Source organism: Paenibacillus sp. FSL K6-2859, assembly GCF_038008265.1.
GTDB classification, from domain to species: domain Bacteria; phylum Bacillota; class Bacilli; order Paenibacillales; family Paenibacillaceae; genus Paenibacillus_AQ; species Paenibacillus_AQ nitricinens.
In genome coordinates this window covers 2,191,240-2,244,573 of the sequence record NZ_JBBOYU010000001.1, presented here as the reverse complement: position 1 = coordinate 2,244,573, position 53,334 = coordinate 2,191,240, and the positions used below count along the sequence as shown (strand labels likewise).

The 53,334-nt window shown below is 50.0% G+C and carries 80 protein-coding genes and 1 pseudogene (2 of these 81 cut by a window edge); 4 read left to right on the top strand and 77 right to left on the bottom strand.

What is annotated here, in order from left to right:
• The 13 genes from MHB64_RS09830 to MHB64_RS09770 form a co-directional block, all read right to left on the bottom strand.
• Positions 1-134, bottom strand: the 5' portion of a protein-coding gene (locus MHB64_RS09830; RefSeq protein WP_341134291.1) for a phage scaffolding protein. It extends 544 nt beyond the left edge of the window; 134 of the gene's 678 nt are visible here — the first part of the coding sequence; it begins with the start codon at positions 132-134; its stop codon lies off the left edge, out of view.
• Positions 135-222: 88 nt separating this feature from the next.
• Positions 223-1,062 carry a phage minor capsid protein gene (locus MHB64_RS09825; RefSeq protein ID WP_341134290.1) on the bottom strand — a complete coding sequence of 280 codons (840 nt, stop codon included), beginning with the start codon at positions 1,060-1,062 and terminating at the stop codon, positions 223-225.
• Positions 1,059-2,621 (bottom strand): portal protein, encoded by a 1,563-nt coding sequence (locus MHB64_RS09820; protein ID WP_341134289.1) that lies wholly within the window; start codon positions 2,619-2,621, stop codon positions 1,059-1,061. The genes MHB64_RS09825 and MHB64_RS09820 overlap by 4 nt, the downstream gene beginning before the upstream one ends.
• An 18-nt stretch (positions 2,622-2,639) precedes the next feature.
• Positions 2,640-4,433 (bottom strand): phage terminase large subunit, encoded by a 1,794-nt coding sequence (gene terL / locus MHB64_RS09815; RefSeq protein WP_341134288.1) that lies wholly within the window; start codon positions 4,431-4,433, stop codon positions 2,640-2,642.
• A 669-nt stretch (positions 4,434-5,102) separates the two neighbouring features.
• On the bottom strand, positions 5,103-5,504 hold the full coding sequence (locus tag MHB64_RS09810; RefSeq protein ID WP_341136065.1) for a phBC6A51 family helix-turn-helix protein: 402 nt from the start codon (positions 5,502-5,504) through the stop codon (positions 5,103-5,105).
• 153 nt (positions 5,505-5,657) lie between these two features.
• A complete protein-coding gene (locus MHB64_RS09805) occupies positions 5,658-6,011 on the bottom strand; it encodes a hypothetical protein (RefSeq protein ID WP_341134287.1) in 354 nt (117 codons plus the stop codon).
• A 436-nt stretch (positions 6,012-6,447) separates the two neighbouring features.
• Positions 6,448-7,341, bottom strand: coding sequence for a hypothetical protein (locus MHB64_RS09800; protein WP_341134286.1), 894 nt, complete (start codon positions 7,339-7,341; stop codon positions 6,448-6,450).
• Complete coding sequence (locus tag MHB64_RS09795; protein ID WP_341134285.1) at positions 7,332-7,610, bottom strand: hypothetical protein; 279 nt, start codon at positions 7,608-7,610, stop codon at positions 7,332-7,334. The genes MHB64_RS09800 and MHB64_RS09795 overlap by 10 nt, the downstream gene beginning before the upstream one ends.
• Positions 7,607-7,771, bottom strand: coding sequence for a hypothetical protein (locus tag MHB64_RS09790; RefSeq protein ID WP_341134284.1), 165 nt, complete (start codon positions 7,769-7,771; stop codon positions 7,607-7,609). Before MHB64_RS09790 ends, MHB64_RS09795 begins: the two co-directional genes overlap by 4 nt.
• A gap of 448 nt (positions 7,772-8,219) precedes the next feature.
• A complete protein-coding gene (locus MHB64_RS09785; RefSeq protein ID WP_341134283.1) occupies positions 8,220-8,423 on the bottom strand; it encodes a hypothetical protein in 204 nt (67 codons plus the stop codon).
• 104 nt (positions 8,424-8,527) lie between these two features.
• Complete coding sequence (locus MHB64_RS09780; protein WP_341134282.1) at positions 8,528-8,770, bottom strand: hypothetical protein; 243 nt, start codon at positions 8,768-8,770, stop codon at positions 8,528-8,530.
• Entirely contained in the window at positions 8,767-8,991 is a 225-nt protein-coding gene (locus MHB64_RS09775; protein ID WP_341134281.1) for a hypothetical protein, read from the bottom strand. The genes MHB64_RS09780 and MHB64_RS09775 overlap by 4 nt, the downstream gene beginning before the upstream one ends.
• Before the next feature lie 86 nt (positions 8,992-9,077).
• Entirely contained in the window at positions 9,078-9,221 is a 144-nt protein-coding gene (locus tag MHB64_RS09770; protein ID WP_341134280.1) for a hypothetical protein, read from the bottom strand.
• Between the two features lie 68 nt (positions 9,222-9,289).
• On the opposite strand from MHB64_RS09770, the gene MHB64_RS09765 reads away from it, so the two are divergent.
• Positions 9,290-9,499 carry a helix-turn-helix domain-containing protein gene (locus tag MHB64_RS09765; protein WP_341134279.1) on the top strand — a complete coding sequence of 70 codons (210 nt, stop codon included), beginning with the start codon at positions 9,290-9,292 and terminating at the stop codon, positions 9,497-9,499.
• On the opposite strand, the gene MHB64_RS09760 is transcribed toward MHB64_RS09765, so the two are convergent.
• The 33 genes and pseudogenes from MHB64_RS09760 to MHB64_RS09600 form a co-directional block, all read right to left on the bottom strand.
• Positions 9,500-9,862 (bottom strand): hypothetical protein, encoded by a 363-nt coding sequence (locus MHB64_RS09760; protein WP_341134278.1) that lies wholly within the window; start codon positions 9,860-9,862, stop codon positions 9,500-9,502.
• Positions 9,863-9,891: 29 nt separating this feature from the next.
• Positions 9,892-11,121 (bottom strand): HsdM family class I SAM-dependent methyltransferase, encoded by a 1,230-nt coding sequence (locus tag MHB64_RS09755; RefSeq protein ID WP_341136064.1) that lies wholly within the window; start codon positions 11,119-11,121, stop codon positions 9,892-9,894.
• 44 nt (positions 11,122-11,165) lie between these two features.
• Positions 11,166-11,606 (bottom strand): hypothetical protein, encoded by a 441-nt coding sequence (locus MHB64_RS09750; RefSeq protein ID WP_341134277.1) that lies wholly within the window; start codon positions 11,604-11,606, stop codon positions 11,166-11,168.
• A gap of 302 nt (positions 11,607-11,908) precedes the next feature.
• Positions 11,909-12,145 (bottom strand): sigma factor-like helix-turn-helix DNA-binding protein, encoded by a 237-nt coding sequence (locus MHB64_RS09745; protein ID WP_341136063.1) that lies wholly within the window; start codon positions 12,143-12,145, stop codon positions 11,909-11,911.
• Positions 12,146-12,421: 276 nt separating this feature from the next.
• Positions 12,422-12,613: a hypothetical protein gene (locus MHB64_RS09740; RefSeq protein ID WP_341134276.1), complete on the bottom strand. Its 192-nt coding sequence runs from the start codon at positions 12,611-12,613 to the stop codon at positions 12,422-12,424.
• Positions 12,600-13,850, bottom strand: coding sequence for a DNA cytosine methyltransferase (locus tag MHB64_RS09735; protein ID WP_341134275.1), 1,251 nt, complete (start codon positions 13,848-13,850; stop codon positions 12,600-12,602). The genes MHB64_RS09740 and MHB64_RS09735 overlap by 14 nt, the downstream gene beginning before the upstream one ends.
• A gap of 57 nt (positions 13,851-13,907) precedes the next feature.
• On the bottom strand, positions 13,908-14,063 hold the full coding sequence (locus MHB64_RS09730; RefSeq protein WP_341134274.1) for a hypothetical protein: 156 nt from the start codon (positions 14,061-14,063) through the stop codon (positions 13,908-13,910).
• A complete protein-coding gene (locus MHB64_RS09725; protein WP_341134273.1) occupies positions 14,063-14,656 on the bottom strand; it encodes an adenylate kinase in 594 nt (197 codons plus the stop codon). Before MHB64_RS09725 ends, MHB64_RS09730 begins: the two co-directional genes overlap by 1 nt.
• On the bottom strand, positions 14,656-14,850 hold the full coding sequence (locus MHB64_RS09720) for a hypothetical protein (RefSeq protein WP_341134272.1): 195 nt from the start codon (positions 14,848-14,850) through the stop codon (positions 14,656-14,658). The genes MHB64_RS09725 and MHB64_RS09720 overlap by 1 nt, the downstream gene beginning before the upstream one ends.
• Complete coding sequence (locus MHB64_RS09715; RefSeq protein ID WP_341134271.1) at positions 14,850-15,188, bottom strand: hypothetical protein; 339 nt, start codon at positions 15,186-15,188, stop codon at positions 14,850-14,852. Before MHB64_RS09715 ends, MHB64_RS09720 begins: the two co-directional genes overlap by 1 nt.
• 1 nt (position 15,189) lies before the next feature.
• Positions 15,190-16,107 carry a hypothetical protein gene (locus MHB64_RS09710; RefSeq protein WP_341134270.1) on the bottom strand — a complete coding sequence of 306 codons (918 nt, stop codon included), beginning with the start codon at positions 16,105-16,107 and terminating at the stop codon, positions 15,190-15,192.
• A 634-nt stretch (positions 16,108-16,741) separates the two neighbouring features.
• On the bottom strand, positions 16,742-16,978 hold the full coding sequence (locus MHB64_RS09705) for a hypothetical protein (protein ID WP_341134269.1): 237 nt from the start codon (positions 16,976-16,978) through the stop codon (positions 16,742-16,744).
• The gene (locus tag MHB64_RS09700; protein WP_341134268.1) at positions 16,975-17,181 is read right to left on the bottom strand and encodes a hypothetical protein; all 207 of its coding nucleotides are present in this window, start codon (positions 17,179-17,181) and stop codon (positions 16,975-16,977) included. Before MHB64_RS09700 ends, MHB64_RS09705 begins: the two co-directional genes overlap by 4 nt.
• A gap of 261 nt (positions 17,182-17,442) precedes the next feature.
• Positions 17,443-18,153, bottom strand: a complete 711-nt coding sequence (locus MHB64_RS09695; RefSeq protein WP_341134267.1) for a dUTP diphosphatase — start codon at positions 18,151-18,153, stop codon at positions 17,443-17,445.
• Positions 18,150-18,521, bottom strand: a complete 372-nt coding sequence (locus tag MHB64_RS09690; protein WP_341134266.1) for a hypothetical protein — start codon at positions 18,519-18,521, stop codon at positions 18,150-18,152. The genes MHB64_RS09695 and MHB64_RS09690 overlap by 4 nt, the downstream gene beginning before the upstream one ends.
• On the bottom strand, positions 18,518-18,832 hold the full coding sequence (locus MHB64_RS09685) for a hypothetical protein (RefSeq protein ID WP_341134265.1): 315 nt from the start codon (positions 18,830-18,832) through the stop codon (positions 18,518-18,520). Before MHB64_RS09685 ends, MHB64_RS09690 begins: the two co-directional genes overlap by 4 nt.
• The gene (locus tag MHB64_RS09680) at positions 18,832-19,740 is read right to left on the bottom strand and encodes a hypothetical protein (protein WP_341134264.1); all 909 of its coding nucleotides are present in this window, start codon (positions 19,738-19,740) and stop codon (positions 18,832-18,834) included. Before MHB64_RS09680 ends, MHB64_RS09685 begins: the two co-directional genes overlap by 1 nt.
• A gap of 256 nt (positions 19,741-19,996) precedes the next feature.
• Positions 19,997-22,207, bottom strand: coding sequence for a ribonucleoside-triphosphate reductase, adenosylcobalamin-dependent (gene nrdJ / locus MHB64_RS09675; RefSeq protein ID WP_341134263.1), 2,211 nt, complete (start codon positions 22,205-22,207; stop codon positions 19,997-19,999).
• Positions 22,208-22,432: 225 nt separating this feature from the next.
• A complete protein-coding gene (locus MHB64_RS09670; protein WP_341134262.1) occupies positions 22,433-22,627 on the bottom strand; it encodes a hypothetical protein in 195 nt (64 codons plus the stop codon).
• On the bottom strand, positions 22,624-23,220 hold the full coding sequence (locus tag MHB64_RS09665) for a crossover junction endodeoxyribonuclease RuvC (protein ID WP_341134261.1): 597 nt from the start codon (positions 23,218-23,220) through the stop codon (positions 22,624-22,626). The genes MHB64_RS09670 and MHB64_RS09665 overlap by 4 nt, the downstream gene beginning before the upstream one ends.
• Positions 23,150-23,350: a hypothetical protein gene (locus MHB64_RS09660; protein ID WP_341134260.1), complete on the bottom strand. Its 201-nt coding sequence runs from the start codon at positions 23,348-23,350 to the stop codon at positions 23,150-23,152. The genes MHB64_RS09665 and MHB64_RS09660 overlap by 71 nt, the downstream gene beginning before the upstream one ends.
• Complete coding sequence (locus tag MHB64_RS09655; protein ID WP_341134259.1) at positions 23,350-23,514, bottom strand: hypothetical protein; 165 nt, start codon at positions 23,512-23,514, stop codon at positions 23,350-23,352. The genes MHB64_RS09660 and MHB64_RS09655 overlap by 1 nt, the downstream gene beginning before the upstream one ends.
• 100 nt (positions 23,515-23,614) lie before the next feature.
• Entirely contained in the window at positions 23,615-24,619 is a 1,005-nt protein-coding gene (locus MHB64_RS09650; RefSeq protein ID WP_341134258.1) for a hypothetical protein, read from the bottom strand.
• Between the two features lie 42 nt (positions 24,620-24,661).
• Positions 24,662-24,991 carry a hypothetical protein gene (locus MHB64_RS09645; RefSeq protein ID WP_341134257.1) on the bottom strand — a complete coding sequence of 110 codons (330 nt, stop codon included), beginning with the start codon at positions 24,989-24,991 and terminating at the stop codon, positions 24,662-24,664.
• Positions 24,992-25,069: 78 nt separating this feature from the next.
• Positions 25,070-25,384, bottom strand: a complete 315-nt coding sequence (locus MHB64_RS09640) for a hypothetical protein (protein WP_341134256.1) — start codon at positions 25,382-25,384, stop codon at positions 25,070-25,072.
• 145 nt (positions 25,385-25,529) lie between these two features.
• Positions 25,530-26,852, bottom strand: coding sequence for a DNA polymerase A family protein (locus MHB64_RS09635; RefSeq protein ID WP_341136062.1), 1,323 nt, complete (start codon positions 26,850-26,852; stop codon positions 25,530-25,532).
• Between the two features lie 69 nt (positions 26,853-26,921).
• Positions 26,922-27,485 (bottom strand): annotated as a pseudogene (locus MHB64_RS09630) (DNA polymerase); the annotation flags it as partial.
• 343 nt (positions 27,486-27,828) lie between these two features.
• Entirely contained in the window at positions 27,829-29,091 is a 1,263-nt protein-coding gene (locus tag MHB64_RS09625; protein WP_341134255.1) for a hypothetical protein, read from the bottom strand.
• A gap of 66 nt (positions 29,092-29,157) precedes the next feature.
• Complete coding sequence (locus MHB64_RS09620) at positions 29,158-29,628, bottom strand: hypothetical protein (protein WP_341134254.1); 471 nt, start codon at positions 29,626-29,628, stop codon at positions 29,158-29,160.
• Positions 29,629-29,715: 87 nt separating this feature from the next.
• Positions 29,716-30,399, bottom strand: coding sequence for a hypothetical protein (locus tag MHB64_RS09615; protein WP_341134253.1), 684 nt, complete (start codon positions 30,397-30,399; stop codon positions 29,716-29,718).
• Between the two features lie 265 nt (positions 30,400-30,664).
• Positions 30,665-31,186, bottom strand: coding sequence for a hypothetical protein (locus tag MHB64_RS09610; protein ID WP_341134252.1), 522 nt, complete (start codon positions 31,184-31,186; stop codon positions 30,665-30,667).
• A complete protein-coding gene (locus MHB64_RS09605; protein WP_341134251.1) occupies positions 31,183-31,347 on the bottom strand; it encodes a hypothetical protein in 165 nt (54 codons plus the stop codon). The genes MHB64_RS09610 and MHB64_RS09605 overlap by 4 nt, the downstream gene beginning before the upstream one ends.
• A gap of 219 nt (positions 31,348-31,566) precedes the next feature.
• Positions 31,567-32,160: a hypothetical protein gene (locus MHB64_RS09600; RefSeq protein WP_341134250.1), complete on the bottom strand. Its 594-nt coding sequence runs from the start codon at positions 32,158-32,160 to the stop codon at positions 31,567-31,569.
• A 97-nt stretch (positions 32,161-32,257) separates the two neighbouring features.
• On the opposite strand from MHB64_RS09600, the gene MHB64_RS09595 reads away from it, so the two are divergent.
• Entirely contained in the window at positions 32,258-32,512 is a 255-nt protein-coding gene (locus MHB64_RS09595) for a helix-turn-helix domain-containing protein (RefSeq protein ID WP_341134249.1), read from the top strand.
• 41 nt (positions 32,513-32,553) lie between these two features.
• Here the strand turns inward: MHB64_RS09595 and MHB64_RS09590 are convergent, their stop codons facing one another.
• From MHB64_RS09590 to MHB64_RS09480, 23 genes are all read right to left on the bottom strand, one after another.
• Positions 32,554-33,507, bottom strand: a complete 954-nt coding sequence (locus tag MHB64_RS09590) for a toprim domain-containing protein (RefSeq protein ID WP_341134248.1) — start codon at positions 33,505-33,507, stop codon at positions 32,554-32,556.
• Positions 33,508-33,515: 8 nt separating this feature from the next.
• Positions 33,516-34,016, bottom strand: a complete 501-nt coding sequence (locus MHB64_RS09585; RefSeq protein ID WP_341134247.1) for a helix-turn-helix domain-containing protein — start codon at positions 34,014-34,016, stop codon at positions 33,516-33,518.
• Positions 34,017-34,156: 140 nt separating this feature from the next.
• Entirely contained in the window at positions 34,157-35,506 is a 1,350-nt protein-coding gene (locus MHB64_RS09580; protein WP_341134246.1) for a DnaB-like helicase C-terminal domain-containing protein, read from the bottom strand.
• A 238-nt stretch (positions 35,507-35,744) separates the two neighbouring features.
• Positions 35,745-36,524 (bottom strand): DNA replication protein, encoded by a 780-nt coding sequence (locus MHB64_RS09575; protein ID WP_341134245.1) that lies wholly within the window; start codon positions 36,522-36,524, stop codon positions 35,745-35,747.
• Positions 36,525-36,689: 165 nt separating this feature from the next.
• Complete coding sequence (locus tag MHB64_RS09570; protein WP_341134244.1) at positions 36,690-36,926, bottom strand: DUF3850 domain-containing protein; 237 nt, start codon at positions 36,924-36,926, stop codon at positions 36,690-36,692.
• Complete coding sequence (locus tag MHB64_RS09565) at positions 36,926-37,270, bottom strand: hypothetical protein (protein ID WP_341134243.1); 345 nt, start codon at positions 37,268-37,270, stop codon at positions 36,926-36,928. Before MHB64_RS09565 ends, MHB64_RS09570 begins: the two co-directional genes overlap by 1 nt.
• A 146-nt stretch (positions 37,271-37,416) precedes the next feature.
• Positions 37,417-37,818 (bottom strand): hypothetical protein, encoded by a 402-nt coding sequence (locus tag MHB64_RS09560; protein WP_341134242.1) that lies wholly within the window; start codon positions 37,816-37,818, stop codon positions 37,417-37,419.
• Between the two features lie 5 nt (positions 37,819-37,823).
• A complete protein-coding gene (locus MHB64_RS09555) occupies positions 37,824-37,976 on the bottom strand; it encodes a hypothetical protein (RefSeq protein WP_341134241.1) in 153 nt (50 codons plus the stop codon).
• A complete protein-coding gene (locus MHB64_RS09550) occupies positions 37,963-38,289 on the bottom strand; it encodes a hypothetical protein (protein ID WP_341134240.1) in 327 nt (108 codons plus the stop codon). The genes MHB64_RS09555 and MHB64_RS09550 overlap by 14 nt, the downstream gene beginning before the upstream one ends.
• 251 nt (positions 38,290-38,540) lie before the next feature.
• Positions 38,541-38,672 (bottom strand): hypothetical protein, encoded by a 132-nt coding sequence (locus tag MHB64_RS09545; RefSeq protein WP_341134239.1) that lies wholly within the window; start codon positions 38,670-38,672, stop codon positions 38,541-38,543.
• Between the two features lie 2 nt (positions 38,673-38,674).
• Positions 38,675-38,842: a hypothetical protein gene (locus tag MHB64_RS09540; RefSeq protein ID WP_341134238.1), complete on the bottom strand. Its 168-nt coding sequence runs from the start codon at positions 38,840-38,842 to the stop codon at positions 38,675-38,677.
• Between the two features lie 85 nt (positions 38,843-38,927).
• On the bottom strand, positions 38,928-39,209 hold the full coding sequence (locus tag MHB64_RS09535) for a hypothetical protein (protein ID WP_341134237.1): 282 nt from the start codon (positions 39,207-39,209) through the stop codon (positions 38,928-38,930).
• Positions 39,210-39,212: 3 nt separating this feature from the next.
• On the bottom strand, positions 39,213-39,416 hold the full coding sequence (locus MHB64_RS09530; protein ID WP_341134236.1) for a hypothetical protein: 204 nt from the start codon (positions 39,414-39,416) through the stop codon (positions 39,213-39,215).
• 136 nt (positions 39,417-39,552) lie between these two features.
• Positions 39,553-39,801 carry a hypothetical protein gene (locus MHB64_RS09525; RefSeq protein WP_341134235.1) on the bottom strand — a complete coding sequence of 83 codons (249 nt, stop codon included), beginning with the start codon at positions 39,799-39,801 and terminating at the stop codon, positions 39,553-39,555.
• Positions 39,788-40,153, bottom strand: a complete 366-nt coding sequence (locus MHB64_RS09520; RefSeq protein ID WP_341134234.1) for a hypothetical protein — start codon at positions 40,151-40,153, stop codon at positions 39,788-39,790. The genes MHB64_RS09525 and MHB64_RS09520 overlap by 14 nt, the downstream gene beginning before the upstream one ends.
• Positions 40,150-40,395 carry a hypothetical protein gene (locus tag MHB64_RS09515; protein ID WP_341134233.1) on the bottom strand — a complete coding sequence of 82 codons (246 nt, stop codon included), beginning with the start codon at positions 40,393-40,395 and terminating at the stop codon, positions 40,150-40,152. Before MHB64_RS09515 ends, MHB64_RS09520 begins: the two co-directional genes overlap by 4 nt.
• Positions 40,395-40,619 (bottom strand): hypothetical protein, encoded by a 225-nt coding sequence (locus MHB64_RS09510; RefSeq protein WP_341134232.1) that lies wholly within the window; start codon positions 40,617-40,619, stop codon positions 40,395-40,397. Before MHB64_RS09510 ends, MHB64_RS09515 begins: the two co-directional genes overlap by 1 nt.
• A gap of 94 nt (positions 40,620-40,713) precedes the next feature.
• A complete protein-coding gene (locus tag MHB64_RS09505) occupies positions 40,714-41,145 on the bottom strand; it encodes a hypothetical protein (protein WP_341134231.1) in 432 nt (143 codons plus the stop codon).
• Complete coding sequence (locus MHB64_RS09500; protein WP_341134230.1) at positions 41,145-41,561, bottom strand: hypothetical protein; 417 nt, start codon at positions 41,559-41,561, stop codon at positions 41,145-41,147. Before MHB64_RS09500 ends, MHB64_RS09505 begins: the two co-directional genes overlap by 1 nt.
• Positions 41,561-42,001, bottom strand: a complete 441-nt coding sequence (locus MHB64_RS09495) for a hypothetical protein (protein ID WP_341134229.1) — start codon at positions 41,999-42,001, stop codon at positions 41,561-41,563. Before MHB64_RS09495 ends, MHB64_RS09500 begins: the two co-directional genes overlap by 1 nt.
• A 31-nt stretch (positions 42,002-42,032) precedes the next feature.
• The gene (locus tag MHB64_RS09490) at positions 42,033-42,473 is read right to left on the bottom strand and encodes a group I intron-associated PD-(D/E)XK endonuclease (protein ID WP_341134228.1); all 441 of its coding nucleotides are present in this window, start codon (positions 42,471-42,473) and stop codon (positions 42,033-42,035) included.
• Positions 42,474-43,055: 582 nt separating this feature from the next.
• A complete protein-coding gene (locus MHB64_RS09485; RefSeq protein ID WP_341134227.1) occupies positions 43,056-44,177 on the bottom strand; it encodes a hypothetical protein in 1,122 nt (373 codons plus the stop codon).
• 206 nt (positions 44,178-44,383) lie between these two features.
• A complete protein-coding gene (locus tag MHB64_RS09480; RefSeq protein WP_341134226.1) occupies positions 44,384-45,427 on the bottom strand; it encodes a tyrosine-type recombinase/integrase in 1,044 nt (347 codons plus the stop codon).
• A 65-nt stretch (positions 45,428-45,492) separates the two neighbouring features.
• Between MHB64_RS09480 and MHB64_RS09475 the strand changes: the two genes are divergently transcribed.
• Positions 45,493-45,690 (top strand): hypothetical protein, encoded by a 198-nt coding sequence (locus MHB64_RS09475; RefSeq protein WP_341134225.1) that lies wholly within the window; start codon positions 45,493-45,495, stop codon positions 45,688-45,690.
• A 91-nt stretch (positions 45,691-45,781) separates the two neighbouring features.
• Here the strand turns inward: MHB64_RS09475 and nrdR are convergent, their stop codons facing one another.
• A complete protein-coding gene (gene nrdR, locus MHB64_RS09470; protein WP_341134224.1) occupies positions 45,782-46,258 on the bottom strand; it encodes a transcriptional regulator NrdR in 477 nt (158 codons plus the stop codon).
• Positions 46,259-46,423: 165 nt separating this feature from the next.
• Between nrdR and MHB64_RS09465 the strand changes: the two genes are divergently transcribed.
• Complete coding sequence (locus tag MHB64_RS09465; protein ID WP_042126012.1) at positions 46,424-46,642, top strand: alpha/beta-type small acid-soluble spore protein; 219 nt, start codon at positions 46,424-46,426, stop codon at positions 46,640-46,642.
• Positions 46,643-46,721: 79 nt separating this feature from the next.
• Here the strand turns inward: MHB64_RS09465 and MHB64_RS09460 are convergent, their stop codons facing one another.
• The 7 genes from MHB64_RS09460 to pstB all read right to left on the bottom strand — a co-directional run.
• Complete coding sequence (locus MHB64_RS09460; RefSeq protein WP_094874029.1) at positions 46,722-47,285, bottom strand: lytic transglycosylase domain-containing protein; 564 nt, start codon at positions 47,283-47,285, stop codon at positions 46,722-46,724.
• On the bottom strand, positions 47,282-47,878 hold the full coding sequence (coaE, locus tag MHB64_RS09455; protein ID WP_341134223.1) for a dephospho-CoA kinase: 597 nt from the start codon (positions 47,876-47,878) through the stop codon (positions 47,282-47,284). Before coaE ends, MHB64_RS09460 begins: the two co-directional genes overlap by 4 nt.
• A gap of 9 nt (positions 47,879-47,887) precedes the next feature.
• The gene (locus MHB64_RS09450; protein ID WP_094874027.1) at positions 47,888-48,634 is read right to left on the bottom strand and encodes an MntP/YtaF family protein; all 747 of its coding nucleotides are present in this window, start codon (positions 48,632-48,634) and stop codon (positions 47,888-47,890) included.
• Between the two features lie 127 nt (positions 48,635-48,761).
• Positions 48,762-49,598, bottom strand: a complete 837-nt coding sequence (mutM, locus tag MHB64_RS09445) for a DNA-formamidopyrimidine glycosylase (protein WP_341134222.1) — start codon at positions 49,596-49,598, stop codon at positions 48,762-48,764.
• A 52-nt stretch (positions 49,599-49,650) separates the two neighbouring features.
• On the bottom strand, positions 49,651-52,320 hold the full coding sequence (polA, locus tag MHB64_RS09440; RefSeq protein WP_094874025.1) for a DNA polymerase I: 2,670 nt from the start codon (positions 52,318-52,320) through the stop codon (positions 49,651-49,653).
• Positions 52,321-52,557: 237 nt separating this feature from the next.
• On the bottom strand, positions 52,558-53,217 hold the full coding sequence (phoU, locus tag MHB64_RS09435; RefSeq protein ID WP_094874024.1) for a phosphate signaling complex protein PhoU: 660 nt from the start codon (positions 53,215-53,217) through the stop codon (positions 52,558-52,560).
• Positions 53,218-53,290: 73 nt separating this feature from the next.
• A protein-coding gene (pstB, locus tag MHB64_RS09430) for a phosphate ABC transporter ATP-binding protein PstB (protein WP_042186541.1) crosses the window boundary here: on the bottom strand, positions 53,291-53,334 show its 3' portion. Its footprint extends 712 nt past the window's final position; the window shows 44 of its 756 coding nt (coding positions 713-756); its start codon lies off the right edge, out of view — the gene reads right to left on this strand; its stop codon occupies positions 53,291-53,293.

Sequence of the window (53,334 nt, the reverse complement as noted above, 5' to 3'; positions counted from 1 at the left end):
GCTACGATTAAGTCGAGTTCCGCTTGCGTAAACGTCTTATCCGGTGCCGGCGGCGTTGGGTCCGGATCGGGATCGGCTTCCGCAAAGTGCTGCAGATTCATCGTATATCGTGAGCGTTTTAATTCGTTTTCCATCGTAATACCTCCGTCCGTTTTGAGCCCGTCGGCTATCGTATGTCTGACCGTAAAGTTTATCGCGTCAATTCACGTCTGGACGCGGAGCCTAGCGCTCCAATAGTTTCGGATCGCGTATCGCTGTTACAACGTGGGCGCAGCACGGATGAAAGATTTCATTGCGCGGTAGGTCCCCAATATAACGGTAATTCCCAGGCGCATCCGGCGTAAGTTTAACGATCATTCCTTCGTACTCGCGGCATTTATCGACCGCGTTATGCTTCGAAATCACGCCGTAATAAGCGCCGCGTCCTACCGCTTCGTTAATCGTTGACTCGCGCTGTGTCGTCGCCATCTTCGTACGAGTCAGCATCTTAACGTAATTTTCCGGAGCCCAGCGCCTTGAGGCCGCATCAATTATTCCGGTATCAACCGCGCTGCCTAACGTCTTCTTCATCCGCTGTAAAATGTCGGCGTTCAGCGTTCGATTACCGTTAATTCCGCGCGACAGATTAGCGCGCATTGAATCGGCGGTCGCTTGGCGGATAGCGAGCTTAACGCGGCGGTCTACGTTTTGTGTAACCGCAAGTAAATCCGCTTGTGTATCCGCAACGGCTGACGCGACAAACTCGCGATTGATTCGGTTAAACTTAACGATCTTCTTCGCCTCTTCTAACGTTTCAGCAGCGCCGAGGTTAACGATAGCGAGCGCGATGCCGTCCGTTGCTGCTAACGGTATGTGCTTCGCGACCCATTCGGCGGACTCCGTATTCAGCCCACGCAAAATAGCCGCAACCTCGGCGAGTGCGGCGCGTGAATTAGCGCGTGACATTGCGGTTAAATCTAAGCGTGATAGTTCCGCACTTATCGCGAGTATTGCGTTTTTATATGCGCGGACGAGGACGGCGACTTCGTAATTGTACGTTGGCTCCGGGATTAGCGGCGTCATTCGTTAAACACCGCTGAATCGACCGTGCCGAGCGTGCGTGACTCGTCCGCATCAATCCGCACTATAATTTCCTCCGCCATTGCGTCATCAACGCCGTCTAGCGTCTTGATTGCGTCGTGTACGGAAATCGTCGGCTTACCGCCCGTACGTATCTGCGCTACCTCTGCGGCTTCTTTTTCGTCAATAGGAACGCCATCGCGCCACTTGATACGCGGGTAGATCGGATCATACTTTTCGAAGCCGCTCACGCCTTCATTAGCGTAGTTTTCGAGCTGCATCGCGGTCCAAATAGCGTCACGTAAAGCGCGGTCAACGTGCGCGCGGATGCGGTTAACCTTCGCCAGGATCGGCATAAACCGCGCTTTAATTGCGCCGCTGTCCGTATGTGACGTGCCGGTTCCGCCTTTGTCCGAGGCGAGCGTTGTACCGAATAACCACTGCGGCGTTTCTGACATTTGATATACGAGTCCGAGTAATATGTCGAGCTCCGTAAACGCGGACGTTAGCTGGCCTTCCCACGTCATATAGCCGGGAGTTGCGTCTTCTTTGCCGACCGGGATATAGCGTCCAACCGAGCGTATCGTATTATCGGTACCATCGTCGTCTCCGATATCTTCCGGACCGTACATCCATGGGTCGCTGTGTTTCCAAAGGATATAATCTATCTGCGCTAAGCGTTCGTTAATCGCGCTAAGCACACTCTCTAATTTCTCGACGCCATTAATACCTTCCCATCGATCATCAACGCTTTTATACGGAATGTGGTGGATGAGTAATTGGTCCGTTCCCGTTGCCTCAATGTCTTCCTCGCGTCCAGTAGCTACCTTATCGCCGATTAAATACGTTGAGATCGGCACGCCCCAGTCGTTGTTTACGCCAGCCTCCGAAAGTTCATAGCGTTCATGCAAGATATATCCTGGAATATAGCGCTCGACTACGAGATAGGGCACGTAGGAAGCCGCCTTACCGTAGAGCCACCGTACGACCTTTCCGCCGGGTTCTTCGACCCAATCGACCCACGCGGCGTTAATCGCTTTGAATTTCTTACGCGAGCCCGTCGACAACTCCGGAAATACGATGTCCGCGCGTACAGATTCGATAATAGGTTCGAGCGTTGTTTCCGGCGCAGCTAAACCGAGTGCTTCCGTTTCGCTGACGTCGGCACGCGTATCATAGCGGACTTTAATAAACGAGTCGCCCCGGTAGCCGCCGCCTATAACGAGCTCGTGCGTCATTAACGTAATATCGTTCTCTTCGACGATCGAGTCGAGCCGCTCCTGTTCGCGTGAACCTGCGCCAGTTCCGGCTTCAAACGTTGGCGGCTCACCCGTTAGCAAATCCGCCGGCTTCGTCAGCAATATGTCCATGAGGTTAACCGCGATGAACAGCGTTTTAAGCTGCGCGGCGTGCGGCGTATCTTTCAGTAGCGATGACGCGCGATCGTATATTTCCGGATGTCGTCCGTCAAATATCGTGCGTCCGCGTTTATAGCGTGCAAGTCGCGGTATGTGAGACGGCGGCGGATAAATAGCGCCAGTCTCGAATAATTTCGTAGCCAAGTGCGTCCTCTCCTCCGTTTACATTCCGTTTGGTTTATTCCGTATCTTCTTACGTCCAGTTTTCGCGATACTTATGGCCATCTCCAAAGCGTCTGGTAAATCGTCATGCGTGCCGGATGGGTACATTTCGAATTGTTCAAGCATTAGCGCATGTTTCCGCGAAAACTGTATCTCTCCGCTTTCAATCGCCGGCATCATCGCCTCAATCCGTAGCCCTTTGCGCGAACGCTGATATATTTCCTTAACGCGAGTTTGCGCCGGATATCCCGCAGCCTTAAGCGCATCTTTAAGCTGCATAACGAAAAACTCTTGCGCTGCTTGCGATTCGGCTGCGATCGCATTCGGCTGATACTTGAGCGCCTTCTCTACGATTACACGCAAAAAAGCGTCCGGTTTAATTCGCTCACCGAACGCATCAATTACGTATTTAGTTCCCGTTTTCTTATCGCGTGCAATAACGACAATGGCGCTATAGTCTCCGCGCGTTTTCCCCATCGCAAAGTCAACGCCCATATAAACGTCTAAAAACGGAACATGTGTCGGGCGCGCAAAGGTCGTCAAGGTATCTTTTAGAGGTCCGTTTTCCCAATACGTGAACGCCTCCGGATTAAATATCATCGACTCTTCATCGACCGGATTGTTCATATACTCCGTGTTAAACGCTTTGCTTCCGTTATCCCATTTCCACGTCATTAGTTTCCATATCGGCTGTGCTTCCGGCCACAATACGACGCAGCCACGATCCATTTCCTCGCGGTTCAATTCGTATAGTTCCATAGCGTCGATAACACGCTGCTCTTTGGGCCTATCCGGATCTTTATAAACGAGTCGGCACGCTTCCCACAAATCCATACGCTCGGGCCATTCAATTACTGCGCGATAGACTTTCGCTTTAAAGTCAGCGCGATTATATAGGACATCAACGAGTAGCGCTTCGTGATGGACGGTCGTTCCCATATATACGAAGGCTGTGCGCTTACCTTTCGGATCACCTAGCGGCATCACCGTTTGAGAAAACCAGTCCTTCAACTTCCGCCGGAGTTCCGGAGTGGCTGCGTTAGACTTGATATCTTCGAGGTCATCGCAAATAATGAGGTCCGGACGCTTTTGGTTCCAGTTACGTCCGCGCAGTGCTTGACCGGTTGACGCCGCCTCTACTTTCGCGAGTAAGCGTTTCGTACCGTCTTCGCGCGGTTCCCATGCGATAAACTCCGAGCTATTGTCCTTCGGATTCTCTTGCTGTTTTGCGCTTAACAGGGGTCCAAAGTCCGCTCGGAGCTTTTCGTTACTCTTGAGCTGCAACGATATCCAATCGAGGTTAGCGCTTGATACCGCTGGCGTTTCTGATATCGTTATTACATACCGACGCTTACGGTAACAAATCTCGCGTAAGGGAAACGCCTTCGATAAATACGTTGATTTCGCGTGAGAACGGGGCGCTGCCTCCGCTACCTTATCGTTTGTATGTACGTTACTTACATCGTCCATTAGCGCGGCGATTTCACGGTGAAACTCAGGCGCTTCCGATATGTCTAAGATATCGAATCCGTCCCAATTTCCGTCGTTTCCGGGATTGCGCGCCTCCGAAAAGTATTCTAACGCGAAATCGAGTAGCGACGTTTCACAACGCTGTATACGCTCTAGCCGCTCAAGTTCCGTTATCTGTTCGTCGATCGCGCGCTGATCCTCTTCCGGAAGAGACGCGATATCTACGCCAACCAACGAATCAATGAGTCCGTTAATTCCGCTGATTACTTCGCTGCGTTCGTTTCTTGCGCTCCATTTACCGTTAATCCATGCGATAGATACCACCTCCCTTCCGAACGTTGATTTTCACCGTGAAATTAGCGTGTTTAATGCGCTACCCTTCCGCTAATACTCCGGAAAGGATTCGCGGGCTAATTCAACGGTGATTATACGGTTAAATTACGTGTGGCTGCGCTTGGCTACCGAAACCCAAACGTTAATTTTGATACGCGGAAATTTCGTACGCCAGAAAGCGCCCTCCTGACGAGGGGCCTTGGGGGTATTGCGTGCTTTACTCCGCTAAATCATCGTAATCATTACGTTATACATCGATATACGCAGACTACCGCATAAAACACGGATTTTGCACTAAAGCACTTCACCTTGACACCCGCATAAAACCGCGCCACATCAACGTTTATGACCGCACATATTCCGCAGCCTAAAACGCCATTATACGTTGCATATACATTTACCAGTACACGCGCAGCAAGAACGTTGTAACTGCGCGGCTTAACGGTTATTAACGCTATATTCCGTTTCCAGTTTATGCAACGTAAGCCGAGCGCCTATTCATACGTTTATGCAGCGCTTATGCAACGGTAAATACGCTTTATTCCGGTGAAGTCCGAAAGTTTACGGAGTGGCGCGCGTCAGGCGAGCCGTGCAGGTAAAACGGAGCCGAGTCGCTGTTAGTCGCATCTACCTGCGCGAGTTCCTTCATATAATAGCGCGTTATTCCTCCGTATCCGACTCGCTATCCTTACGTACCCTTAACGCCTCTATGCGCTGTCTCAACGCGTCTACATCCGTACTTGCGTCAAGCTTCGTATCTATCTCGACCTTATCCGTAAGCAATCCGTTAATCTGTAGTGCAAGCTTCGCCATAGCCGCGTTACCGTCCCGCATAGCTATCACCGCTAGTGACTCGATCAGCTCCGGTAACTTCTCCTGACTATTACGTACCATCTGACGCTTCAACTCCGCTTCGAATGCGGTATTCTTCTTCCACTCAAATAACGTTGATCTATGTACGCCGATGATCTCCGCTATCTCTTCGTACGTCTTACCTCCGCGTTTAGGTTGCGCCATCCACGCTATAGCATCGTACTGTTCTTGCGTTAGCTGTCTCGCTATTTCGTCCGCCTCCTCTCCGTCTATTAGCGCTTATATACGCTGTCCTTACGTTTATACTCATGCGCTATTAAAGCGCCTAATTTAACGTTAAATCAACGTAATAAAACAGCGCTACTCATACGCTCGGGCAAAGCGTAAGAACAGCGCTATGTATTACGTTATCTCGTACTTATGCGTTATGGCTCCGCCTCTACTACGTGCACAAGCGTAATAACTACCGTTGTTATACTCAACGTTATCTACGTCGGTACCGATAACCAGCGCCAGTAGTTTACGCGCGTAATCGTGAGATACGTAGTCATCGCGGTGCGCTTTAACATCCGGTGGTATAATCCCGCCTTTATGTTCACACCATCCCTCCGTAACTATAACGCTGCGATAACCACCGTTTGTATCCGTAATATAAGCGCAAGGTTGTCCGTATTCGTACGTCAGTAATAGCGTGCGCTCTCCGCTTACGATACGCATTCCTTCCGCTGTTATTTCAACGTGATTAACGTCAGACATTACGCTATCCCTCCGCTCACTGTACGTTCGCTACCGCTTTAAGATCCGCGTTGTTATAGGTGTTGCCTACATGAGATACTTCGATGAATAAGCTTCATGTATCTATCAGACAAAGGTTTAGTTCAAGTGCTGATTCAGCCAAAGTTCAGCTAAATCCCTCGTCGCTGTCGCGCCTTCGGAACATGTTATTTAACTGCGCCCAATCTTTTATTTAAGATCCGCGGATTAAATATATGATACACAAGGCACGATTTTAGCCGCAGTGTCGGAGCGATCTTCTCCGAATCTTCGGCGTCTTATGGCGTTAGCTCATAAGATAAGAGGAGCTCAGGCCCCAAAACGGCTGTAACCCGCGCCGCTCTAAGGCTGAGTCCCCTTTTGAACTATGCAGTATTTGATACCCTTTTAGCCCTAAGAATGCAGTATTTGATACCCCCTAAAAAGGAAGATCCGAATCATCCCCGTCAAAAGCCGCCTGCATAGCGCGTTTATTCTGCGTAAACTCATGACGCACCATTTGCGTATGTTCGTCGTCGCACGTCTCTTTCCGGTACATTACGTCAGGATTCATACGGATAACTACGGTACCGAACGAATCGGAACGCATAATAAATCCGTGCTTACTCAATTCCCGCAACCCTCTGCGCGCTGTCTGTTCGTCTATGCCGACGATTCTAGCGAATGATGCCTGCGTAATGTGGTTGAGTGCGTCGGTATTCGGATCGTCTGGATTCGTACACAAGTAAAGCATCTTGTAATGTATGTACGGTATCATGCAATATAAAAGGCCGGCTGCCTGGACCGTTAAGTCCCGCACATCCGACCGCAATTTCGTTTGATAAACCTTCGTATAGCGCCCGTCATTCAACGTTCGTCCGATCGCGTGATACTCCGGATTGACTCCGTATACTTTACGGCGACCTTCGCGTTTCTCCGTTAAGATGTCGCAGCGCATAAGCGTACTAATTAGCGTAGCTGTCCAGCGCGGCGCTTTACCGATCGCCTTCGCTATTTCAACGGAACCCATGCGCACGCCTTCGTAGTACAAATCGCCCGCCTTATCCATACGCATATACGGAAGTAGCTTCATGATTGCGCCTAGCTCGTTTAAGCCGAGCATTGACGTAAGCTTGCGGACGGGCTCGTGATAGGCTTGTACGTAATGGCGTTGGTCACGCCCTATAGCAGCCGCCCGTTGCGCATGATCGCGTTTGCGTTGGCGATCCTCTACCGACTCATGTATGTAGCCATCTACCGGATAACTCTCGCGGTATTGGCCGAGCGCTTCGTCATAGTAAACGTGGATGCCTGCGTTATTCATTACGCACACCTACCCTTGAATACCGCTGTGAGAATAGGTGCGGGCTCTGGATTTTCGTGAACTGCGTAAGGATTCGCTATAAACTTCACATGCGGGCCCATCTTGAACTCCGCAAAAGCGCGGTCATCGAGTGCTTCCCGTAACAATCTACATGCGTGACTGTAGCTTAAGCCTAAGTATTCGCTAATATCTCTGCGGCTCATGTGCGTGCCGTCAGTATTTGTAAGAATGAAATGCTGATTAATTCGAGGGAGTAGTGACCCAAGCAGCGTATTCATTCGCGCTCACCCGCCTTTACCTGCGCACTCTCTAAATCGCGCAATGCCTGCGTAGCTTTTTTCGCCTCGCGCTGGATCGCCTTGAGTCCGCGAATTGTCTCCGCGATATCAACCGTATCTACGTTAATCTTTACGCTCATTTCAGCGATATTTCCGCTCATATACAACGCCTCCTATTCGAATGTGTAACGTAAGGTGCGCGGAGTTTACCCGCGACATTCGTTGTCCTTATCGCTCTGTACTCTCTTAGTCCGCAAATCACGCTAAATGTCGGGTATCGGACGGACTCATAAAAAAATTCCTTACATATGTATAGCCGTGAAATCACGCTTTTTATAGGTATCGGCGCAAATAAAAACGCCACCTCCCCGGAAGGAACTGGCGCTAATCTGTCGAAATTGTACGGACTAACTTACGAAAGGACTACGCAAATGAGCCGATTTATGAAGCCGCTAACCTCGAACGTTCAACTTTATACCGCGCAGCTAGAACGCTCGCCCATCGTCATATTCATCGCAGACGAACTCGTAGGCAGCGGAATAATCGAAGATATTACGGACGCCTCCGTTAAGGTGCCCGATGAGTACTTTATGCGCGCGGCCTGTATGTTTAAATACGCAAGCTAGGCGGGACAGTGATATCGCGGTATGCGCGGTCCAGGTCGCGTATTATCGCCAGCACCTCCGCGTCTGTGTGCCACGGCTCACGCAATTTATCGCTAACTATGCGGGCATGAACCGCGCTAACCATGTCCGATCCGTATTTAGCGTAAAGAACACGTAAATGTACGCTGTGGTTAGTATAATAGTCCATGTTATTGCGCTCCCTCCGCCAACAATAGCGTAATCGCTACGTAATTGCCGCCCGCTGTCCTCACGTATAGCCGCCCGTTCATGTAGCGCCCTGCTACGAATCTACTACACACTACGTGCCCTTTGTATTTCATTTGCGTCTGCCTCCCGTAATAACCACTCCGTAAAGTTTACGTGGTCGCCTTCGTTAAAAAACGTGATCCCCGCGATGCTCATATATTCGTCAGCCTTGCGGGATACCCACGACATGTACTCGAATAACATAACGGAACTGCCTTCGATAACGCCAAGACTCCGCAACCATGCGCGGAACCTCGGTTGATACTGCGTGAAATTTTCGACGATCACGCGGTTAGCCCCGCGATACGATTTAGGAAGAATGCTCTGCGTTGTCCTTGTGGAATCGTAACACCTTCTTCAACGGTTGCTGCGATCTCGCAAAGCGCGTTTACTTGAGCCAATGTTTCTGGATTGCTTAGAATTTCCTTAATTCCGGCTGCGGAGTTGTCCCCGTTTCCTATTACCTGTTCGATAAAGTAACCGCGTACTTCGATTGCTAATTTGCTCATTGTTTTCATTTTAATTACCTCCGGTTTATCGACCCGTTTAACGTGTCGTTCTTATGTACTAAATATACCACGACTCGTTTAACGTGTCAACAGGCAATTAATATCTTTTTTACGTCCGCGTATATTGCAAGACCGACGATATACCCAAGAACTGTTACGCCCATCCCCAAAAGAAACATTACAATATACATAGACCGCGCGTACCCGATATAATCTTCAAACATTCCCACCACCGCCCTCCTACAATTGACACTTTTACCGAGTCGTTATATAGTAATTACCTGGAGGTGTTTCTTACATGTATTTACGATCTAACCTTAAAGCACTAGCGGACTCCCACGGTATCTCCATACGCGAGCTGGCGCGGGACATCGATTACCGCTTCGATTCTGTGCGTATAATGTACAATGACGAAATGGAACGATACCCGCGCGAACTATTGTCGAAGCTGTGCGTATATTTCAGCGTTACGGCTGCGGAGTTACTTACCTTTGACGCAGAGGAATAATTATGCGATCTTCTTCCAACTTCCATCCCATTTCTCAAAGTAAAGCAACTCACCTAGACGTTCCTCGGCTTCCTTTACCCTCTGTATTGCTCGATCGCACTCTAGGGCTACTGATTCTTCATAGTCGCCGATCGCTTCGCGGGCTATGCTCACCAATTTAGGGGCGTTCCTGTTGTAAACTCCCCCGCCATTATAATACGAGTGTCTAAACACGCCTCTAAATCCGAACCACCTCCGCTTAACTAATAAGGTCACCTCAATCCCGTAGCCCCTGTGTGGGCTTGTGTACTCACGTAGTTTAACTAAAAAGTCATCCCCGTAAGGCCCTTTGACGGGGAACTTCCGCGTGGAAATACCGCTCATTATCATCTCTCCTTTTTATGGTCTCGTGATTAAGCTGCGACTCTATTTTCGTATATGGGGATTGGTGCAGGCTCGGCATAATAAGCGTCAACTATCCGATCCTGCCATCCGAAGTCGAACGTACTAACCTCCTCGCCTTCCCACGCTATCTCCACGCCCGCCCCGAGCGTCAACTCATTCCAGCGGTAAGGCCCGTCAGGATACGTTCCTTTCGCGCCCCGATATCCGTCACAACTATCGTTAGCGTGTGAGAACATAAACGCGCTGACGTCTTTAACGCTGTGCCACGACGGTATGTGCGGATACAGATTCGAGCGCACTAAGTAGTCGTCGGTAAAATCCGCAACTAACTCGTCCATTTGCGTTAGGCCGTCGCCCCATTTATCCGTAGATTTACCGTCCTTATCGTAGCCAATGTCCGTTACCAGCGCGAAATAAGCCGGCGTTTGTCCCGCTAGAAACTTAGCGCAAAACTCTGTTATATCTTCGTAGCCGCCACGCCTAAAATTCGATCCCCAACGTGTCTCAGCGGAAGGAATCAGCGGAGTGCCTGGCGGCGCTTTACGTACGATTAGTATCTGCGTCTGAATAGTCGTACCTGTCATCGCAAATGTCTCGCTGGGAAGTCCGATCGTCGCAACGTGCCAACACGTATGATACAAAAGCTTACGTATCGTATCCGCATAGTTGGCGTAATTCAGACCTAGCGGAAGCACGAACGCAATGTAGCCGCCGGGCTTGACCGCTTTAATCGCAAGCTCAATAAACGCTGATTCCGACTTCCCTTTCGCGCGTCCTTTCGTAATCTTCAACGTTTCGAACGCGTCAGGTAGATCCGCAGCATCTACGTCTATACTCACGCCATACGGAGGATTACCGATTACGTAATCGTAGTAATCGCGGCGGTCGTGCAGGAACGCGTCTCCCTGGATAACGTTGGCCTGCGGATATATTAGCGAAGTTACACGCGCGGATGTCTCGTCAAGTTCGAGCGCTGTTATTTCCGCGTCGGGCGGTAAGTGCTCGATAAATACGCCGGAACCTGCGCTCGGCTCAAGGAAACGGGAGCCCGGCGGAAATGAACCTCCGGATAGCCCCCGCAATGCTTCCGCTATAAAACGCGCTACGTGAGGAGGCGTATAAAACGCTCCCCCTGCGTATGCGTTCGGTAAAAGTCCGCCGGTTGACGTGTAATTATCGCGTAGAAACTGTACGTCATCCGACGTGATATCCGCGTCCGACTTCGCTACAATCGCCATCGAGCGTACATTACCGTCCCATCTAGCGCGCGATGCTTTACCCATTACGCAGCCTCCTTCACTATTTCCTCCGCCGGCTCTACGGTCACTTCGTTAACCGCTGACATATCCGCCAGCCACCGCGCACCTATTCCGACGCACTGCGTAAACGGCTCCGTAAGCTCGCCACCAGTATCTCGCAGATTGTACGGCACAATCCGGCCCGGCGCTGTATCACGCTTATAGCGCGCAGCCCTCGCCGCATTCCGAATCTTCGCGCCAGCATCGACCATTCTCCGTTCATAAGGCGTACGCGCTCGCTTCGTCGGCGTTCGGTGATCGCGTCCATCAACTCCGTGTGCTTCCGCAGCCGAATCCGAGGTTTCACGATCGCGCCGGAGATCGAGCTGCCTTTCGGACATGAACGGATATTCCGTGTGTGCGATCTTATGCGGATTCGGGTCCGTAATCTCTTCGTAAAGGATAGCGTCAGTCAAGCGGTCCATTAGCGCGGAGTCCACTTTAACCGGAGACGGACGTTGGCGCGTTTTCTTACGTGAGCCTTCCGCTTGTTCCGCGTACCATTCGTCGAGTTTACGTTGGTTGTATTCGCCATGCTCGCGATAATAAGCGTCCTGGATTGCGGCAACGAGTAATATGCGCGTTTCTCGGTCGCGAATATCGTAAGTGGCGCCGTTATACGTGAAAGGAATGGCGCGCGGTTCCTCCGCTTTAAAGTACGTACGAAGCGCGGATTCTAGCGCCTCAATTGCGGCTGTCGTGCGTTCAATATACGTTTTCTCAGCCATTACGCCGCCTCCGTTTCGTTATCGTCTTCGTCCGTCAATACGTAAGCCGCCGTAATCTCTCCGTATTCCCACCACTTATATACCGCCGCTATCTTCTCCGCCGCCTCGTCTACGGATTGCTTAACGGTTGGCTGCGAAATGCCCATCGCTTTCGCCGCGTCAGATTGCGTGAGATCAGCGCCATAAACCCACGCGATTGATTCCGTTTGGCGATCCGTAAGGCCGGCGCTATTGATGGCGGAGTTTAAGTCGATGAGCGTGTCTGCTGCGTTATAGTCGCCGTTAAACTGCGCGCTGCTTACGTGGTGTCGATCGCGGAGGAGCTTTTTTACGCCTGCTGCGTCGTTTAAAACGTATTTAACTTCGTATGTGCGTGCGCCTTTTTCTACGTCGATTTTTACTGATCCGATGATAATCCGCCCCTTTTATACGGAAGCCCTACGCTATATGAACGTTGCCGCACGCAGTAACCTCCGCTATTGTGAAATATTCTAACGTTGAATTTAGCGAATCTATTCCGCAACTAACCGCTCGAGTCCAAGTTCAGCCGCAATATATCCGCTCTCACACTCGCCCTCGTGCGATGTATCGTTATTGGCGTACAAGACTAACGTGTCTCCTACGTAGATCTCTCCACCACAGTACGCACAGACCGCGGATACTCTCGGCTCATCCGGCGGAGGGAAGCGATCAAGCTGCGTCATTGTACTCGACCTCCTGCGTAAGTACGGCGTTAAGTTGCTCCGCTAGCGCGACTCCGATCACGTAGGAGACGCGCGATGCGACTCCGTTGCCAACGATACGGTATTGGGCGGATAGCGATATTGTGTCAGGCAACACGTACGAGTCAGGTACGGATTGGATTCGTAGGCATTCGCGGACAGTGAAACGGCGGGGTTGCGTTGGAGAAAAGTACATGCCGTCCGGAGATCCCTTCGCGAGATGTGCGGTTAATGTGGCGCTCGGTAAGTCCGGCTCGGCTGCGGGATGTTTGCGCAAATACGTTTCATAGCCGCCACTATTTAAGCGTTCTCTAACATGTGGAGTTAGCGGTTTAGGATCGTGATTCTCAGGGCCCGGATGAATCTCCGCGTGATCCAGCCGATTAGTACATACGGTCTTAGCTGGCGTATCCCAATCGGCTTTATACGCGCGCTGATTATAGACGCCTTCTGTCCGCTTGACCGTCGTAGCCTTCGTTTGAGTATGCGCATTAATACCGCTGTTAGGCTCCGGTAAATCCCCGATCACATCACGTAGTACTTGCGTCCGGTAATCCTCTACGCTCGGCTCCGGAAATTCGAACGTGAAGTCGAGATCCTTCCGCACGCCAACGATAAATACGCGCTCTCTTTTCTGCGCAACTCCGTAGTCCCATGCGTTGATTAGGCGCCAGGTGACGACGTAGCCGATGCGGTCAAACTCCGAGAGTAGGGCGTCAAAGGTTGGGCGGTGCTTCTTCGTAATCAGTCCCTTAACGTTCTCGAATACGAAAGCTTTCGGCTGCTTGCGTCCGATTATACGCTGATAATTCCATACGAGTTTTCCGCGCTCACCTTCTTCGCCAGCGCCAGTTCCCGCAACGCTATAGTCCTGACACGGCGGCCCACCTGCGATAATGTCCGCGTCAGGTATGCGCGCCTGCAGCGTATCGTCCGTAATGTCTCCGCAGATTACGTGATCGCCGATGTTGTATGCGTACGCTTCTGCCGCTCGCTTATCGAAGTCATTCGCGAATGTGATATCGTAGCCAGCCGCTTTAAGTCCGACCGCCATTAATCCGCCGCCGCAAAAGAGTTCAGCCACCGTTAGTCCGTTCGCAGGTAATTGCGGTGTTACGTTATAGTTGCGTATGGATATCGTCTCCTCTTCGCTCAATTTACGGGATGAAGCGATGCGTCCCGTGCGCTCGTCAGCACCGTATAGGCGGCTTCGTCCCAATTAACAACGCGCTTGCGGGAAAGATAGCGCGATGAGTAGCGTCCGTCTTGCGGATTTTTAACGTGGTTGTTCGGCGTCATTGTGCGCATCGCCCTCCGTTTCCTCACGTTTAGCCAGCGGAGTCCGATCGTCATACTCAGCGCCGTTAATCGCGTCAATCCGCCCGTAGAAATAACCGCATTCGAACGCTTCGCGGTACTCTTTCGTAGTCATTACGCCGCCTCCCGGGAGGAGCGCAGCGACTCCATTATCTTGTCAATCTGCGCATACAACTCCGCCAGCCCCGCGTCATTCGTTACGGTAAAGTCCGCAGCGTATCCGTCGAGCGACGTTTCCGTTCCGTGCATCAAGTCCGCGTAATTGAACGTGTCGCCCGAGTTGACTGCGCGTTCGATGCGGAGGCCGTCCGGTGCTTCTACGCGGATGAGGACGTAAGAGCGTGCGGCTAGCGCTTCGGCCTCGTTTAACTGCCTGCAATCCGTTATCACCGCGTTGACCGGATAGTACACGTGCTCACCTACCTCGCGGTTAGCGGATTCTCGCGCGCCATTCATCCGGTTGATACGGCCGAGACATTTGCGTATCCATATTCCGTCCTCAATCGCGCGACATGCTTGTCCGAACGTTTGATACAACGCACGCGGCTTCGTCCCAGGCGCAGGATCGCCGAATATTTCGTGTGCATAGCGCTTGAGCTCGTCGCCGAACGCGAATTGCGTGTAGCCGTATTTCTGCGCGAGGTAGTCGCCAGCAGCGGACTTTCCTGAACGGAGCTTGCCGATCAATCCGATATTAGGTAACGTCATTATTCGCCCACCTCCGGAATTAGAATCGCGGTCATCTTACGGTACTCGCCGGCCGGATGCCAGCGGCTATTCTCGTCCTGATCGCTGAGCCGGCGGACTTTGCGCCCGTTCGACCATACGTTAAGTACGTCGATCTCAGCGTCAAGTGGAAGCGTGTTAAGCATCGCAATTACCTCGGTGACTGTGCGTTTCATTACGCCACCTCCACGGTAAATGTCTGCGCTGGGCTCACGGTTATTACGCATTTGTCCCCGACGTTAAGATAGCGCTTATTTCCGTACAGTGAATCCGTAACGGATACCGTAGGCGCGGACACCTCCGTTTTCTCAACGTTGACCCAATTTCCGGCTGCGTCCGTATCCCACGCTAGGGTTACGCTACCAGCGACCCGTACAATCGCGTAGTCCTTGATCCAATTTCCGCAAGCCCTGCGCGCTGCCTGCTTAGCGCCACCGGCATCCGCATAAACTGCGCGTTTCCACGCCAACGCTCCGGTAGATTTGCGAATAATCGCGTATAATTCCGTTGGCATATTACGCAGCCTCCTTGCGCGGGGAAGGCGCGGCTTTTACACCGCTGTCCTCTGCGCGTGAGTCATCGATAATGATCGGGATACCGCGTGAATTACACATACCGTTTGAATACATCACATGCGAGTCTAATACGGCAGCCACCGTTCTAATCACGCCTCCATACGGGAGTCTTACGATGTCACCTACGCGTACTTCCTCCGGTTGTGGCGCGTTCAGATACTCCGCAGGAACCGCCAAGCCTAGCGCACGTCTCAGCGCGATAGCACGTCCGATATGCGCGTTGAACGTTTCGCCTGGCGCACAGCGAGCGATGCCTCGCGCTACAACACGCTTCTCGCCGAGACTGTACACGTCGCGCATGACAGCGACTACCGTCCGCTTTTCACGGTTGATTACAAACTCGGCGCGCACAATATCAAAACCGTATCTACCGTCCGTCCCGATAGCGTAGAGACCGTTCTCATCCGCCAGATTCTCAACGTCAGCCTTCGCACGCTCAACGATTTCGTCGCGGATTTGTTGAGCGGATTTTGCGTACGAAGGTAGCGCGTTATCAACGGGACCTTCCGCAACTTTAACGTAAGAAGGCACGAGAGCCGGCGAAGTATCCGTTTCTAGCGCAAGGATACGGCCTTCGAGCGCGACAATCTTACGTGTGAGCACCGTAATGTTCTCCGCGTATTGGTCGGCGAGAGGTAGCGCAGATAGGGGCGTTGGAGTCGGCGTTTGTTCCGCGGATGTTAGCGGTTCGAGTACGGCGTAACCTTCGCCCGCATTGTCGATAAACACTTTACCGTAGCCCTCCAGTTCCGCGTCAATCGAAGCGTCGGAGAACTCGTCGGTTAGCGTGCATACTCCGATGTCTCCCGGCTTCATATTAAACGTGCGAGACTTCGTAACAACAACGCGCTCGCCCACCGCAGCCTTACGGTCGACTATGCGGAAGCGCTCGTTATTGATGCGCAGGATATCTGTAAGTTCGAGGACTACGTATTCCGCGCGAACAACGTCAATGAATCCGTCCTCGTCGTGTGTCAACGTCGTATCAATCGACTCGTCACAAAACTGGTCATTACGTGTACATACACCGATACTACCGACAACTCCGTTATCTGCGCTATCCGATGCGACGACCTTCACCGTTTCACCTACGTTCGCCTTCCGCTTAACCTCGCGATATTCCCGTTGAATGCCGCCGAGTGATTCGTCCGGGAGCAGCGTAATAGCCGCGGAGTCAGCGTCCGTTTCTAGCGTGAACCAATTGCGGTAAGTCTCTCCGTCTTCGTCCGGCTCAATCGGCCAATGGCTACGGTCACCGGCGTCGTCAATGATTACGTAATAGTCAGCACCGTGTACCTCCGCCGTTTCTTCGATTTCATAACGCGTACCCACTGTGAGGTCGCAGCGTCCGTCAATACTAATGCACCGCAAATACTTCGTTGTTTTCTCCATTAATAACCGTCTCCCTTATCGTTTAATTTAACGTTTGCCCACCGTTGGCGCGGCGAGTTCTTGCGTAGGGAAAGACGCTTGCCCGTTACGTCTTTCTCCGTTAATACTCTACGTAATTCTCGCGGACATAAGCGTCAATCAAATCGAAATGCATGTGCGTTAACATTACGGCGCGCTCCGAAATATCCACGCCTTGCCAGCCGGTTAATACCGCAGGCTCGTCCGGTCCAGTAGCCGCGTACATGACGCCGGTTATGCGGCCAGCACGCGCTAGTTTGGCGAGCGATTCGAGTGCGTCGGCGACTGCGTTAGGGAACGGTATTATCTCCGCGCTCATCCGCATTCCCTCCGTTCGGCGAGTTCGTTATACTCCGCAAGCCATTCGGTCGGAACCGGAAGGCCCGCGTCCATATAACGCACAACCGCGTCTTTAATTTCGTACATACGAGGTGCTTCCGCAATGTAGCGCGGTTTGAGTCCGAGCGGTTGTTTAGCAGTCAAAACAACGCCTCCTTTACGTAATAGCCGACCGCGAACCAAAATGCGGCGGAGAAGATGAGAACGGATATCCACGCCATACGTTTCATTTAGCGTCAGCCCCTTCCGGTTTAATCGCGAACATTAACCGCGCTACTTCGTAATAATAGTCGCCACGACCGTACCGCGCATCATCGGCCGCCTTATCACGCGCTGACCGTTCCGCCGACTCTCGCGTTTTGTATGTGCGGAGAAAGCGGTTGTTAGCGGAAATTCCTAGCGGATAGCCGTCGCGTAGAATTGCGTAATGCTCTTTCGGACGGCTCATATGCTGACTCCGCTATGTCCGAATCCGCCATCACCGCGCTCCGTCTCCGATAATTCCGCAACGACTACGAAGTTAGCGCGTGAGACTGGCGAGATTACAGCCTGAGCTATGCGATCTCCTTTACGGATGAGATACGATCCATCTAACGCATACCTTGGGGCTTCCGTATAAAACTCGTCGTCATAGTGTGCGTTTCGGTAATGGCGCACAGTTTCCGTGGGTACCGACTCTCCGCTGATAGTTGCGTATGTTTGCGAGGTATGCCTCTTCACGTCAGAGTGACCGTAGTAGCGAACCTGCGCAATATTATCGATGATTACCTTAATCTCTCCCCGGTACGATGAGTCTCCGGTTCCTGGCGAATTAGCTACGCGCAGCTTCGTATTTAGCGATATTCCCGAACGCGGCCGCACTTGGACTTCGTAGCCATCCGGTATTTCTAGCGCGATTCCCGTCCGCACAAGCACGGTTGCTCCCGGTTCGACTACGTAATCCTCTTGCGCTACGAGATCGAAGCCACTATCGGCCGGCTTAGCGTATTGCGGGATTTCTGCGCCTGGTAATAGCACAAGCTTAACGTTTACTACGCTGCTTTCGCGCTCTCTCACACGCTCACCCCTTCGTAATTTATCGAGTTGTTGCGCTCGCTGACGCTTTCGCTCCGCCATGATTTCGGATTGCGTGCGGTCGATTATTCGCTGAATCATTCGTCCGCCTCACACAGCATTTCCCGCGCATCACTATATCCGTCCCAATTATCTACGCCGCATGCTTCGAGACAACCGAGAAACTCGCAGGCATTTACGAGACTTTCTTTCTCCTCCGATGGTATCGTTATTGTCGTCCCCGCAGCGGTTAGTTCCGCCTTAATCGCGTCGAGCATTTCCGTTAACTGCGCGAGGAGAACTGCGTTAGATTCAGCGTCCGATATGCCCGTTGCAAATTCGTCAGCGGACGTGAGGAGCTCGTCAATCTCCGCATCTATTTCGTCCGGGATTTCGAATTCGAAGTCCGACAGCGTTACCGCGTACGCGCCGAGCGCCGCGATCATAGCCGTTAATTTAGCGTTCATCATTCCGCCACCTTCTCTTGCGCGATTTTCCGTTCCTCAATTACGTATATTGCGCCGCGCTGTTCGATAATTTCGTATTTACGCGCGTCGATAACGCCGTCTGGGCGGAGTGTGACTTCGTGGCGGACCTGTTCAGATGCGTTAGACCACAAAGCGAGCGCAAGGACAGCGAAGAGTATCGCTACTATAATCGCTAGTGGCTCTTCCGTGAGAACCGCCCCAACAAAGAAGAATAGCGCAAGCAATCCGCAGATAACCGCGAGAATTAACGTAAATGTGCTCGTCTCTCCACCATACGTATTCAACACGTCCATTAGGCGGCAACTCCTTTCGTGGTCACGGTGCTGTAGTCAACGTCGGTGTCGTCGAGGATTTTACCGGCGCTTATAACGACGCTACTTACGCAAGCTGTACCGCGTGTATAATTAACGTTCCAATCCGTATCGGGACGAGCGGTTACGCGGTATCCTTCGAAAAGTACAACGGTTCCTACCTCCGCTTTCTCCGGTTGCGGCGCGTCCGTATATTCGGTCGGCACCGCTAATCCGAGCGCTTTACGTAGCGCGATCGCTTTGCCAAGATCCGCGTGGAATACGTCGGCTGGCGAGCATTTTGCAATGAATTTAGCGTCAGGTACGCGCTCTAGCGTAACTCCGAAATTGACGAGCGCAGTTACCGTCCGCTTTTCGCGGTTAACGTGGAAGGTGGCGGTATAGCAACGATTATGGAACGGAGATTCGTTCGTGATGTCCGAGTGACTATCGTGTCCAATCCGTATCAACTCCGCTACATCAGCGCGTGCCTTCGCGATAACTTCCGCTCGAGTCAGCGGCTTAATCGGTGCTACTCTAATCGGAGGCTTAGCGCTTAATTGCGGCTCTTTCGGGCTGTAAAGCCCCTCAACTTCCGGCAGAATCGCGCGAATCTCAGCGGCGTTGTCCGCGACGAACTGGCGGAAGGCTGCGTAGAGGGGATCGGATGAGAGCGGTGAAGGTGCGGCGGATTCTAGCGGTTCGAGCGTGACGTATTCACGCGCATATACTCCGTGACTTCCGTAATTACTTCCGTCAAACGTTACAAAAATACCGGCATCTCCGCTCTGGTTAACGGTTCCAACATCTCCGTTTTTATGCCGAGAGTCACGCGGATCACTGTTAACGATCTTAATCCGTTCTCCCACCGCTGCCTTACGTTTAACTTCGCGATATTGTTGCGTACTCATTAATAAACCGCCTCCTCGTTTATATTGCGGCGCTTCCGTTGTTCCTGCGCCCTACACTATATATAAGGACAGATATTCTTTAAACTGGGACATTGGAAAATAAAAAAAAACGGAAGGCTAACGCATTTAAGCGCCGGCCTTCCGTATTCTCATTGCCTCGTCAATTTTACGCGACTCCTCGTCAGTCAAATCCGCCATGCTATTCGCTCGCCGCAAGTACGGATGCAGGCGTATTGCTCGCACGATAACGATCCAATTAACGTATTGGACACGCGCCTCCTTCGCAACTATCCGCGCCCTCAAGGTCACTCACCCCCGTTGTTTCAAATAACCGCAGCACCTCCGGATCAAACGGCTTCATGGCGGATGTCAGCGCGTCGTACTGTTCCTGCGTAATCGCTTCGTACGGAGCTAACGCATAGGAGCCTCCGTCTAACGCGAGGAAAGACACCGCAGTAAACTCGTCCCACTTATCGTAGACAATACGCTCGACATCCGCCCATTCCTGCGGCCGAACGGTGATCGTATTAGACGAATTGTGCTCCGTATAATGGCGCTGAAATGCGAAGTACGTATCGAGTTGTTCCGTTGCGCTCACATCATCCTTCGTACGCGCGGCTCCGGATGCTACCGGAAAATCAATAACGAGAGTTCGCGCATTCTGCAGGCGCTCGGCTTCCGTTTCGCCTGGCGTACCCACTTCGGGGCTAACCGGCCATCCGAGAAACTGGACCGTCTTAGCTAACGGATCGGCGGCGTTAATACGGATGCGGCGAATATAATACGGAGAGTGCGACCAATGTAGGCCGCTAGAAACTCCCCCTGCCACTTGCGATATCGTGCCTTCCGGTTTAACTGTTGTGACGAGTAATGGCGAAGATACACGTAGATGTTTTGCGTATGTGTCCGCTTCGTACCTTGCGGTATCCCCTAAGTCCGCAAGTAATTCACGCTCATCAAACGCCGATAATTGCGCGTAGGCTAGCGCATCCTTCACGCCGGTCAGCGACGTACCAAGCAAGCGATCGCGCTGCTGAATCGCGTTCCAATGAGGTAGCTCAAGCTCCGCAAGTGTCATACGCAAGCCGGCGCGAGCAGATAGGCGCTGAGCTTCGGAAAGTCCTGCGTAATCAAAGCGACCTTCATGTACAAATGCGGTCATGTTAACAGTCGTCAAATTACACACACCATAACTGTCGAGAAGTATCTCCGCGCACGGATTAAGCCCTTCCGCGTTTGGACGCCGTCTGCGCGCTTCTTCGAGATTAACGAATCCTGGCTCGCCCTCTGCCTGCATCATCTCGAACACTAGATTTAATTGTTCGCGCGAGGGCTTAGTTTCGAACGCGATCGAGTTATTTGACATTCGGCGGTGATGCAACGGACGAGCATTCGGATCAAATAGCGGCAGGCTTTCAAGGAACTGAGCTTCCTTATCTAGTCCGAGCGCTCTCGTCTTTGCAATTACCTTTCCATGTTTATCCGCGTCCCATATTCCATTAAGTCCGTACTTAGCGAAGATACATTCGTAATCGTCCGCATCCATGAGGAATATTTCCGCTGTCCTGCGAACTCCTCCGACAACTACGTTATTACCGATGAGGTTTCCAATATCGAGAACGTGAATCGGCCGTACACGCTTGTATCCTGTAGGATTTCCGCAGTCATCCGTTTCATCATCGTGGTAACACGTAAGGACTTCTTCAAGCGGAGCGAGTCCCGGATCAATCGCGTTCTTCAATACCGCGTCAATTCCCGCGAACATCTCACGTAGAGGTTCTGGTCCGGACGCCGTACCGCCAAACGTAGTCAAGCGCTCGCCGTTCGGACGTACGCTGTTATACGAAATCTTAACGGTATGAATGTGCTCATACGCTGGCTGTGTTAGGATATCGAGGTATATACGTAGTGATTCGACCCAACCTTCCTTCGAGTCACCTACGTAAATCTTAGCGTACCCATTCGCCATATCGCGGAGTTGCGTATGCTCATAGCGCGCAGCCCTCGGAACCGGCTCGTAGTCCGAGTGAAGTAACGTTGTGTTCGTTCGAATTGGAGCGAGACCGGCCGCGAGTTCCTTTGTGCACTTGAATCCTACGCCAGTTCCGACCATAAGAAGGTAGAATAAATCACCGAGATCCGCCCATGACGCGATATTAATAAACGAACAGTTGAAGTTCGCCAGCGGGTATTTATCGGCTACTCCGTTATCGGCGCCACCAACCCACAGCGTCCGGCCGCTGAGAAACTGGCGCAGGTTGAACATGTTATCGAACAACAACTCCGCCTCTCTCCGGTGCCACTCGATATCTGCGCCATATCCGATTTTATCCATGTGTTTAACGCCGAGGCCGACGTTATATTCCGTAGCGCGGCGCACCGTTTCTTTCCACGTTTCACGGCGGCCTAATTCCGGCAGAAACCGGCTATATGTCCGTAGGTAAACGAATTTTCCCAGTGCGTTCATTTGTTCCGGAAACTCCGGATATTTCGCAATAAATTCATCCGTTAATAGTTGCGTATTAATTGCGCATCTCTCCTTTTATATGGCGTTCAGTATCCGCTAACCTAGCGCGTGCCTCCGTTAGTTTCCGCTCATAGTCCGCAGCCAAGCCGCTGAAAACCGCGACCGACCGTTCGTAGGCGGCGACTTCCTGGCGTTGGGCTTGCGCGAGTCGAGCGAGTTCACGCGTCATGCGGCAGCTACCGGTTCTCGTGCGATAATTAAAGCGGAGAAAAGAACACGTCCGTCAAGCTGCGTTGATTGAGCGTAGTTAACCTCGATATCGAACCCGCGTCTTGTCAGTTCCTTCGCTGCTAAGTCGAATTGCCCCGGAAACTTATCGTTATAGTCAGATACGAAAGCGTATGTTCCGTATTTATTCATGCCGCAATCCCTCCGATTTCATCGATCATATTTTCGCGGATTAAATACGCTAAGATAATCGCGCACGCATCCGAATCGTCATAGCCGGCGCTGAATTTATATTCCGGATCAAGCCGCAGATAACGGCGCACCGCCTCCGCTACCTGCGCTTTTTCCGCGTTACCGTTGCCGGCTACGAGTTTCTTAACGGTCTTCGGCGAAAGGTTGTCGGCCACCGTTAGGCCAAGGCGCGATAGTGCGCGATCAACCGCGCTCCAGGCTCCGTGAACTTTATCGTTCTGCGCAAAGTTACGGCTCGGCGGCCATATCTCGCGGACAATGGCGCTGTCCGGACGGTGCTGGCGGAAGAATAGCAGCGCGTGAGCTTCGATAACTTCGTAGCGCAATGGCTGCGCCTCGCCTGCGTCCGTCTTAACGGTTGACGTTGCAACCAACGTAGGCACGCGGTTTTTAACGTCGATGACCGCGAACCCCGGCGATGTTAGCGAGAGGTCAAGTCCGGCATGGCGCGCGGTTGGCGTTTTAGGCTGCGTCCTGTTCGCGATTACCTCCGCCTCCTTCCGATAAATAACCGAGTATGAACGCCCAAACAATGAGGAGCGCCACTATTACGCTGATGTACCACAATCCGCAAGTCAGAAGCGAGAACCATACGAGTCCGCCGACCATTAGCGCACCAATCAGTAATACGTATAGGATTCCGTTAATAATACGTGAGATCATTACGCCGCCTCCTTTACGAATGAGTATTCGGTGTTATGCGTGAAGACTACGACTTTCTCCGCGCCATCTGCGTATAGTACGTTCTGTACCGCTGACGTCCGCAGGATCTTATTACCGTCATCGCGGTAACATACGATTAATGGCGCGCCGACTTCGCAACGCAAGATTTCTACGCGCTGTCCTTTGCGCCGAGCTTCGCGTTCGTGCGCTGTTCCGTCGAGATTGCGGATGGATTTGATTACGTATGATTGCGGTGTTTGCATACTAAGCGGCCTCCTCCTCTACAGTCGCGAGATAATTCCGGAGACTCTTATGCGCAGCTTTACCCACCATCGAGCCACCCGCCATCGCGGATTCCGCACGCTGCAGCCGCGCCAAGTTATCCGCACTTAACGTAGCCGCGCAGTGACCGCGAAACGCGCAGAATCCGCATTTATCCGTCATCTCAACGCTGACGTTCGGAACTTCTCCGGAGTATACAAGCGCAGCCTGGCGCGCTAAGTCGTCGAGAAGCTGCGCCCGCATTGCGTCAGTTATACGAACGTAGAATGCGCGCATGTCCGGAAGGGGAACGCCTTCTTTCCACGTTTTCTGTCCCTTCGTTACTGACGATGATTCTTCGTCCGAGAACCACGACGGCTTATGCGTAGATTCATATACGATTAGCGCTTCGTTAATTCCGAATACGAGCGACTCCGCGACTACCTGGCGTTTGTGATCGTCCTGCGCGCCCTTAAAGTCGAGCTTACCGTTCATCGGACGCAGACCGCTAGCCTTCGTTTTATACTCGAATATAATGCGCGAACCGTCCGGAGCATAGTCGAATTTACCGTCAGGCTTAGCGGTAATCGCGAACGAAATGAGCTCGCCTGTTTCTGGATGTGGGTGCGTAAATACCGTACGTTCCTGCGCCGCGTCTTCGAAGTCCCAATCGCCGTCATCGCGTACCGACATCGTAAATAGCGCGGCCTTACCGATACGCTTCGGCATATGCAGAATATCGAGCTGTACGTAATCGACAACGGCCGTACCTTGGCGGCGCTGGCGTCCTCGGAACGGAATGTCGGCGGACTTCTCTGCGCGAGTTCCTTTATCGTTCTTAAAGTAGAGTTGGCGGTCGCACATATTCGTACCGGACGCGCCGAACGTTACGAGACCATCCTTCGGATACGGCTTGAATCCGATGTGGCGGAGTTTCTGTTCGTAGAACTTGCGCTCAAGCGCGCTATCATAAAAAGACGTGTCCGGCGATGAGTAGTACGCATCCATTTGCGTTAGGAAATCGTTAACTAGCGTTTCTGCTCTCGTGATTTAAACCGCCTCCTTCGTAATTAGCGCCCAGCCATACGCTGAACCTTTCTTCGTCTCTTCCAGCGTCCGGCTTACTAGTTGCAGTCCGTTAATCATCGCGAATACGTCCGACATATACATTGGATAACGCTTGCCGTCCGCGTCCTCAACGATAAGACCGGCGCTCGAACGCGATGAAAACCAATCAACAACGGTGAAGTCTCCAGTTACTCGGAGTTTATCGCGCCTAACCAGCGGCTTACTTCTGCGGCACTTAAAACACCATGGTTCCTCCGGACGTGACTCGTCTCCACACGCAGCGCACATATGAACGTTAATTTTTCCGGGCATATTACGCAACTCCCTTCGTTTTCTCAACCGTCACTACTCGCGCACCCGGCGGCGTATACGTTAGCGGCCGTTCTGCGCTCACTCGTCCGCCTCCTTTACCGTTTCCCATACGAGAATCGTCCGCTCAACCTGAGTGACTTCCTCGATATCCGCGCTGCCACCGTCCCATTCGGAGCCCCACGTATAATCCGTAAATGGCGATCCCTCGCGCATTACTTCTCCGCGATAATGACGCTCACCGTCCGTGAAGATTACCGTTTTGGATTCGAATTTACCTTCGGATACCCAACGGCCGTCTTTAACTACGCTGAGTTCGGCGCCGGACTTCATTGTGATTGCGCCCTCAATCGTGAGGTCTTCGAGCTCGCTTACCGTTAATTTTAGCGTTGTCATTCCGCGTCATCTCCTTCGTTATAATTACGTTCCTCTTGCGCGATATCCCACCCGCAAGCGCATCCGTGGTCGCCGTATTCATCTGCAAGCACGCGGATCTGGCGGAGGCATTGCGGACAGTTAACCGTTGTGGTTTCGCGGGGCATTACGCAGCCTCCTCTTTTTGGCGGAACCATTCGTCCGGCGTCATTCCCTTGCCCCAACGTCGCATTATCGCGATATCCGTTCCGTTTGCTACGCTACCCCACGAGTAGGATTGCGTCATTATACGCTCAATAACCGCGATATCCTCACGCGTGAAATCCTCGGGAATCTCGAATACAAGCTCGTCGTGAATCGTTCCCCATAGCGCCCAACCTTCGCGCTTTTGACATTCTTCGTGCGCTTTAATCATCGTAACTTTCGTTTGGACGGCGGAACTCCCTTGTACTCGAGCATTCGTACCCTGGCGCATAGCACGGTTAATCTTACCGTTATGTTTGCGCCACTCCTCGTACTTCGGATCGTTCCACTTTCCGTACGGGATTTCCTTGCGCTTAAGTGTTCCGTCAGGCAAGCGCCGCTTACGTTGCTGTTTATCCGCCCATACGAAACCATACTTGGCTACGTGTTCCTCGTTCGCCTTAAGCCACGCGGAGAGCTTCGGCATGCTTCCGAACAGCTCTTCTTTAAACGCGGTCGCCTCCGGTTTCTTTAACTTGAGCATCTCCGCGAGTGAGAAGTCGCTCATTCCGTACAGCGTCGCGAGCCATACGACTTTCATCGCTTTACGTTCCGGCGTATCCTCACCGTTTGGCAGCTTGTAAACTTCATGGTACGGACGCTTGTAATACATGCTCGCCATATTAGCGTACGGATCTATTCCCTTTTCGAACGCTTCGATTAGAACGGGTTCGCCTGATAAGTACGCGGTGCATCGGATTTCCTGCGCCTTAAAGTCCGCGGATACTAATACCTTGCACTCCGGCGCTACGAACATCTTGCGCGCGTCTTCCGGTTGGTTTTGAACGTTGAAGTGCTTAGATTCCGTAGCATCTTCGTCCTTGCCTGAGCTAAAGCGTCCGGTGACCGTGCCCATCGGATTGTACCGCGAGTGCCAGCGCTTAGTCGTCGGATTCTGCTTCGTTGGTAGCGCGTCAATATAAGTACCGCTGAGCTTCGTGATCTTGCGGTATTCTAGTAAGTCCGCAATTATCTCGAACTCGCGTCCTAACGGCTTTAGCGTCTTCTTCGCGTCCATATTCGGAATATCGCGTCCGATCTCCGCAGAGAGTACCGCCTTCATTTGTGGCGTAGAGTTAAGGTTAAGTTCGGACTCTCCTACGTGATGTTTCGCCAGGATTCCGACAAGCTTCGTATGCAGCTCTTTGGCGCGAGCGCTCAGTTGCTCACCGTATTCCTTCGCGAAATCTAAATCGAGTATATATCCGTTAGCCTCCAAATCAACGATCACGTAGAGCAGCGGCACCTCGACCATTTCGTAGTATTCGAGTACCGTCGGCAACGTCGCGAAGTGTTTGCGCTGGAATTGGTAAAGCCGCCAAGTCAAATCGGTATCTTTTGCCGCGTATGCCAGTGCAATATCCAGCGGTATTTCATTAAACGGCGTCTTACCGAATAGCTCCGCGAATGTGTCCGACTCAACTCCGAGATATTTCGGCGCTAAGTCTTTGAGGCGGAATGACGGCTCGTTTTCGTTAAGCAGATGCATCGCTACCATCGTATCCCACGTAACTCCGCGCAAATCGGAGCCATGCCGCCTAAACATTGCAATATCGAATATAGCGTTATGGAGAACCTTCCCGATGTCCACGCTATACAGGAACCATCGTAATTCCTGCAGTACGTAATCTCGCGATAATTGTCCGCCTTCATCGTGCGCAACCGGAATATATACGTGCATTCCTTTTTCGGCTAATGGCGGAATACTTACGGAAGGCAACGTTAGTGACAGCCCGACAATTACGTCAGTGTATACGTCAACTCCCGTAGTTTCCGTATCGACCGCCACTTCCGTTTCATTGCGCAGCCTATCGTTGAGTCGCGCTAGTAGCTTCGCGTTATCAATAAGAAAGTAGTTCTTCGGAGTCTTCGTGACCATACTCCGCAATCTTTCCTCACGGATTGAAACGCGCAAGTCCTCATAAATCCGCATAGCCTCCGCTTTGCTGAACCGTTTGCCGACGCAGGACGGGTGTCTGCCCGTAGCACCCGTCTCCATTGCGTCTTTTACCGCGATTAACTTATCGCGATCGGCATCCGTATTCTTCATCGCAAATATTCGCGCCCATGCTTCCGTTAACGTCTCCTCCGCGGCAAGTTTTTTACGTTTGGTCGCGTCGGTTATACGCGCTACGCTATCTTCTGGCGCTTCAGTAGGCGGCGGCTGGCGGAGATTGAGCGTTAGTTTAACGTTGGTAATATCGCTCACTCCTTTCGGTGAATTAGGCGGCGGTCTTATCGAAGCGCTGTTCGACCGGTACAATTAACGAAGCCATAGCGCCATTTCTGAAAGATACCGAATAATAGGCAGAACCATCGTATATCTTTGCGCCCATTCTGACGCCGACAGCGCCGTCTAAGGTTCCGCTGTCCTCAACGGTACCTACGCCCTTTAATCCGTCAGTACGTTCAAAGCTAACGATATCCCCACGCTTAAACTCGCCAACCTTACGCCCGATCGCCGCCCATTTCAGCTTCTCGCGTCGCTTTTCTTCGGCTTCCTGCGATTCCTTTTCCGCGCGTTCAGCCGACGCTTTAGCTTCCGCTTGTGCCACGCTTACTTCTTCGGCGGTTGCGAGTACGAAACGGTGCGAGAACATTCCGTAACTACGACCGTCCGTAGTCACCACGTAAGATAGTCCGTCAGACAGGACCTCCGTAACCTCCGCAATATCACCGACTTTTGCGCGATCATCTCCGGAAGAATCTACTACCTTAACGTAGTCGCCGGCGGAATGTCTCGTAGGCTCAGCGGGTGTTACCGGTTCGAGTACGACGTAATCTGCGGTTGCCAAGTACGGGGCGATCTTACCGGAGCCTTTCCGTTGAACACCGTATTTCCCAGGTAGCCACTCCTGAATGATCTCCGTTACCTCGCCGATATCATAGCCGTGAGAATTTCCGCCCATTGTATTTGCGATAACAAGAACGAGCTCTCCTACGTTCGCCACGCGGGACACCTTACGATACGTAACGCCGTTATGAATGTGCTGTTCACTAACGCTTGATGGCTCAGTGACCTTTTCGTACACGTCGCAATCACATCCGCAGGCATCGAAGTCGTCTCCGTCGTCGTCCGTAATCTGCGGATCGCCAGCCCAGTCAATTTCGGTAACAAGGTACGGCTTGCCTAACGTAAGGAAACACTCAATTTCGTCCTCGTCCGTGAATACAATAACGTCGCCCTCCGCCGCACTGCGCTCAACTTTACGGTAAGTAGCGTTCTCGAACGTGATCGTCGCGGAAGGTTCCGTGATTGGCGCGAAGACTTCGTGTTGCCAAAGAGATAGTGATCGTCCGTCTCCGTTGTTGTCGGCGAAATGACCTTCGTAAGTTACGCGATAAAACGCGCCCGAATCGATATCTACACCGTCTTTAAGCGCCTTTACGATATCGCCCGCCTGCGCCTTTCGGTAAACTTTGCGGTAAGCCTGTCCGTCAACCATTACGTCTACTGCCGGAATTACTACGTTTAATTTCGCCATTTATTTGCGTCTCCTTCGTTGGGACTGTTCGCGAGAACCTCCGCCCCGGTTCGTACGTTTACCGTTCTAGGCCGCGTTAGGTATTTCCGGATCTGCGGCTGTCTCTGTATAAATCTCGCGATTCAGCGCAAGTGACAGCTCTACCCAACGTTCGGCCGCACGCGCTTCTCCGCACCAGTACTCCGTAAGACAGCGGTTCTCGAACATGAACACGCGCGGAACTTCGCCGGCATTATTCCATACGCCAATAATGTAATCAGCGTCGGCCAAATCGTACGTTGTTCCGTTGCCTTTCTTCGCGTAGACTACGAGGTCGCCGCCGCGATCATTGCGCTGCCTAATCGTTTTAACTTGAATCCGCGCGTAGTCTCCCGTTACGGGATCTTGTGCCAACACGTCATACGCTTCGTCTGTCTCCGATTGGTGAACAGTCCATCCGTTAGCCAATAGCGCAAGTCGCGCGGCGAGCTCCGAATACTTACCGGTTATTTCACTGATATGTGCGATATTAACCACGTCCCCTCTCGTTATAGTCACCGCCAGCCAGCGCAACGTACACGCGGACCGGCGGTTTATTACCGTTGTTACCTGATGTCAGCGTCTGCGGCCGTTCGGGACACGCGATCAAAAAGGTAAATCCTCGTCAGAAATATCAATCGGAGCGCCTTCGTCGGCTGGCGGCGGTGTTTGCGTAGATCCCGCGCTGTTTGCCCCGCTGGTGGCTCCGATTGATAATCCGAGACGTCCGATATCAAAGCCCGCGACTACGAGATTCTTCGTTTGTTCCGCCTCGTCCGCTACGTATAAGCACGTTTCGAGCGACGCCATATCGAACGGAGTCTCGCCGAGTTTAGCGAAGTTAGCGCGTTCTTCTGGCGTCAGGTCTTCGTCCATGTCAATGATCGGAGACAGCGCAACTACTGCGTTTGTACTCGATCCGGTCTTCGCTAGTTCGAACGCGATTGTTCCGAGCTTCTTCTCGTATTTCTTGATTACGGCTTTGAGTGTTTCCTCTTGCTTCGGACTCAGATCGACTACTACGTCCTTACCAGTCGCTAAGTCAAAGAATGCGCGAAGGAAACGTTTTTTACCGCGATACAAGTACGCCTCATCCGTAATCTTCTTAACCGCGTCTTCACTAGCGCCGGCATTCTTCGCCGTATCCGCCTCTTTATAGAGAAGCGCAGCCGCTTGATCCCATACGGTCGGATTAGCGTCGATATATCCGCGAGCATTACGTGTTGCGGGATTCTTCGGAACGAACGTGTTAACTTTCTTGAAGATGCTGTAGCCGTAGTACTCCGCCACATCGTTAATCGACTTGACGCCGACCTTGAGCGTTGTTCCCGACTTGAACGAAGTAATCGGACTCTCCTTCGCGCCACCTTCGTTGTTACCTGCCGCCGCTGCCTCTGCGCCAACCTTCGTAAACATGCTCATTCGATCACGTTCCTTTTCGTTTTATTTTCGGTCCGCAGTTTCCTACGTCCGCAACACGGCACTAACGAATGACCGCCCTTCCTCGTTAATACCGCGTTGCTGGCGTAGGAGTAACGCTCAGCTCATTCGTAATTTACGCTGTAATGGATACGTAACCCTCCGCGTAGCTCGTTAGTTCGCGCTTGGCACGTTTGACGGCCGCCAACACTTCGCACAACTCCGCTTCAACTTTGGTGAGCTCTGCGGTTAAGTTAGCGATGCGCGCCGCGGATTTCGTCCGCAATATGGCGATGTTAATATCGATACGGCGCGCTTCTAGTTGCGCCTTCTTATTCGCATAACTCCGCTCAGCTTCGAGTGCGCGGACTTGGCGCTTACGGAGTTCTTTTTCTGCGAGCTCAGCGATACAGTCAGCGGCCAGTTGCGTACGGGATGCGTAGCGTACGGATTTAACTATGTCCTCATATAGCGCGGCGAAGAACATCGTCTTACCGTTAACGAATAGTCGCGCTTCACTTCCGTCATCGTCGACCGTGTTGCAAACGTAGCGAGCTGACGTTAACTTTTCGTTAAACCACGCATCTACGTTGTCAGGCGAAACTCCGAAACGTTCAATGGCGCGTTTAGCTGCGTGGGAACTTGCGGTCCAGGTCATGCGATGACACGCCCCTTAATTACGTTGCGGATATCGATGTAGTCCGCTGCGTCTTCGTAAATTTCGAAACAACCGTTATACTGGCGATCAATGAGCCTGTTTGAAGCGTGAGGATTGCGGGTATTTATATGTGATGATTCCGTTAATTTAGTACGATTCATGGCGTTAACCTCCGGGTTTTAGAAGTGGGCGCAGTTAAATAAGCGTTGACAACCGCAAATTTTTTGCGTAATATTGAAAACGTGAAGTATGGATTGGATATATTTAGGAAATACAATACATAAGGTAAGTAATACCTACGGATTATCTTTAAATCTTTGTGATATAATTAATACTGGAACGGACATCATGCCCGATAGCCCGTTCCGAAACTTAATAAGTCAGACTGCGTTTGCCAACGCTTTTTGACACTCGGTTCTAAATCTTCCTATAAACTTCCGATGTGACTCTGCCTTACCTCCACTAGTCTGCGCCAACAGATTAGCGGTTTTAGAGTCATTATATTCGGGGTCTAACCAGGAGTTTAGAATCGCCAATTTCCTCGGGTCACCGGCCGCCAAGCCGGTGATTCTTTCATTTAATAAGAGTGTTTCATCGACGACCGCCAAGTCGTCCACAACAACATACTCCGTGAATCCATCCTGATTACCTGTGGTTTGAGGTAGTTCAGTAAAAGAAACACAATACTTCTCAAGAGAGCTTTTATACCTTTTGCTACTTCTACCTAATCGCCTTTTAATAAAATTAATAACTAATTGCGAGAAATTACCAAGGGACTGGTCATACCTTTCTATAACACCGTCTATAATCTTGAAGCACTCTGCTTCAAATGCTTCCTGGGACAAAAACCTATTCCTGTTCAATTCAGACAGCATGTGAATGTAAGCTTGGAAGTGACCTTTTACCTCCCACATAGCATGAACGTCTCCCGCTTTGGCTTGTGTAGCTAAATTATTTAGTTTTTTATGGTTCAACTTAAAACCTCCTTATCTTTTGGTTATATTATATATAAGGACAAGGAATTCATTATTTGGGACATCTGAATTAAATCTTTTTTACGGAGGCATTTAAATGTACGTTGTCGGTGAATGCCGACTTCGGACGTTGCTCAAAGAACGTAATATGTCGCAAGCTGAACTCGGCCGCCGCACCGGCTATTCGCGCTCACAAATCGGTCACTGGATTAACGACCGCGATAAAGTCGGCGTAATGGGTCTCGATAAAGCACGCACGATTGCGAAAGTCCTCGGTCTCGACTCGCCGTACGATCTATACGCGTGGACCGAAGTTTCTGCGGCAACTCCCGATAAGGCAGCGAGCGATTAATTTCGTTCGCACCGTACAAATGTCGCCAAATTTTACGACATTCAACGTATTAATAAACGCGGCCGTACCGTTAATAGTTGCGTAGCATTCGCGCAAGCCTCGCGCGTAGCCTCGATACCTGCCGCGTTAAAGTCCTTCGCGTCATTAATTTCTACGTTGTATAGCCGCATATAGCCGCGCATCTTACGCTCGATCTGCCAGCGGAGTTTTTCGCCGGCCGCATCGTTATCGCCCGCAATCAGCAGCTCCTCGATCGGACTACGCCGCAGTAACTCCGCCTTCTCATCCGTAAATTCCGACCCGCCGACCGCTAAGCCGAACGTACCCGCGCTCGCTGCTGTCATGGCGTCTATCTCAGCCTCCGTAATGACCGCGCGTTTGATACACCGCCTGTGAGCGATATCTACACCAAATATCATCGACTTAACTGGCGCTCCTCCACGCGCATACCAGAACTGTTTACCGTAGGTTGACCGCCACTTCGCGTTAAGAAACGTTCCGATCGGGCTTGTCCACGGCATAACTACCGCGTTCCTCTCGCTATCAAATCCGCATCTATAAAGCCGCTGAATAACTGGCGCTATGTTACGCCCCGTAAGATACGGGACTTCTCGTTGTATGTACGGAGTCATGTCGATGGGTCGGCGTATTAATTCCGGTTCGGGCGCGTTCAGTCGGACACGGAGCGTTGGCTTGTCCTCTACGTCTCCGCCCGTTAATTCTTCAAACGCTTCCTGCAGCGTAATGTTGCGTAAAAACGCATATAACTTAATCGGACTGCCGCGCGCCCAGTACGGATCAACCGCGCCAGCATCGTTCCAGCAACCGAAGGCCTCCGCGTCGGGATCGATCACAACCGAGAAAGATGGCGTATTGTCCGCGCGATCACCGAACGGGGAGGATGCGATTAGGCGTCCGCGACTATTTGGCTGCGTGTTACGCCAGGGATAGCGTTCGATGGCGGAAAGGAATAATTCGTTATTAATAGCGTTCATTAGGTCACCTAATCCTTTTTAGACTTTTGAAGTCTTTTAGTAGTTAGTTCGAACGCTGCTACCATTTCACGTGCGATGTATAAGGTATCTTCATCTGAAAGGTCTCCTCGATACTCTTCAAGTGCACGAATAATACGCATGGTAAATATTTGCGATGCCTCTTTCGTTGCGTAATCATCAAGAACACTACTAAGTACATCATGCCTTTCATACGTGGCGGAAACCTCACTGAACGCGTAGCCCCCGAGTAGCTCAGGAATGTACAATGCTGCTTCCGCTTTTGCATCATTATTCAACTTACCTGCTAACGCATAGATTGCATTTCTATCCTCATTTAAAGCGTAAGAGATTCGATCTAAAGTGTCCTCATTAGGGCTCTTCACGAGTCCGCGCTCAATTTTGCTTAGTTGCGACGGGCTCAGTTCAGCTTTTTCTGCTATTTCACGCAAAGACATTCCTTTAGTTTTTCTCTTTTCTGCTATGAACTGACCTAGTAAGTTCTCATCCACGGAAATTGCCACCTCTATTTCACTATTTATCCATTTGTCCACGCCCCCATAATAACTTGTCATATTTCTTTTGTCAACACAATAAACTTATAAGTGTTTCCAAAGAGGAAACGTTTTATTCAAAAACTTATTTTTACGAATTACGGACTAAACTGCGCAGCCTCCACCGCCCTATCCGTCTCCTGCACGATGCCCCAATTCGGAAGGTATACGAGCTCTATCGTAGCGTCCTCGCCACCATTACGCCCCTTCCCGATTCCGATAACGCCGCGCCCTTCGTTATTTAGCGTGTCGACTCCAAATAGATTCGTAGCGTCTTCGAGTATCGCCTTCGTTTTCTTAACGTCGGCGCGTTTAGGTAGGCGCAGTTCCCTTACGCCATCCTCGCCCTTCTCTTTTTCATCCTCGTCCGCCTGCGTAACGATGTGCATCACCACTTTTAACCGTCCGGCCAATCTACGCAGCTTCTTTGACGTTTCCGCCACGTCTCCGCCGGCTACTCTCGACGTATTCGCCTCGAAGTCCATGAGATAGATCGGATCGACGACGATGACATCCGCCTCAGTTTCGATTATGTCCGCCTCAAGCTGCGCGACCGTGCGCTCCGTGAAGCCTTCGCTATCTGTTGCGCGTAACAGTATCCGACCGGGGATGATTTCGTTAATTACCGCGCAGAACTGTTCGAGTCCGCGTTCGTACGCCTCGTCCAACTTTCCCATAAGCATTGCGCGATTATCGAAGCCAACCGTATAGTCGACGCCGTCAATACGCTCAACTGTGCCGCTTATCCGTGCGCTGATCGACGAGTATGCTCGCGCCATCCATTCGTATTTGTTCATTTCGAGTATCCACGGAAGCACCGTTGCGCCCTGAAACGCCGCCTCAATTACCGCGTCTTCCATTACAATAACGGATTTTCCGCGACCAGATCTCCCGTACCATGCGTACATATTACCGCTAAAGTAACCGCCGATCTGCTCGTTAATTGTGGCGAATTTACTACGCCAAATCTTAAACGACGTCCCTGCCTTACGCGCTCGATACTCCGCCAGGTATTCGCCAGCGGATTCGGTAATATCTGTAAATACACGAACGCCTGTTCTTGTTTCCAGTTTAATCCGTTCGAGCCGTTTCGTCAATGATACGACAAATTCTTCCGTAGTCTTCGTGTCGAATTCGTGTTGCATATTCGGATCACTCAATAACTCCGCAGTCGCACGCTTACCCGCCGCATCCTTTAACTCTCGCGCTAAGTATTCGAAAGAGTCCGTAACGCCAGCGATATACTCAACGTCGGGACACGCGCCGAGGAATGACGCGAGTGACGGCGCAGCTCCTGCGTTTTCCGCGGCGTACTTAAGGAGAAAGTCATGCGCAGTCTGTTCGCCTTTTGACGGATAGTCTGCGCGTTTTACGCTGAGCCGTGTTAAAGCGGATACGTCTCCGGTGTCTAATATCTTAGATAGTAGCTGGGTTCCATATAGCGCCAATAGATACACCTCCAATTTTACTCCCGCTTAATAGTTAGTCCAAACCGCAAATAAGGTGATTTTAAAATTGACACATTCGACATAATTGGGACTTTTTATAAATAATTGGACGGCATTAGGAAATATTTAACGTAATTAACTTCTTTCTCAACGCTCTCTCATAGCGCAATTTGTCGAATTGTCGTGTGAGCCTTCGTAACACGCCGCTTATCTCTCGTTTGCTTACCGTAGCAACGTATTACGCCGTTTTACGCAGACCTCGCTTACTTTCTCCGACAAAGCGTATTTCAATACACATGTCACGTATACGGTCCGCTAACCGCCGATCGAACACCGTAGCTAAATCGTCCATCAACACGTTAGATGTATAAACGGTCGGCATAGCGTTAGTTACACGGTGGTTTATCACGCTGTGGAGGTCGCCGCGGAATCCATCGGTCGCATCTCGTACGCCGATATCGTCGATGATTACGAACGGCGTTAACTTTGCCGCCTGCAGCCTACGATAATATTCGCGTGATGCTGGCTCCGCAATATCGTCCGGAACTTTCGGTCGGTTAAACTCCGTATACAAAACCTGCGCTTCATTCGCGTCGAGAAAGTAGCCGGGCCGTTCTTGAGGCTGTAAGCCTCGTTGGATTGATCCGATATAGTGGCGGACGATATACTCGTTTAACAACGCGGCGGCCGTCGTAGTCTTGCCCGTTCCGGGTTCCGCGCTATATAAATAGAGCGATTTAATGCGCTCATCTGACGCATCACCGAATTGCCGCGTGAAAGTATGCGCGTATGTCTCGGCGTGTTTATATGCGGCGGCCTGCTCCGTTCGTGCTGGCGAATTGGCGAGTGTTACGCGCCTGTATTCCGCCGGTACGTTCGCAGCGCCTACGCGTCCGCCAAGTCCGTTATAGCCCATCGTAGCAATATAGGACGAACAACGCGCGTTACATTTGGCGGTATTGGCTAGCGTACATGGCTCCGCGAGTATGCAGTTTTTAGAATGCGCTTCGTGTGACATTGCGTTCCTCCTTCGGTATTAATTCTAGCGGTTTATACTACGGTTATCACTTCGGATTTGCGGTCATATACCCTCATATTCGTAGATTTCTGCGTAATTTTATGCTACAATCACGCGCGCGAGGTTGTCATAGTCTTACGCGTTATTGCTACGGATTGCTTCTATTTACGTGATTCCTAATATAACGAAGCCTTCTTTCACGTACGCCGGATCGTCGAGAATGTACGTGACCATGCGAATAGCTGTCCGTTCACCATACGTTTGAGTTTCCGGATCATATTCGCTAAGCGCAAGCTCATCACCTACGTTATAGTCGCGGTCATTCTTGCGTACTTCGAACGGCTTCCGGCGTTCCCATACATCCTCAAAATGAGGTTGTACGAGTTTCAGTCCGTGGATCATTACGCGACCTCCTTCATCTTACGTGTGTGCGCCTCGTTACAGTATACTTTATCCCCGATTATTAACGGTTTGTCCTCCTCACATAATCGTACACAGCATCGGTACCCCCGTTCGTTCCATCCGTAGCACTCAAACCACCATCCGTTCGCGACAAGAACCTCCTTCGGAACGTACCCCTGTTCCGCATAAACGTCGAACGCGGGCTCTCTTGTAGCGCGTATCTCCGTATAATACCCTTCCCATTCATATGCTTCGCTCTCAACGATTGCAATACTTCTCTTTTCTGCGAATACAAGTTGCTGATGCTCACCCGATCGATCTTGAACTAGATAGCACTTTAACATTTACGGTTCCCCCCTTCAACGTGAATATTATCGAATTGTCGGAATTCTGTAAAACTCGATATAACGCCGTCTGACGAATTCGTGATACTCTTAGATTATCGATTTAAACTCGTGAATACTCCGTTTTACGTAGAATTACGCGATTCTCATAAAAACTCCGCTATCTCCTCCGCAGTCATCCCGCCATTAACTACCGCTTGCTCAGCGCGTTCCTTACGTTGCCCGTTCGCAAGGACTTGCGGAATAATGCGCGGCAACATATACGCTACTAGAAACCCTGCGGTAAGTTGCGGATACTGCGTTGTTACACGATGTTCCGCAAAGGCACGTTCGATCGTTTCGCGTAAGGCTGGCGCACCATATTCCGCTAATGAGCGTTTGATTACACCCTGCTCAAACTGCCATCCGCGTAAAGGTACGTATTTATTTACGCCGAATTTCTCCGCGTTCAGATCGATAACCATCGCGTGGCAGGTCAGCGTATTCCAGTCCGCGAGAGGTAGCGTTCGCCAGGACTTGCGTTGCTCGGCGGTTATCTTTTTTGGCATAGCGCTCACCCTTTCCGTGGTACATCCGAAATATAAACAATCCCGTTCCACTCCGCCACATCCTCGATGTCACACTTTACAAAATCAACAGGCCATATTGCGACCTCCATGGCTTGAGGCATTGTTTTCAGCAATTCGATTAGTTTATTTACCCTCACTCTCGACAACCTCCTCTATCGCCCATTTAGCGAAATTATCTTCGTACGTGACGCCTTTGCGCCCGTTTTCAATTCGCGTATAGTGCACGTTGAAAAGGAGCCCGTCCGAATCCATCCCGCACACAACTATGCGTGCTACCTTACGCACGGTTCCGTATGCACTTTTGTACGTACGTCCGTCTATGCTAGTGTAGACGTGACCTCTACCTAATCCGGGATCATGTATATTCCAAGGCCCCGGTGTTGCTTCGTCACATACCGCCAAGTCCGCGTGTAAATTCCTGCGGTCAGTCCGTTTAGTTTCCGTTGTCATCCGTTGACACCTCCGATTATAGATTGATAGATCGCGGATAGTAAAACGCCATATTCGGCGATTCCGCTGTTTAAGCATGTATGTGACTATCTAAGATAAACCCGCTTTTTGAACGGTTTCTACTACATTCTTGTAATTCAAACTCGATGTCAGTACGGTTTTTCGTGCAAATTCATGCATTTTTTAGAGTGTCCGATATACCGTTCATCTCCCGTTTTCGCTCGAATACTCCGTTAATCTAACGTTTTCATTTACGCCACCTTCCGATATTTCTGCGCATAAAACTCAGCCACTTGCTCGCGCCAACTCAGCGTGTGATAGCGTGGGTTATCGTACAACCACAGGTTAAACTCGCGGATACCTTCGTTCGTCATTTTCGTCATAATCACGCCGCCTCCAACGAGAGTATACTTCCGATTACGAGCGCGCAGATTGAGACGATAATCGCCACGTCTGCGCTGAGTATTAGCGAAATAACCGCCGCAATTAGTCCCACGGTAACTAACGCTTTACCTACGAGAAATAATACAATTCGGTCGCCTAAGTCGAACATTCCGTTTCCTCCTCGTCTTCATCTACGGAGTTGTCTCCGCGATAATGCGTTATAATATCCGCTACACTTTCGAATTTCACTTACGCTACCTCCCGTCCCATTTACGAAATTTATCCACGGAGCTTTTACGAATAATGTGCGGAATGTGGTAGAAACTCACGGCCACTCTCGCGATCCTTACAAAATCCGGCTTGTCCGCGTCGTAGAAGCCATTACCGTGTCCGAACGATTCTTTCGCTACCCTACGCCATCCGAAGTATTTCCTCCGCGCATATACGTCAACCTCCGCCCATTGAATACCCCACGTAACCTCGCGTATTTTAACCCGGTATTCTGTTCCGTCACTTTCATATACTCGCGCCTTCATCCGCTACACCTCCGTTTCTATTCGTCCACCCCATGCGTTAAAGCGTTCTACTGCGGCCAGTTTACGCGCGGTGTCTTCCGCTTTCTGCTGCGCCCACCTTTCGTTAGCTGCGAGGCTAGAGTAATATGCCGTTACTACCTCACGCGCTACTGCGACATACTCAACGTCGTCAGGGTCATATTGATCGTGATATGAATATAGCGTCATTGTGTATATTTTTCGGAATCCCCATCGTTTACGAGGAACGTACAGGACGGCGCTCAGACACGGACCAATTAGCGATTCGCGCCACTCTTCGATCTTAACGCGATACTCCGTTCCGTCCGGCGCGGTTACGGGAAATTTACGCAGTTCCATTCGTAGTCACCTCCGGTAACTTAACGTTGAAATACTGGCGGAAATGCGCGAACTCTGTTTCATTAAGTGTGCGCTGCTTACCGCACAAGGCGCAGCTTACCACGAAGAACGGAACGCGTTCCATATCGTAATCAAGCGAATATGGATCTGTATCAATCTCGCGAATAAACGTATCAATCAGGCGCCAGCCGTGATCGCAGCAGGGAACGGACTTTTTTCGCTTAAACGGCCACATCAACGCTCACCTCCGTTAAACGAGCGGTAATGGCCGCGAGACAGATTGATTCCGAGGCGGATAGCGATACCGCGTATTCGTACTCTGAGGCACCGGCGCCGTCCCAACGCGCCCAGACTTCCGCGCGATAATCCTCGCCCATGTACGCAATACTTCCGTAAATCCCATTACGTTCAAGCACCGCCCACGCCGCGTAGATATCCGTTGTATAATGCGGAATCAATACGCGCACGCCGTTAACCTCGCGAAACTGTCCGAACGTCTCTCCGCCGAATACTTCCCGTTCAACCCACGCGTCACGTTCCCGCGCTGAAATCCCCATCCACTTTGCGATAATCTCTTCGCGTTTCATTCTCCGCCCTCCTCATAGGCAAGCACAGCCGCCAACACCGCTTCCGCTACGTCTTCTTCTTCGATACGCTCGCAACGCCCCGCAGATACTTCGAACGAAGGCGTCGTACAGTAACCGCAGTCTAAGTGCGCCAATGTGTCAGGAAGGCGTAAATACAACTTACCGGAATAGAAGTTTTGCGCGAGACATCGGAATGTTTTCTTTCCGTCGACCTTTACGAGATAACCGCGGTAGTCATCCATTACGCAGCACCTCCCCGCGCAAACTCCGCCATCGCCGCGTAAAACATTACCTGCGCATCCGGCACCGCTAAGACTACGTTGTCTGGCGTAAGTTCCGCGCCGTGCGGGACAACTAGCGCTCCTCTATCCGCTTTATAGTGAATATCGAATATACCTCCGCCACTACTTTCGGACACGCTGCGCTGAATCTCGAATAGCGCCGCGTTAATTGGATCATACGTCATTTCATCCGCTCCCTTATTCGTATAATAACTCCGCGTAAATATGGCGAAGGTGTGTTTATGGCTGATTTTCGGCGGTAAATAGGCGCTTTTACCGCTACCCTTCCGCTAACACTCCGCCTGCACTATCCGTACTAATTTCACGCGATTTAGACGCCCCAAACGCGTCTCTTTGCGCGTTTCCAACGTTGATCTCCGGCCACGTACCGACGGCTGCGCTCATTGACGTTGTTATCCGCTGTGTCTCCGCTCGCAGCACCGCCATAAACTCCGAGAGGCGCGCCGTATCCTCCGCAACCGCGCTCTTAAACCGCACATAATCGAGTGCCGCGCGAAGTCCTTCCGAATTTACCGGATAATACGCGACATCTACGTATTTCTCCGTCATTGGCGGGGCTTCTACGCCGGCTACCGCTTTATATCCGGGTGCTTTCGTAGGGTCAACGGTGCGGCGCTCCTTTACGATAAAGTTGAGCGCTTTGTCGTCGGATACTAGCGTGTAGGCTGGCGTTAGTTTTACGTTTAACATTAGGCAGCGCCTCCTTTTTCCGCGTTGTTAGCTTCGCTGTTTATTTCGGAGATTACGATGCCGAGCGTGTTTAGTGCGCACTTAATTCCGTCCGAGAATATCCGATCCTCACGCGAGGTTTCATACGCGCCCTCACCTGATCGATGCTCAGCGTACACTTGGCGGAGCTTTTCGTACGCTTCTTCTCGCGCCTCTTCCTCCGTCAGCTCGCGTTCGTATCCGTCAAGTAGAGCGCGCATTAACGTGTCAAATGGAATTTTGCGGATAGAGAGTGCGGATACACTTCTGTCGGAGATGGTTGAGTATTTGTACGCAATATCTTCGTTTGTAAACGCCGAGGACTCGTCGCCTTTACGTAAGTTCTCAACTGCGTCCGCCACCTCGCGCGGAATTGTTACTTTTGCTTGCGTTGTCATTACGCGTTCACTCCTTCGATTTTTATTCCGAGCGCTTCGAGTACGTGATGGACTCCGCGCACAAAGCCGCCATAAGTATCAAACGGGTCAGCCGCCAAATCTACGTTACTTTCGTAAGCCTCGCGTATCCTTTCGTGCGCTTCCTCTTCGTGTGGCGGTCCGTCGGCGGCTTCGTAAGTCTGCGCAAATATCTCCGGCTTACACGGATAACGCTCGCCGGCCACTCCGGTTATAATCCAATCGTCCGTGCTGATTTCGTGGAATCCTTCGATCGTCTTAATCGCGGGCACCTTGCGGAAACTCGGCGGAATCGGCGTCCGCTTATCGTGGTAGCCTACGAAGCGCCCTCCGTCACCAACAACGTAACATGCGTAGCCGTCTTCGAGGCCCGGCGTAAACTGGACCGCATCGACGAGTACGGGTTTCTTGCGGAATTTCATAGCGTAACCTCCTCCGTAATTAGCCGGTTAGCTACGCCACTCGGCCAGTGTTATTTCGTGCTACTTGTAGTACTCTGTGGAATCCTATATAATCATCGAAGTACTGAGCCTTGTACGACGTAGGTAACCCCTTCCTAGTGTGATCACGCGTGAGATAAAGTGTTAGGTGACGCTCATGAACAAGTTCCGCTCTGTGAACGTAAGCTACGCGCCTACTAATCGGATCAACAACGGCGAAGACATCAACCTCTTCCGCTGTATACTTCCGACATTTTGCGGAGGGTCTGCGGATATCCGCCTTTAAGTTAGTTCCGGTATTATCTCCGCGCTTAATCTGTATACGCAACCCCTCAACTACAAGGTCAAACGTAGATGTCGCGGTCCTCGGCGATAGTGGTTCAAACCCACTCTCAAGTACGTCGAGCATTACATTACATTCTGCGGATGCGCCTAGCGCTGATCTCCACTCCATTAGCGACCACCCCTGTGTGAAATAGTGCAAATTTTAACGCAGACAAACTGGTAAAAATGACGCGTGTAAAATAATAGTTGACAATGGCGGACGGTTGTGTTATTTTATTATATCTTTTAAAGACTTAAAGATTTAAGACCTTAAGATCTAGTTTATTAATCACTATCGTTCTTAATAAACTCCGTAACGGGTACAATTCGACCCTTATACGGGACATATAAAGGGATTACGCGCGGATTACCTTGTATTACACATATCTAATTGCGCGGATTTTAAAATATAAAAGATAAAACCGTATCTGATCCACCCCGTTTCCGCAATCCCCACCGTACCCGCCGCGTACATTACGTGTTATCGCCGTGAAATCACCGTTAAATTAGACGTTTTGGTAGCGTTTGGCTCCGTTTATCCCTCCGCGAGATTAAACACGTTAATTTCACGGCGATTTTACGGTGATTCGCAGGCGGGCGTAATATTAGCGTTAGGCGAGCGAACTGGAAATTCGTAAGGACTTCGGTTGTGTGAAATAGTGCAAAAACGTGTTTACGCTAACTTTACGTAAGTGTAATAAAGTGCAAACGATTAAGCTGCAAACAAGGACCAAACTACTGACTGATCTTCTATAACACCTAACGCAATGAGTTCGTTAGTTAATACCGTTTCAATACCATCAAACTCCGTATATTTGATTCGAATTAGAGGAATATCGTTAGCTCGACAGAAATCTGTTTTAATACGATCCCGACGTTTTATAGTAGCAAGTCCTTCATCCCCTCCCCACGCATTAACGGCTATAAAATGTTGTGCACCATCATACTCAATCAGCACCTTACCTATAGGTGTTTCTACACAGAAATCAAAAGGCAGTGGGTATTTATTTCTACAGGCTTTAAACCTATACTGTTCAGTAAAATCTAATCCCAACTCCTGTAGCTTCATTCTTATTTTCCCTTCTCCTTTCGAAGATCTACAGATAGGACACCTAGTACCATTTAAGACGCTATTAGGGGTTGTATAAAATGATTCACCACATATAACATGTAAAAATTCGGTTTTAATATTAGATTTTCGATACCTCCCTAAAACTTTCAGCGTTCCACCACTTCTCGCACTGACCTCAGCCGCAAAACTAGAGGTAGTCCAACGTCGAACAGTGCCCAATTCTTTTCCGTTAGCATCGGCTATTTGTTGTTTCTTGTCCCTTTGTCTCTTACTTTCACAATATACACAGGCGTTGTTAAGCCCTAGCATCGAACTTGTCCTAGTAGTAAACTGAGAGACGTTTCTCATTAGTTGACATACTGTGCACTTTATTTTGATGTATTTTCTGAACGTACCATAACCTTTAGCTAAAAGATAACCACTCAGACCCCCGTAAGTGGAGTTTAAGTACTTCCGTTCCTCCAATCGCACGTCATCTAAAATAAGTTCGGCCTCACCGTGTAGGAACACATCGCTAATTATCCCATCCCAAAACTCCTCATACGCGAAATCGGTAAGATGATCAATTTCAGTGAGGCTGCTATCGTTCTCGTCAAAAGCAACGTACACTTCCAGCGCATACTTACTTATAGTTCTTCTAATGTTGTTGTGGTGCACGTCTAGCTTCTTAGCTATCTGGCAAACGCTATATCCACTATCGAGTAAGTCTTGGATTAAATCTTTTTGCGCATTAGATACACTCTGCTTACTCAGTACTGGCACGCCTCCTTATCCGCCCTCACTATATATAAGGACAGGTTTTAATTGAATTGGGACATCAAATAAAAAAAACGCAAAAAAGCACCCGCCCTAGTACGGACAGATACTTCGCTAATGATATCCACATAGTATAAGTAACCGAAGTTAAATTGTTTGTAAACTAAAAACGCCCACACATCCGGATTACCTCCGAAAGCATGGGCGTTAGCCTAGCGTATTATTTTGCGTGATTTCTCTGCCTTATTAAGTACTGCGTTAATTGGCGAAAATTCATCGTGATTCTTTTTAACGTTTTTATCCGATAGATGCGTATAGTGGTTCGTCATCCGTCCGTCAGAGTGTCCGAGTATAACCTGTAGATGGCGCTCAGATCCGCCTTCCTCAAGAAATAACGTAGCGCCCGAATGCCGTAGTAAATGCGGATAAACGCGCTTCTCAATTCCCGCACGGTCAGCGTATTTCTTCAATTGATGGCGGAAGTGATTCGGCTGCATCCGCTCACCATAGTTAGTAAGGAATATATACTCGCTATCAAACTCCGTTGTTTCACGAATTAACTCCGCGAGTAGCTTCGCCGTTCGCTTCGTGATAGGAACAACGCGCGGTTTACGTGTCTTCGTGATTTCGCGGCGCAATGAAGCGTAACAGGCCGCTAAATCCACGTCCTCTTTACGTAAAGTTAACGCTTCGTCTATACGTAGCATTCCGTCAATTAGCAGATTAAGCACGACGTAATCGCGGAAGTCGCTGTACTTGCGCTGATTCGGCGCATTTAATAGAGCGCGAAGCTCGTCTGTAGTGAGTACGTCGATGTCGCGTCCGATATCCTGTACGTTCTTGAGATACGTAAATGGATCGGAGTCGATAACGTTTTCTTCGTGAAGGAACTTAAACATCGTCTTCAAATTCTTGATACGCGTGTTAATAGACTTCGGTAGTAGTCCGACGGTGCGGACGGAATCCGGCACGTTACATTTATCGCTAAACTTCGTTTTCTCATCGCGTAACCATATTATATACTCGCGACCTGTCTCTACCGTGACATTACGAATATCGCGAATGATCTTACGCTCGTCCAAAAACTCGCAAAAGTACGTGTAGTTTTGTACGTACGTCTTTAGCGTATTCTCCGCGCGCCCCTCCGATTTCTTCGCCTGGTAGTAATAGTCGAATAAGTAGTCGAGTGAGTAGCGCAGGCGATCGGATGTCCTATCGCTTTTCCTCGCGCGACCTTTACTTTTATCTCCGCTCAAACTAAAAAACCCCTCCCGTATTATTACGGAAAAGAGCCGATTGTATAACGCATATCTTCGTTTTATTGGAGCGTATATCTGCGCATGTCAGCGCACAGTCAACGTTACAGTCACCGTACAAAACACGGAGTAATTTGCGGGATTTTGCCGATGCCGCTGCCAGCGATGCGCTCTCCCAGCTGAGCTATGGCCCCAAACGTAATATTCAGATGTATGTAATCACATATTCTAAAATTCAGTTCGGTGTATTTAAGTCATTCTGACAAATCCAAGCGCCGTAGGCGACTCCTATATAATATAAAAAATCGCCTTCGCTGTCAACACTTTTTTTTGGTCATTAGACAAGCCACATCCCTACAATCTTTCCAGATCCCCGGTGCTCTTAGATAACAGACCCTTCAGTTCCTTCATAAACATGTTAATATCCTTGAACTGGCGGTATACGGACGCAAAGCGAACGTAGGCGACCTCATCTACTGGATAGAGCTGTTCCATAACCAATTCACCGATCTGTTGGCTCTCTACCTCAGCTACGGCGATGCCGCGAAGGGATTTCTCCACCTCAGAGACGATCTTCTCTAGACGTTCTACAGAGACGGGTCGTTTCTCGCAAGCCCGGATTAAACCACGCAGAATTTTATCGCGGCTGAATTCCTCACGGCTGCCGTCTTTTTTGATTACGATTAACGGTGTTTCTTCGATCATTTCAAAGGTTGTAAACCGTTTGCTGCAACGCTCGCATTCACGCCTGCGGCGGATGGACTTATTCTCATTCGCTGGTCGCGAGTCAAGAACTTTAGTATTTGTGTGATCGCAGTAAGGGCATTTCATAAGCTTCATCACTTCCTATTACATAATGTTTTTTGTCCCCGGTTTGTTAAACAACCGGCTTTTAAAGGGCTATTTCATTTTTTCCAGAAATCACCGTTTTTTTATTGTAATGATTATGGCAAGTCCGGCACATAATACAGTTACCAACAGAGGAGGTGAACAGCAATGAGCCAAAACAACAGCTCCAATAACCTTGTAGCTCCAAATTCCCGTGGTGCTTTGGAACAACTTAAATATGAAGTTGCCCAAGAACTCGGAATCACGCTTTCCCCAGATGGTTACCAAGGCAATAAAACTTCTTATGAAAATGGTTCGATCGGTGGTTACATCACTAAACGTCTTGTAACCCTGGCAGAACAACAATTGGCAGGTCAATACAAATAACCTGTCCACATAAGCTTACTGAAGAAGTATTAAACGACCCGCAGGTCGTTTAATGCTTCTTTTTATACATAACACGGTTTTAGAATTCGTTGTAAATATCCGTGTACTGATCATAGTAATAGTTGACGCGCTGTACATAATGGCGGGTCTCACCAAACGGAATATCCTTAATCGTAGCATCCGTTCCATCCCAGATCCCTTCATCCAGCCATTTTTGAACTTTACCCGGTCCAGCATTATAGGCAGCGATAACCGCTGTACGTTTACCTTCGAATTGACGGGATAATGTTGAAAGATACCAGGTACCTAGCTCAATATTTGCTGATGGTTCATGCTTAAGCTCCTCCATAGAAACATCAGGAAGCTTGGCCTTTTCAAGGGCCCATTTGGCGGTATCCGGCATAAGCTGCATTAAACCTATAGCACCTTTTTTGGATTCTCGTCCAGTTTTGAAGTTCGTTTCCACCCGGATAATCGAAGCCACTAGAAATGGGTCTATATCGTACGTAATGCTGTGCTTACGGATCTCATCTTTATAATGGATCGGATAAAACCAGGACATCCAGTTCGTACTCAGAAACAATATCGCAGTAAAACCAATAAATAATAGAAGAAGGACTCTTTTTTTACGTAACCATTTCATGATAAGCCCAGCCTGTCCCAAAGAACAGCAACCTGTTGCTCAGTGTGCGCAAGTTCGCCACTGTTGTCAATGATATAGTCCGCTTTGTTACGCTTTGCTTCAATATCCATCTGTGCATTTAAGCGTGCTTCTGCTTGTTCTAAAGAAAGTCCGTTACGTTCCATTAATCGAGCGATTTGCACTTCACGAGGCACGTAGACCACCAGTATTTCATGGAACATGTTCTCGAGTCCTGATTCGAAAAGAAGAGGGATATCCACAATTGTTAACTTCTCTGGATCTTCTACCTCCAGGCTGTTCATACGTTCTTTAATTTCCCGCCGGATTGCGGGATGCGTCAGATTGTTCAGGGCTTGCAGGGCCGCTGGGTCTTGAAATACAATGTCCCCCAGCTTGCCCCTATTCAGGGTGCCATCCGGAAAGAGGATCTCGCTTCCGAATTGTTTCACAGCCGCAGCCAGCACCTCATGACCGGGGAGCATTACTTCTCTGGCGATCACATCCGCGTCAACCAGCCTCGCTCCCTTGCTCACAAGCAGTGCGGACACCGTGCTTTTTCCGGATGCAATGCCTCCGGTTAAGCCAATAATCATGTACTCACCTCATAATAGCTTCAGTATTCCCATTGTAATTAATAATAACGCAGGTAGTGCAGCAGCATGCTTCATCCAGTAGTTCCCGGCGAATCTTAATCCAGTCTTCATGCCCAGCAATAGAAATGTACCACTAAACAGAGCAATTGTAAGTGATGTCCATATCGGATTGAACCCCAGCAATGCTGCGCCAAGTCCAGCTCCAAAAGCATCTAGAGAGAGGGCAATCCCGAGCAGCATAGCTTCCATCGAAGAAATACTTCCGGAATCATCCATATCTGCAGAAGACGGAGTACGTAGGATCTGTACAACAATCCCCAACCGTCGTAGCTCAAGGGAAAAGACAGCCGACTTTGCCTGCTCAGGAGCCATGGCAACCTGTTCTACAACATCTTCAGTAACAACAGCTACCTCTGCCCGAGCTTCTGTGGATAGTACATTTTCTTCACTATCTACTTTATGCTCACCTGTCTGTTCCTTCTCCTTCTGCATTAGCATCTGGACGAGCGACCAGCACCCCATTAGCACAAGTATAACAGCGCCAACCTCAGAAGCTGCATGTGGAGACACTACCTTGGCAAGCAGAACACCCACTTGCATAGATACACAGATAACTACCCCCGAACAAAGCGAGATAATCAGAATGGAGAGCAATGGTATTTTCATTTTACGCAGTCCATATGTAATACCAACGCCAAAACCATCCAGACTCAAAGCAAAAGCCAGTAATATTAGTGAAAAAAATGGGCTGAGCACCCGCAATCCCTCCTGTGAAGAACCGGAACACTGAACAATACACTTCATTCAGCTTCCGTTCTCTAATAAGCATTCTTCACACAGTATATGGGCGGGACAAGTAGTGGGTGCCAACCTAATTACTTCTTCAGTTTTCTGCCTTACGCTGACAGCTTGGACAATAATGCGTGCCGCGGCCACCTACAACCGTTTTCTCAATCATCGTTCCACAGTGGTTACACGGCTGATCTTTACGACCGTAAATCAACAGCTGCTGCTGATAAGTGCCGCTCTCACCTTGACCATTCACATATGATTTTACAGACGAACCACCAGCGTTTACCGCTTCCGTCAGCGTACTGACAATAGCGTGATGCAGCTGATCAAGTTGCTCATCCAAAAGATCTTTAGCGCTGACTTCAGGATGTATCCCTGCACGATGCAACGACTCATCTACATAAATATTACCTATGCCCACGATATATTCCTGATTCAGCAGCAGCGATTTAATTTTTGTGCTTTTGCCTGATACAATCTGCTTAAACTTCTCCGGCGTAAAGGATGGCTCCAGCGGCTCCTGTCCTAGCTTATTAAGAGGAGGCAACTGCAGGTCTTCACCAATCTGAAAAAGATGCATCGTACCAAACTGACGAACATCCGTGTAACGCAGCTCAGTACCATCGGTAAAATGGAATATCACATGCGTATGCTTGTCCAGTGGATCTTCGTTCGAAAAAAGTCCGTAACGGCCCTCCATCCGTAAATGAGATACCAGCACCAGACCGTCTAACACGATACGCAAAAATTTTCCTCTTCGTTCAACATTAACAATGCTATGACCTGTGAGCAGGTTGGCAAAAGCCTGAATATCATCCGGCCGCTGAATAATCCGGGCCAACCGGACGGTTACATTCTCTATCTGCTTTCCATTAACTAAATCATTCAGTGTTCTCTTGACTGTCTCTACTTCCGGTAATTCCGGCATGATGTCTTCACCTCAACTACATTATAGCTGATATGCACACCTTAAAGGGAGCCTATTTCGCTTCGTACCAGTTGCTGCCAAAACTTACCTCAGCTTTAAGCGGCACAGATAACTGCAATGCTCCACCCATGACTTCCGGCAAAAGCGTCTTCATGAGCTCCATTTCATCCTCTGGCACCTCGAATACAAGCTCATCGTGCACCTGAAGCAGCATACGGCTCTTTAGCCCACGCTCGAAAAGCGCCTTATCCATATGCACCATCGCCAGCTTAATAATATCAGCTGCAGTTCCTTGTATAGGTGTATTCATTGCCGTACGTTCCGCAAACGAACGTAGATTAAAGTTCTTTGCATTAATCTCAGGCAAGTACCGACGACGTTCCAGCAGCGTGGTTACATATCCATGTTTCCTTGCATCAACTACGATATCATCCATATATCGACGCACACCTTGGTATACCTCAAAATACTGCTCAATGAATTGAGCGGCTTCTTTACGAGGAATATTCAAGTTCTGCGACAGACCATAATCACTGATGCCGTACACGATACCAAAGTTAACGGCTTTAGCAGCACGACGCATATTGCTATCAACCTGATCGTTAGTAACTCCAAATACATCCATCGCTGTTTTCGTGTGAATATCCATATCATGGAGAAAAGCTTCCTTCATCCGCTCATCACCGGAGATATGCGCTAGCACCCGAAGTTCAATCTGAGAATAATCCGCCGCCAGAATGGACCAACCCGGTTCGGATGGAACAAACACTTTACGGATTTTGCGCCCTTCCTCTAGGCGGATAGGAATGTTCTGCAGGTTCGGATATTGACTGCTGAGACGTCCGGTAGCCGCAATCGTCTGCCGATAGAAGGTATGCACCTTTCCTGTTTTCGGAGATATTTCTTTAAGAAGTCCTTCTACGTATGTAGACTGGAGCTTCGCAATCGTGCGATATTGCAAAATCAAACGTACCACGTCATGATAAGGCGCTAGTTTCTCAAGCACCTCAGCATCGGTGGAATAGCCTGTCTTCGTCTTCTTAACAACAGGCAAACCTAGCTTAACGAATAAAATCTCACCCAGTTGCTTTGGTGAATTCAAATTGAACTCCGTGCCACTTAATTCATATATTTCAGTGACCAGCTTGGAAATCTGAGCTTCGAATTCTTTTCCTAACTCTTTAAGATCCCCTTCGTTGACTGCAATCCCCTGTTTCTCCATATCCGCAAGAATACGTGATAATGGCATTTCGAGATCCTCGAACAGTCCGGTCATTGCCGTTTCAATCAATTCCTGCTGTTGTTTCTGGGCAATACCAAGTACCGCAGCACTCTTACGTGCGACGTGATTTCCTAAGATCTCAAGCTCAGGAATCTTATATTTGGCCCCTTTACCAAATACATCTTCATCAGGTGACAACCTTGGCAAGCCGTATTTCGTAGCGAGATCGTTCAGGTTCTGATTAGCTTCCGTCGGATCCAGCAAATAAGCCGCCAGCTGCACATCATGCGCTGCACCTGCAAAAGCAATCCCCTGCCAATGCAGTGCCAAATCAGCACGGTGAAGATCATATCCGCTCTTCGGAGCCTTCTCATCTCCTAACCAGTCGCGTAGCTTCGCGGCCGCTGGTTTCTGTAGTAATTCAAACGGCACATAATAATGTCGCTCCAAAGTAGATAGCCCTACCCCGATCACCTCGGCACGATGCGGATTATCCCCATTGGATTCCACATGCAGCGCTGAAATACTAGGCAGCGCTTCACTTAGCGCCTCAAGTTCATCTTCACTCACGATCGAAATATCGAGTGTTGCAGCTTCTACTTCCGTTGCACCCTCTTCTCCATCAGCTACTGGAGCATAGGCACTTAGTGATAACCTTTCCAGAAGTGATTTGAATTCTAATTTTGCGAGTGCGGGTCCTGCTGTATCCGCAGAAATCCCGTTAAAGATCATATCTTCCCACGAATGCTCAAGAGGCACTTCACGATAGATGGTTGCCAGCTTCTTACTCATGACAGCGTCTTCCGCATGTGCTTCGAGCTTTTCTTTCATTTTACCTTTAAGCTCACCGGTTCCTGCTAATACACCTTCAACGGATCCAAATTGATGCAACAGCTTGAGCGCTGTTTTCTCACCAACACCCGGAACGCCTGGAATGTTATCACTCGCATCACCCATCAGTCCCTTAAGGTCTATGATCTGCTCTGGTGTCAGGTCATATTTCTCACGAATTTGTTCTGGTCCATAAAGCTCGACCTCAGTAACTCCTTTGCGGATCAACGCAACGGTCGTGTGTTCGGAAGCCAATTGAAGCATATCCTTGTCTCCCGACACGATCATAACCTGCCGGCCTGCTTCATCTGCTTGGCGAGAAATGGTTCCAATAATATCATCGGCCTCATAATTGCCGATTTCAAACTGCGGTACACCTAGATTTCTGAGCAAATCTTTCAATAGTGGAAACTGCTCGGAGAGCTCGGGAGGTGTCTTTTGCCGACCGCCTTTATAATCCTCATAGCCTTCATGCCGGAATGTGACTTTCCCTGCATCGAAGGCAACAATCATATGTGTCGGCTTGTGTTCTTCAATTAAACGGAGCAGCATAGTGGTAAAACCGTACACCGCATTCGTCTGTTGCCCTGCTGTATTCGTTAGCGGAGGCATCGCGAAGAATGCGCGGTAAATAATATTGTTTCCATCTATAAGTATCAACTTGTCCATAGTGCACCTCGCCTTTTTCATGCTTACTTCTTACATCTTAACATATGGCCTGTCCAAGTAGAAACGGCTATACAACAAGTAGCCGTCCTAATATAAGGACGGCTACTCAATTTACCTAAAAATAAACAAAAGATGTGAAGGTGCAAGTAATGGAGGAGAAGTTTGGAGACAACAATGGCCGAAAGTCCAAACATTCTCCGCAGTTACGACAATTACCAAACATCTTTTGAATCAAAGCTATTCATTCAAATCTGGACGGCTACCGGTAACCAGGTAAACTACGCTTTCGCCAATGTTAGTGGCGTGATCGCCAATCCGTTCGATATAACGGCCTACCAGCGTCAATAACATAGCTTGGGATACGGTTTCCGGCTTTGTTACCATATAAGAATACAACTCATTGATCATCGCACCATACAATTGATCGACCTGATCATCATCCTGAGCCATTTTATAAGCCAGATCAGTATTCTCATCCAGGTAAGATTGAATGGCCTCATCGATCATAATCGTCACGATTTCAGCCATGCGAGGAATGTCAACAAGCGGCTTAATCAGCGTTTGTCCTTGAAGACGCATGGTCGCTTTTGCTACATCAAGCGCCAGATCACCCATACGTTCCAAATCGCTTGATATTTTAAAGGCAACGATAATGCGGCGCAAATCCTTAGCTACAGGCTGCTGAGTAATAATTAAGCGTGAGCCAATTTCCATGATTTTATCTTCCATGGCATTCAACTGTAGATCCGCTTCAACAACTTCTTGTGCGAGCGTTGTATCTAGATTTTGTAATGCCTTAATTGCGCCTTCAAGAGCATCCTTAACATGCTCACCCATCTGCTGCAGCAGACTGCGCAGTTCTTCCAAGTCTTTATCAAATTCTTTTCTGCGAATCATAATAAGAGCGATCCTCCTCATTAACGTATGGTCAGCTTGCCATTTCCAGGGACGAACACCCTTTTAAATCTGATCAGCCGAAACGTCCGGAAATATAATCTTCAGTGCGGGAATCTT

Bases quoted from the DNA above. Each gene is read 5' to 3' on its own strand.
- MHB64_RS09550 (WP_341134240.1), bottom strand. From the start codon at position 38,289: ATGACAACGGAAACTAAACGGACTGACCGCAGGAATTTACACGCGGAC.
- MHB64_RS09560 (WP_341134242.1), bottom strand. From the start codon at position 37,818: ATGCCAAAAAAGATAACCGCCGAGCAACGCAAGTCCTGGCGAACGCTA.
- MHB64_RS09760 (WP_341134278.1), bottom strand. From the start codon at position 9,862: ATGAGCGGTATTTCCACGCGGAAGTTCCCCGTCAAAGGGCCTTACGGG.
- MHB64_RS09775 (WP_341134281.1), bottom strand. From the start codon at position 8,991: ATGAGCAAATTAGCAATCGAAGTACGCGGTTACTTTATCGAACAGGTA.
- MHB64_RS09530 (WP_341134236.1), bottom strand. From the start codon at position 39,416: ATGACGCTATATTCATATCACGATCAATATGACCCTGACGACGTTGAG.
- MHB64_RS09670 (WP_341134262.1), bottom strand. From the start codon at position 22,627: ATGAATAAATACGGAACATACGCTTTCGTATCTGACTATAACGATAAG.
- MHB64_RS09590 (WP_341134248.1), bottom strand. From the start codon at position 33,507: ATGAACGCTATTAATAACGAATTATTCCTTTCCGCCATCGAACGCTAT.
- MHB64_RS09685 (WP_341134265.1), bottom strand. From the start codon at position 18,832: ATGGACGTGTTGAATACGTATGGTGGAGAGACGAGCACATTTACGTTA.
- coaE (WP_341134223.1), bottom strand. From the start codon at position 47,878: ATGATTATTGGCTTAACCGGAGGCATTGCATCCGGAAAAAGCACGGTG.
- MHB64_RS09725 (WP_341134273.1), bottom strand. From the start codon at position 14,656: ATGACGTTACCTAATATCGGATTGATCGGCAAGCTCCGTTCAGGAAAG.
- MHB64_RS09660 (WP_341134260.1), bottom strand. From the start codon at position 23,350: ATGATCTCACGTATTATTAACGGAATCCTATACGTATTACTGATTGGT.
- MHB64_RS09785 (WP_341134283.1), bottom strand. From the start codon at position 8,423: ATGGACTATTATACTAACCACAGCGTACATTTACGTGTTCTTTACGCT.
- MHB64_RS09805 (WP_341134287.1), bottom strand. From the start codon at position 6,011: ATGTCTGACGTTAATCACGTTGAAATAACAGCGGAAGGAATGCGTATC.
- MHB64_RS09705 (WP_341134269.1), bottom strand. From the start codon at position 16,978: ATGAGCGCGGAGATAATACCGTTCCCTAACGCAGTCGCCGACGCACTC.
- MHB64_RS09575 (WP_341134245.1), bottom strand. From the start codon at position 36,524: ATGTCACACGAAGCGCATTCTAAAAACTGCATACTCGCGGAGCCATGT.
- MHB64_RS09625 (WP_341134255.1), bottom strand. From the start codon at position 29,091: ATGGCGAAATTAAACGTAGTAATTCCGGCAGTAGACGTAATGGTTGAC.
- MHB64_RS09740 (WP_341134276.1), bottom strand. From the start codon at position 12,613: ATGACGCAGCTTGATCGCTTCCCTCCGCCGGATGAGCCGAGAGTATCC.
- MHB64_RS09545 (WP_341134239.1), bottom strand. From the start codon at position 38,672: ATGACGAAAATGACGAACGAAGGTATCCGCGAGTTTAACCTGTGGTTG.
- MHB64_RS09495 (WP_341134229.1), bottom strand. From the start codon at position 42,001: ATGAAATTCCGCAAGAAACCCGTACTCGTCGATGCGGTCCAGTTTACG.
- MHB64_RS09750 (WP_341134277.1), bottom strand. From the start codon at position 11,606: ATGGACCGCTTGACTGACGCTATCCTTTACGAAGAGATTACGGACCCG.
- MHB64_RS09795 (WP_341134285.1), bottom strand. From the start codon at position 7,610: ATGAATACGCTGCTTGGGTCACTACTCCCTCGAATTAATCAGCATTTC.
- MHB64_RS09570 (WP_341134244.1), bottom strand. From the start codon at position 36,926: ATGATCCACGGACTGAAACTCGTACAACCTCATTTTGAGGATGTATGG.
- MHB64_RS09540 (WP_341134238.1), bottom strand. From the start codon at position 38,842: ATGTTCGACTTAGGCGACCGAATTGTATTATTTCTCGTAGGTAAAGCG.
- MHB64_RS09690 (WP_341134266.1), bottom strand. From the start codon at position 18,521: ATGATGAACGCTAAATTAACGGCTATGATCGCGGCGCTCGGCGCGTAC.
- MHB64_RS09645 (WP_341134257.1), bottom strand. From the start codon at position 24,991: ATGCCCGGAAAAATTAACGTTCATATGTGCGCTGCGTGTGGAGACGAG.
- nrdJ (WP_341134263.1), bottom strand. From the start codon at position 22,207: ATGAACGCACTGGGAAAATTCGTTTACCTACGGACATATAGCCGGTTT.
- MHB64_RS09510 (WP_341134232.1), bottom strand. From the start codon at position 40,619: ATGACGTATGATCCAATTAACGCGGCGCTATTCGAGATTCAGCGCAGC.
- MHB64_RS09505 (WP_341134231.1), bottom strand. From the start codon at position 41,145: ATGTTAAACGTAAAACTAACGCCAGCCTACACGCTAGTATCCGACGAC.
- MHB64_RS09490 (WP_341134228.1), bottom strand. From the start codon at position 42,473: ATGGAGTGGAGATCAGCGCTAGGCGCATCCGCAGAATGTAATGTAATG.
- MHB64_RS09465 (WP_042126012.1), top strand. From the start codon at position 46,424: ATGAGCCAAAACAACAGCTCCAATAACCTTGTAGCTCCAAATTCCCGT.
- mutM (WP_341134222.1), bottom strand. From the start codon at position 49,598: ATGCCGGAATTACCGGAAGTAGAGACAGTCAAGAGAACACTGAATGAT.
- MHB64_RS09680 (WP_341134264.1), bottom strand. From the start codon at position 19,740: ATGAGTACGCAACAATATCGCGAAGTTAAACGTAAGGCAGCGGTGGGA.
- MHB64_RS09790 (WP_341134284.1), bottom strand. From the start codon at position 7,771: ATGAGCGGAAATATCGCTGAAATGAGCGTAAAGATTAACGTAGATACG.
- phoU (WP_094874024.1), bottom strand. From the start codon at position 53,217: ATGATTCGCAGAAAAGAATTTGATAAAGACTTGGAAGAACTGCGCAGT.
- MHB64_RS09500 (WP_341134230.1), bottom strand. From the start codon at position 41,561: ATGACAACGCAAGCAAAAGTAACAATTCCGCGCGAGGTGGCGGACGCA.
- MHB64_RS09535 (WP_341134237.1), bottom strand. From the start codon at position 39,209: ATGAAGGCGCGAGTATATGAAAGTGACGGAACAGAATACCGGGTTAAA.
- MHB64_RS09515 (WP_341134233.1), bottom strand. From the start codon at position 40,395: ATGGATGACTACCGCGGTTATCTCGTAAAGGTCGACGGAAAGAAAACA.
- MHB64_RS09715 (WP_341134271.1), bottom strand. From the start codon at position 15,188: ATGCCAACGGAATTATACGCGATTATTCGCAAATCTACCGGAGCGTTG.
- nrdR (WP_341134224.1), bottom strand. From the start codon at position 46,258: ATGAAATGCCCTTACTGCGATCACACAAATACTAAAGTTCTTGACTCG.
- MHB64_RS09755 (WP_341136064.1), bottom strand. From the start codon at position 11,121: ATGGCGATTGTAGCGAAGTCGGACGCGGATATCACGTCGGATGACGTA.
- MHB64_RS09730 (WP_341134274.1), bottom strand. From the start codon at position 14,063: ATGACTACGAAAGAGTACCGCGAAGCGTTCGAATGCGGTTATTTCTAC.
- MHB64_RS09825 (WP_341134290.1), bottom strand. From the start codon at position 1,062: ATGACGCCGCTAATCCCGGAGCCAACGTACAATTACGAAGTCGCCGTC.
- MHB64_RS09765 (WP_341134279.1), top strand. From the start codon at position 9,290: ATGTATTTACGATCTAACCTTAAAGCACTAGCGGACTCCCACGGTATC.
- polA (WP_094874025.1), bottom strand. From the start codon at position 52,320: ATGGACAAGTTGATACTTATAGATGGAAACAATATTATTTACCGCGCA.
- MHB64_RS09605 (WP_341134251.1), bottom strand. From the start codon at position 31,347: ATGAATCGTACTAAATTAACGGAATCATCACATATAAATACCCGCAAT.
- MHB64_RS09640 (WP_341134256.1), bottom strand. From the start codon at position 25,384: ATGACAACGCTAAAATTAACGGTAAGCGAGCTCGAAGACCTCACGATT.
- MHB64_RS09595 (WP_341134249.1), top strand. From the start codon at position 32,258: ATGTACGTTGTCGGTGAATGCCGACTTCGGACGTTGCTCAAAGAACGT.
- MHB64_RS09565 (WP_341134243.1), bottom strand. From the start codon at position 37,270: ATGTTAAAGTGCTATCTAGTTCAAGATCGATCGGGTGAGCATCAGCAA.
- MHB64_RS09520 (WP_341134234.1), bottom strand. From the start codon at position 40,153: ATGAAACGCGAAGAGATTATCGCAAAGTGGATGGGGATTTCAGCGCGG.
- MHB64_RS09720 (WP_341134272.1), bottom strand. From the start codon at position 14,850: ATGAAACGCACAGTCACCGAGGTAATTGCGATGCTTAACACGCTTCCA.
- MHB64_RS09610 (WP_341134252.1), bottom strand. From the start codon at position 31,186: ATGACCTGGACCGCAAGTTCCCACGCAGCTAAACGCGCCATTGAACGT.
- MHB64_RS09695 (WP_341134267.1), bottom strand. From the start codon at position 18,153: ATGATTCAGCGAATAATCGACCGCACGCAATCCGAAATCATGGCGGAG.
- MHB64_RS09650 (WP_341134258.1), bottom strand. From the start codon at position 24,619: ATGGATGCGTACTACTCATCGCCGGACACGTCTTTTTATGATAGCGCG.
- MHB64_RS09525 (WP_341134235.1), bottom strand. From the start codon at position 39,801: ATGTGGCCGTTTAAGCGAAAAAAGTCCGTTCCCTGCTGCGATCACGGC.
- MHB64_RS09460 (WP_094874029.1), bottom strand. From the start codon at position 47,285: ATGAAATGGTTACGTAAAAAAAGAGTCCTTCTTCTATTATTTATTGGT.